This window comes from Streptomyces sp. NBC_00096, from assembly GCF_045041305.1.
GTDB lineage: Bacteria > Actinomycetota > Actinomycetes > Streptomycetales > Streptomycetaceae > Streptomyces.
This window is the reverse complement of record NZ_CP108221.1, coordinates 1,837,838-1,895,508: the sequence shown is the minus strand read 5'-3', so window position 1 is coordinate 1,895,508 and position 57,671 is coordinate 1,837,838. Positions and strand designations below refer to the sequence as shown.

General features: G+C 71.8%; 44 protein-coding genes (2 of these 44 running past the window's edge). 23 read left to right on the top strand and 21 right to left on the bottom strand.

The window, feature by feature from the left end:
- Positions 1–495, bottom strand: the 5' portion of a protein-coding gene (locus tag OG904_RS07855; RefSeq protein ID WP_405488738.1) for a TetR/AcrR family transcriptional regulator. 168 nt of this gene lie to the left of the window's left edge; 495 of the gene's 663 nt are visible here — the first part of the coding sequence; the start codon lies at positions 493–495; its stop codon lies off the left edge, out of view.
- A 283-nt stretch (positions 496–778) separates the two neighbouring features.
- Here OG904_RS07855 and OG904_RS07850 point away from each other — a divergent pair, with 283 nt between their 5' ends.
- The 4 genes from OG904_RS07850 (at position 779) to OG904_RS07835 (ending at position 5,022) form a co-directional block, all read left to right on the top strand.
- Positions 779–1,783 carry a tetratricopeptide repeat protein gene (locus OG904_RS07850; RefSeq protein ID WP_405488736.1) on the top strand — a complete coding sequence of 335 codons (1,005 nt, stop codon included), beginning with the start codon at positions 779–781 and terminating at the stop codon, positions 1,781–1,783.
- A gap of 603 nt (positions 1,784–2,386) precedes the next feature.
- Positions 2,387–3,028 (top strand): DUF6230 family protein, encoded by a 642-nt coding sequence (locus OG904_RS07845; protein ID WP_405488734.1) that lies wholly within the window; start codon positions 2,387–2,389, stop codon positions 3,026–3,028.
- Between the two features lie 115 nt (positions 3,029–3,143).
- Positions 3,144–3,725 (top strand): DUF6114 domain-containing protein, encoded by a 582-nt coding sequence (locus tag OG904_RS07840; protein WP_405488732.1) that lies wholly within the window; start codon positions 3,144–3,146, stop codon positions 3,723–3,725.
- Positions 3,715–5,022: a hypothetical protein gene (locus tag OG904_RS07835; protein WP_405488730.1), complete on the top strand. Its 1,308-nt coding sequence runs from the start codon at positions 3,715–3,717 to the stop codon at positions 5,020–5,022. Before OG904_RS07840 ends, OG904_RS07835 begins: the two co-directional genes overlap by 11 nt.
- 114 nt (positions 5,023–5,136) lie before the next feature.
- Here the strand turns inward: OG904_RS07835 and pyk are convergent, their stop codons facing one another.
- The 3 genes from pyk to pta all read right to left on the bottom strand — a co-directional run bounded on the left by pyk (position 5,137) and on the right by pta (position 9,975).
- Complete coding sequence (pyk, locus tag OG904_RS07830) at positions 5,137–6,567, bottom strand: pyruvate kinase (protein WP_405488728.1); 1,431 nt, start codon at positions 6,565–6,567, stop codon at positions 5,137–5,139.
- A 63-nt stretch (positions 6,568–6,630) separates the two neighbouring features.
- Positions 6,631–7,845 (bottom strand): acetate kinase, encoded by a 1,215-nt coding sequence (locus OG904_RS07825; RefSeq protein WP_405488726.1) that lies wholly within the window; start codon positions 7,843–7,845, stop codon positions 6,631–6,633.
- 48 nt (positions 7,846–7,893) lie between these two features.
- Positions 7,894–9,975 carry a phosphate acetyltransferase gene (gene pta / locus OG904_RS07820; protein WP_405488724.1) on the bottom strand — a complete coding sequence of 694 codons (2,082 nt, stop codon included), beginning with the start codon at positions 9,973–9,975 and terminating at the stop codon, positions 7,894–7,896.
- A 365-nt stretch (positions 9,976–10,340) separates the two neighbouring features.
- On the opposite strand from pta, the gene OG904_RS07815 reads away from it, so the two are divergent.
- Positions 10,341–11,366, top strand: a complete 1,026-nt coding sequence (locus OG904_RS07815) for an ATP-dependent 6-phosphofructokinase (RefSeq protein ID WP_405488722.1) — start codon at positions 10,341–10,343, stop codon at positions 11,364–11,366.
- Between the two features lie 117 nt (positions 11,367–11,483).
- On the opposite strand, the gene OG904_RS07810 is transcribed toward OG904_RS07815, so the two are convergent.
- A complete protein-coding gene (locus OG904_RS07810) occupies positions 11,484–12,167 on the bottom strand; it encodes a helix-turn-helix domain-containing protein (protein ID WP_405488720.1) in 684 nt (227 codons plus the stop codon).
- 339 nt (positions 12,168–12,506) lie between these two features.
- Between OG904_RS07810 and OG904_RS07805 the strand changes: the two genes are divergently transcribed.
- Positions 12,507–12,884 (top strand): MerR family transcriptional regulator, encoded by a 378-nt coding sequence (locus tag OG904_RS07805; RefSeq protein WP_405488718.1) that lies wholly within the window; start codon positions 12,507–12,509, stop codon positions 12,882–12,884.
- 40 nt (positions 12,885–12,924) lie between these two features.
- Positions 12,925–13,329: a thioredoxin family protein gene (locus OG904_RS07800; protein WP_405488716.1), complete on the top strand. Its 405-nt coding sequence runs from the start codon at positions 12,925–12,927 to the stop codon at positions 13,327–13,329.
- On the opposite strand, the gene glgB is transcribed toward OG904_RS07800, so the two are convergent.
- From glgB to OG904_RS07775, 5 genes are all read right to left on the bottom strand, one after another.
- Positions 13,307–15,640: a 1,4-alpha-glucan branching enzyme gene (gene glgB / locus OG904_RS07795; RefSeq protein ID WP_405488714.1), complete on the bottom strand. Its 2,334-nt coding sequence runs from the start codon at positions 15,638–15,640 to the stop codon at positions 13,307–13,309. The two genes, OG904_RS07800 and glgB, sit on opposite strands and share 23 nt — an antisense overlap.
- Positions 15,637–17,106 carry a maltokinase N-terminal cap-like domain-containing protein gene (locus OG904_RS07790; protein WP_405488712.1) on the bottom strand — a complete coding sequence of 490 codons (1,470 nt, stop codon included), beginning with the start codon at positions 17,104–17,106 and terminating at the stop codon, positions 15,637–15,639. Before OG904_RS07790 ends, glgB begins: the two co-directional genes overlap by 4 nt.
- Positions 17,107–17,267: 161 nt before the next feature.
- Positions 17,268–18,962 (bottom strand): maltose alpha-D-glucosyltransferase, encoded by a 1,695-nt coding sequence (gene treS / locus OG904_RS07785; protein WP_405488710.1) that lies wholly within the window; start codon positions 18,960–18,962, stop codon positions 17,268–17,270.
- On the bottom strand, positions 18,959–20,953 hold the full coding sequence (locus OG904_RS07780) for a maltotransferase domain-containing protein (RefSeq protein ID WP_405488708.1): 1,995 nt from the start codon (positions 20,951–20,953) through the stop codon (positions 18,959–18,961). The genes treS and OG904_RS07780 overlap by 4 nt, the downstream gene beginning before the upstream one ends.
- 771 nt (positions 20,954–21,724) lie before the next feature.
- Positions 21,725–22,099 (bottom strand): hypothetical protein, encoded by a 375-nt coding sequence (locus OG904_RS07775; RefSeq protein ID WP_405488706.1) that lies wholly within the window; start codon positions 22,097–22,099, stop codon positions 21,725–21,727.
- A gap of 396 nt (positions 22,100–22,495) precedes the next feature.
- Here OG904_RS07775 and OG904_RS07770 point away from each other — a divergent pair, with 396 nt between their 5' ends.
- The 3 genes from OG904_RS07770 to glgP all read left to right on the top strand — a co-directional run bounded on the left by OG904_RS07770 (position 22,496) and on the right by glgP (position 26,587).
- On the top strand, positions 22,496–23,458 hold the full coding sequence (locus tag OG904_RS07770; RefSeq protein WP_405488704.1) for a Twin-arginine translocation pathway signal: 963 nt from the start codon (positions 22,496–22,498) through the stop codon (positions 23,456–23,458).
- 19 nt (positions 23,459–23,477) lie between these two features.
- Positions 23,478–23,774, top strand: a complete 297-nt coding sequence (locus tag OG904_RS07765; RefSeq protein ID WP_405488702.1) for a 4a-hydroxytetrahydrobiopterin dehydratase — start codon at positions 23,478–23,480, stop codon at positions 23,772–23,774.
- 176 nt (positions 23,775–23,950) lie between these two features.
- Entirely contained in the window at positions 23,951–26,587 is a 2,637-nt protein-coding gene (gene glgP / locus OG904_RS07760) for an alpha-glucan family phosphorylase (RefSeq protein WP_405488700.1), read from the top strand.
- Positions 26,588–26,625: 38 nt separating this feature from the next.
- Here the strand turns inward: glgP and OG904_RS07755 are convergent, their stop codons facing one another.
- Positions 26,626–27,636 carry an Lrp/AsnC family transcriptional regulator gene (locus OG904_RS07755; protein WP_405488698.1) on the bottom strand — a complete coding sequence of 337 codons (1,011 nt, stop codon included), beginning with the start codon at positions 27,634–27,636 and terminating at the stop codon, positions 26,626–26,628.
- A gap of 150 nt (positions 27,637–27,786) precedes the next feature.
- Between OG904_RS07755 and OG904_RS07750 the strand changes: the two genes are divergently transcribed.
- The gene (locus OG904_RS07750; protein ID WP_405488696.1) at positions 27,787–29,394 is read left to right on the top strand and encodes an MFS transporter; all 1,608 of its coding nucleotides are present in this window, start codon (positions 27,787–27,789) and stop codon (positions 29,392–29,394) included.
- Positions 29,395–29,605: 211 nt separating this feature from the next.
- On the top strand, positions 29,606–30,199 hold the full coding sequence (locus OG904_RS07745; RefSeq protein ID WP_405488694.1) for a hypothetical protein: 594 nt from the start codon (positions 29,606–29,608) through the stop codon (positions 30,197–30,199).
- Between the two features lie 86 nt (positions 30,200–30,285).
- Here OG904_RS07745 and OG904_RS07740 read toward each other — a convergent pair whose 3' ends face one another.
- Together OG904_RS07740 and OG904_RS07735 are read right to left on the bottom strand one after the other, a co-directional pair.
- Positions 30,286–31,764, bottom strand: coding sequence for a nitronate monooxygenase (locus tag OG904_RS07740; RefSeq protein WP_405488692.1), 1,479 nt, complete (start codon positions 31,762–31,764; stop codon positions 30,286–30,288).
- A 278-nt stretch (positions 31,765–32,042) separates the two neighbouring features.
- A complete protein-coding gene (locus OG904_RS07735; RefSeq protein ID WP_405488690.1) occupies positions 32,043–34,313 on the bottom strand; it encodes a M4 family metallopeptidase in 2,271 nt (756 codons plus the stop codon).
- Positions 34,314–34,694: 381 nt separating this feature from the next.
- On the opposite strand from OG904_RS07735, the gene OG904_RS07730 reads away from it, so the two are divergent.
- Positions 34,695–36,170 (top strand): sugar transferase, encoded by a 1,476-nt coding sequence (locus OG904_RS07730; RefSeq protein WP_405488688.1) that lies wholly within the window; start codon positions 34,695–34,697, stop codon positions 36,168–36,170.
- A gap of 25 nt (positions 36,171–36,195) precedes the next feature.
- Here the strand turns inward: OG904_RS07730 and OG904_RS07725 are convergent, their stop codons facing one another.
- Positions 36,196–37,161, bottom strand: coding sequence for a GDP-L-fucose synthase family protein (locus tag OG904_RS07725; protein WP_405488686.1), 966 nt, complete (start codon positions 37,159–37,161; stop codon positions 36,196–36,198).
- Between the two features lie 287 nt (positions 37,162–37,448).
- Between OG904_RS07725 and gmd the strand changes: the two genes are divergently transcribed.
- The 5 genes from gmd (at position 37,449) to OG904_RS07700 (ending at position 43,095) form a co-directional block, all read left to right on the top strand.
- Entirely contained in the window at positions 37,449–38,462 is a 1,014-nt protein-coding gene (gene gmd / locus OG904_RS07720; RefSeq protein WP_405488684.1) for a GDP-mannose 4,6-dehydratase, read from the top strand.
- Positions 38,463–38,708: 246 nt separating this feature from the next.
- Positions 38,709–41,483 carry a LamG-like jellyroll fold domain-containing protein gene (locus OG904_RS07715; protein ID WP_405488682.1) on the top strand — a complete coding sequence of 925 codons (2,775 nt, stop codon included), beginning with the start codon at positions 38,709–38,711 and terminating at the stop codon, positions 41,481–41,483.
- A gap of 79 nt (positions 41,484–41,562) precedes the next feature.
- Positions 41,563–42,240 (top strand): hypothetical protein, encoded by a 678-nt coding sequence (locus tag OG904_RS07710; protein ID WP_405488680.1) that lies wholly within the window; start codon positions 41,563–41,565, stop codon positions 42,238–42,240.
- Positions 42,241–42,384: 144 nt separating this feature from the next.
- Positions 42,385–42,597: a hypothetical protein gene (locus OG904_RS07705; RefSeq protein ID WP_405488678.1), complete on the top strand. Its 213-nt coding sequence runs from the start codon at positions 42,385–42,387 to the stop codon at positions 42,595–42,597.
- A 90-nt stretch (positions 42,598–42,687) separates the two neighbouring features.
- Positions 42,688–43,095: a hypothetical protein gene (locus tag OG904_RS07700; RefSeq protein ID WP_405488676.1), complete on the top strand. Its 408-nt coding sequence runs from the start codon at positions 42,688–42,690 to the stop codon at positions 43,093–43,095.
- Here OG904_RS07700 and OG904_RS07695 read toward each other — a convergent pair.
- Positions 43,074–44,186: a glycosyltransferase gene (locus OG904_RS07695; protein WP_405488674.1), complete on the bottom strand. Its 1,113-nt coding sequence runs from the start codon at positions 44,184–44,186 to the stop codon at positions 43,074–43,076. The genes OG904_RS07700 and OG904_RS07695 overlap by 22 nt on opposite strands.
- A complete protein-coding gene (locus OG904_RS07690) occupies positions 44,183–44,722 on the bottom strand; it encodes a WcaF family extracellular polysaccharide biosynthesis acetyltransferase (protein ID WP_405488672.1) in 540 nt (179 codons plus the stop codon). The genes OG904_RS07695 and OG904_RS07690 overlap by 4 nt, the downstream gene beginning before the upstream one ends.
- Before the next feature lie 106 nt (positions 44,723–44,828).
- Here OG904_RS07690 and OG904_RS07685 point away from each other — a divergent pair, with 106 nt between their 5' ends.
- Together OG904_RS07685 and OG904_RS07680 are read left to right on the top strand one after the other, a co-directional pair.
- Positions 44,829–46,337, top strand: coding sequence for a hypothetical protein (locus OG904_RS07685; RefSeq protein WP_405488670.1), 1,509 nt, complete (start codon positions 44,829–44,831; stop codon positions 46,335–46,337).
- Positions 46,338–46,405: 68 nt separating this feature from the next.
- Complete coding sequence (locus tag OG904_RS07680) at positions 46,406–46,987, top strand: TetR/AcrR family transcriptional regulator (protein WP_405488668.1); 582 nt, start codon at positions 46,406–46,408, stop codon at positions 46,985–46,987.
- Positions 46,988–47,046: 59 nt separating this feature from the next.
- On the opposite strand, the gene OG904_RS07675 is transcribed toward OG904_RS07680, so the two are convergent.
- The 3 genes from OG904_RS07675 to OG904_RS07665 are packed head-to-tail and all read right to left on the bottom strand — an operon-like array spanning position 47,047 to position 51,244.
- Complete coding sequence (locus OG904_RS07675; protein ID WP_405488666.1) at positions 47,047–48,291, bottom strand: hypothetical protein; 1,245 nt, start codon at positions 48,289–48,291, stop codon at positions 47,047–47,049.
- Entirely contained in the window at positions 48,288–50,042 is a 1,755-nt protein-coding gene (locus OG904_RS07670; protein WP_405488664.1) for a lipopolysaccharide biosynthesis protein, read from the bottom strand. The genes OG904_RS07675 and OG904_RS07670 overlap by 4 nt, the downstream gene beginning before the upstream one ends.
- Positions 50,039–51,244, bottom strand: coding sequence for a glycosyltransferase family 4 protein (locus OG904_RS07665; protein ID WP_405497851.1), 1,206 nt, complete (start codon positions 51,242–51,244; stop codon positions 50,039–50,041). Before OG904_RS07665 ends, OG904_RS07670 begins: the two co-directional genes overlap by 4 nt.
- 171 nt (positions 51,245–51,415) lie before the next feature.
- Here OG904_RS07665 and OG904_RS07660 point away from each other — a divergent pair, with 171 nt between their 5' ends.
- Complete coding sequence (locus OG904_RS07660; RefSeq protein WP_405488662.1) at positions 51,416–51,889, top strand: adenylyltransferase/cytidyltransferase family protein; 474 nt, start codon at positions 51,416–51,418, stop codon at positions 51,887–51,889.
- Positions 51,890–52,131: 242 nt separating this feature from the next.
- Here OG904_RS07660 and OG904_RS07655 read toward each other — a convergent pair whose 3' ends face one another.
- Together OG904_RS07655 and glgX are read right to left on the bottom strand one after the other, a co-directional pair.
- Entirely contained in the window at positions 52,132–52,866 is a 735-nt protein-coding gene (locus OG904_RS07655) for a CDP-alcohol phosphatidyltransferase family protein (RefSeq protein ID WP_405488660.1), read from the bottom strand.
- 182 nt (positions 52,867–53,048) lie between these two features.
- The gene (gene glgX, locus OG904_RS07650) at positions 53,049–55,253 is read right to left on the bottom strand and encodes a glycogen debranching protein GlgX (RefSeq protein WP_405497849.1); all 2,205 of its coding nucleotides are present in this window, start codon (positions 55,251–55,253) and stop codon (positions 53,049–53,051) included.
- A gap of 402 nt (positions 55,254–55,655) precedes the next feature.
- Here glgX and OG904_RS07645 point away from each other — a divergent pair, with 402 nt between their 5' ends.
- Both OG904_RS07645 and OG904_RS07640 read left to right on the top strand, forming a co-directional pair.
- Positions 55,656–56,852 (top strand): Ig-like domain-containing protein, encoded by a 1,197-nt coding sequence (locus tag OG904_RS07645; protein ID WP_405488658.1) that lies wholly within the window; start codon positions 55,656–55,658, stop codon positions 56,850–56,852.
- Positions 56,853–57,029: 177 nt separating this feature from the next.
- Positions 57,030–57,671, top strand: the 5' portion of a protein-coding gene (locus tag OG904_RS07640; RefSeq protein ID WP_405488656.1) for a choice-of-anchor A family protein. 1,521 nt of this gene lie beyond the right edge of the window; the window shows 642 of its 2,163 coding nt (coding positions 1–642); it begins with the start codon at positions 57,030–57,032; its stop codon lies beyond the right edge, outside the window.

Below are 57,671 nucleotides of genomic sequence, written 5' to 3'. Positions count from 1 at the left end.
GCCGGCGAGGGACTGGTCCTCCTCGTAGGGGAGTTCGCCCCGGGCCTGGGCCCGTTCGCGGCCCAGTACGACGAGACGTTTCTGCCGGTCCACGATCGCCGACCGGATCCGGTCCCGCAGGGCCTCGTCCCGGGTGGACTCGGCGACGACCGCCATCAGGGCGGTACGGGCCTCCGGGCGCCGCAGCAGCGCGGCGAACTGGAGTACCACGTACTCGATGTCGGCTTCGAGCGAGCCGCGGTCGGGGAGTTCGAGGGAGTCGAAGAGCTCCGCAACGGCGTCCACGACCAGTTCGCTCTTGCCCGCCCAGCGCCGGTAGAGGGTGGTCTTGGCGACCCCGGCCCGCGCCGAGACGTCCCCCATCGTCAGCTTCGACCAGCCCAGCTCCACCAGCGCGTCCCGTGTCGCGGCGAGGATCGCGGCATCCGCCGCGGCGCTGCGCGGGCGGCCGGTGCGGCCGGGCGGGGAGGAGGGCTCTGAGCTGGGGTTGCGCATGGCCGAGACCATACCCGCCGGTAGGGGAGCCGCTCGGCCCCCCGTACGTGTGGTTCAGATCACGGCCCGCGGACGGGCGCGGCGAGTTACGCTACGACTCGTAGCGTAAGAGCGACAACCACGCGAAGAGCTACCGGCGCCAGGTGGGGACCCGGCGCCACAACACGGCAAGCACAGCACGGCAAGCACGGTGAGCAGGGCGGTACCGCACGGCGGGTACCGCGATCGGTTCGTTTCGGCCGATCTTTTTCGTCGGCGCGCGCACACGGGGGAGGATGTACGCATGCAGCCCAGAAACATGTCCATGAGCGGCGTCGTCGACCTCGCCGCGGTGAAGGCGGCCGGCGAGGCCAAGGCGAAGGCCGAGCAGGCTCGCGCCGAGGCGGCCCGTAAGGCCGCTCAGGGCGGTGCGCCCTCCTCCGCCGGGGCCGTTGCGCCGTCCGCGCTCGTCTTCGACACCGACGAGACCCGCTTCGAGAGCCATGTCGTCCCGCTCTCGGCCGAGGTTCCGGTCATCCTCGACTTCCGCGCCGACGGCTTCGAGCAGGGCCGCGAGCTGAGCCTGCTGCTGGAGCGGCTCACGGTCGAGGCGAACGGCCGCCTGGCGCTGGCCGCGCTCGACGTGGCGGCCAGCCAGAACCTGATCCGCGAGTTCCGCGTCCAGGCCCTTCCTGCCGTCTTCGCGGTGGTCGCGGGCCAGGCGATGCCGCTGTTCCAGGACTTCGCGCCCGAGGCCGAGGTCCGCGCGGTCCTGGCCCAGCTGGTCCAGATCGCCGAGGAGCGCTTCGGGATCATCGGCCTCCCGGTGGATCCCGCGGCCGGGGGCGCCGCCCCGGGTCCGGGCGCGGTGCCCGCCGAGGAGCCGGCCGGCCCGTACGACGCGCTGCTGGACGAGGCGATCGCGGCGCTGGACGCCGACGACCTGGACGGGGCGGTGCGCGCGTACAAGAACGTCCTGGCGGCCGATCCGGCCAACACCGACGCCAAGCTGGGTCTCGCGCAGACCGAGCTCTTCGTCCGGGTCAAGGACATGAACCCGCAGGCGGTGCGCGCCGCCGCGGCCGACGACCCGCGCGATCCCGCGGCGCAGATCGCGGCGGCCGACCTGGATCTGGCCGGCGGTCACGTGGCCGACGCCTTCGGGCGTCTGGTGGACACCGTCAAGGTGACGTTCGGTGACGACCGGGACGCGGTGCGCGTGCGACTGCTGGAGATGTTCGAAGTCGTCGGTCCCGACAACCCGCTCGTCACGTCCGCCCGTACGGCGCTCGCCCGGGTGCTGTTCTAGCAGCGGTCCGGCGCCGGTCCGGCGCCGGTTCGACATCGGTCCGGCACCGACGATTTGTTGACACAGAGATAAACAGCGGCCGCACTTTGCCAAAACTTGGCAATTGCGGCCGCTGTTACTCGCAGTAAATCGAACCCCGTGAACTGTCCGGTGTGTTCACTCTTCCTCCGATCTGTCGTGGCCCTGGGTAACACCCTGTGTTGCCGCCCGACAGTCCCAGGTCTTCCTCCGGTTATCTGGCCGTTACCCGCCAGTAACGAACCCCCTTGTGCCCCGGCCGCGAATGGACCACGATCGGCGACGCTCGGTCCTTCCCGCAGAGCCGCTCATCCGGAGCCGCGGTGAAGGGTCCCCACCGGGCCGGCCGGTGGCAGTGGCACCGGCCGCGGGACAGGGGGGTCTCCGCCGTACGGCGGAGCCTGTCCTCCAGGTTGCGCGAACGCGTGGCCAAGTGGTTGTCGCTCGGGGGTGAACGCCGGTGTACCGGAACGCGGTTGTGCCGCGCCCGGCCGCTTGCGCTCCTTCCCGAGGACGTAGCACTTCTCCCATCCCAGGACGGGTACGGCCCGGACCGGAGATGTACGTCCGAGAAGGAGGAACAAAATGAGTTCTCAGATTCGTGGCGGGACCAGATGGAAGCGCTTCGCGCTCGTCATGGTGCCGAGCATCGCGGCCACGGCCGTGGTCGGTGTGGGTCTGGCGCAGGGTGCCCTCGCGGCTTCCTTCGCCGTCTCGGGCCAGGACTTCAAGGTTTCGGCCGACAAGCTCGAAGGCACGAACCTGATCCAGTACGGCAGCGTCGCCGAGGGTCACGACCTCAAGGGCAACGCGGCGCACCACCCGGTCACCATCTCCGGGTTCAGCCACGCCGAGATCTACAACATGTGCCAGTCGCTGGTGACGCCGACGCCGCTCGGCAACATCACGATGAAGCTGCAGACGGGCACCAAGCCGGGCAAGCCGGCCGTGGCCGACAACATCTACCTCGATGTTGCCGAGCTCGACACGGACGCCGAGTTCACCAACCTGGACATCGGTGTCGCCGTGGGCGACGCGGGCCACAAGACCAAGCCGCAGGCCGGCACGGTCGCCAGCCCGTACCTGTTCTCGCAGCGCGCGGACAAGGCGGTGCTGTCGAACGTGCGCCAGAAGGCGTGGGCGACGACGGCGGGCACCTTCAAGCTGCCTGACCTCAAGCTGCGCCTCCTCGGTGGCGACCAGCCCTGCTACGCGGACGGGCAGTAACCGCTCCCGGTGCGTTAACCGGACGGGCGGGCGATGCCGGCAGTCGTCGCCGTCGCCCGCCCGTCCGGGCTCCACATAGTTCTCAGTACCACCCGTTTCCAGGGAGCTGTTGTCCATGAACCCCCAGGCCCCGGTTTACGTGCGCGCCGAAGACGACGCCTGGCTCACCGCGGTGTACTACCACGTCCACGCGTGGAGTGGGCGCCGCCCCTTCTGGGCGGGTCTGATCATCATCCTCAGCGGTGTTCCGATCGCGTACTTCCCCTACGCGGACGTCCGGCTCGGCAACATCACCATCGCGATGGCCACGACGGCCGGTGCCGGTTCGCTGATCATCGGCCTCCTCCTGGTGACGCTGGGGCTGACGCTCTGGCTCCAGCAGGGCGTACGGATCTTCGCGGGGGTCGCGGCGATGCTGCTGGGGCTGGTGTCCCTGCCGGTGTCGAACCTCGGCGGCTTCGGCATCGGGCTCATCCTCTCCATGGTCGGCGGCGGCATGGCGCTGGCCTGGGCGCCGGGCAAGCCGGCGGACCCGGAGGACGCGGCGGACACCAGGAACCCGGCGCAGGCCGTGGACCTGGGCAAGGCGCAGGCGATGGCGGGCCCCCCGAACGTCCCGGGTCCCCGCGCGACGGAAACGGCATACGCGACCGAGACGACTGCCCACGCCGATGGCGGGAGGAACAGTGCGGGGTGACGAAACGCAACGGAGCGAGGCTCCGGGTGCGGAGTCCCGTGAGAGGAAGGGCCCGCGCCACGCGGCGCCCAGGAAGTCGCTCCTGACCAAGATCCAGATACCCGTCGGCAAGACGATGGCGCTGGCCGCCATGCCGACCGCGGTCTTCGTCGGCATGAGCATGGCGCCGAAGTTGGCCGTGGCCGACGACAAGGAGATCCCCTTCGCGCCCGGACCGTGCGTGACGCGGTCCGACGAGCCCGCGGAGTCCGCCTCCCCGTCGCCGTCGAAGACGCCTTCCAAGACCCCTTCGAAGTCTCCGCAGACGACGCCCTCGGCGGGCAAGTCGCCCACCGCGGTGCCTTCGCCGAGCACGAGCCCGTCGGCGTCCAAGCCGGTGCAGAAGCCCGCCGCCAAGCCGGCCGAGAAGCCCGCGGTCAAGCCGGCGGCGGTTCCCGCCGCGGGGGCCAAGGTCTCGAACCCGCTGGACCCGCTGGGTGTCGGCGACGCGATCAAGGGCCTCCTCGACGAGCTGGGCCGGCCGCTGGCGAACCCGCCGGCCACCACCGCCCCGCAGGCGCCGAAGCCCGCGACCACCACGCCCGCTCCCGACCCGGCGGCGGCCGCGATCCGCGACGCCGCCAAGACGGCCGGCGCCCAGGTCTCGGAGCTCTCCGAGGAGGTCAAGGGCACCACGGCCACCCCGAAGGACGAGACGGGCGCCGCGGCGGGCAAGGGCCAGGGCAAGAAGGAGACCGAGAAGCCCGGGGACAAGGCTGAAGACAGGGCCGGGGACAAGGCCGGGGACAAGGCCGAGGACGGGAAGAAGCCCTTCCCCTGCCCGACCTACGACGCCAAGGCCCTGGCCGACGCCGAAGTGGAGCAGGGCATCCCGCTGCTCCCGGACGAGCCCTGGTACCTCGACAGCTCGCTGCTGACCCTCTACGGCCTCGACTACGAGGGCATCGTCGAGGTGAAGACGGCGAGCGGCAAGACCAAGACGGTCCTGAAGTTCACGGCGGACTCGCTGGACATCAAGGACCTCTACCAGACGGTCGGCAAGGGCGGGCAGGTCGCCCACCTGAAGTCCCGTCCGGGTTCCACGTCGAAGATCCGCGGGGCCAAGGTGACGATGTACACCGAGAGCCTCAAGGGCAACCTCTTCGGCCTGATCCCGATCGAGTTCAGCCCGCAGAGCCCGCCGCCCCTGAACGTCCCGTTCGCGTTCTTCACGAACGCCAAGGTCGTCCAGGCCGGCCAGTTCGGCGGCAACCTGACCGTGCCGGGCCTCAAGAACTACATCGGCCCGGCGGAGTAGACGCGTACGGTCTCGCGCGGCCGCACGCACTGAGGGCGGCACCCCGGATCCTCCTTGGGATCGGGGTGCCGCCCTCGGTCTCTGTGCGGCAGGGTCGGGCCGGCGGGTGCGAGGTCAGTCGCGGGCGCCGCCGCCCAGGTGGTGGACGCGGACCATGTTGGTCGTGCCCGGGACGCCGGGGGGCGAGCCCGCGGTGACGATCATGGTGTCGCCGTTGTTGTAGCGGCCCAGTTTGAGCAGTTCCGCGTCCACGAGGTCGACCATGGAGTCGGTGTTGTCCACGTGCGGGACGACGTAGGACTCGACGCCCCAGCTCAGCGTGAGCTGGTTGCGGGTGCCGGCGTCGGTGGTGAAGGCCAGGATCGGCTGGATCGCGCGGTAGCGCGACAGGCGGCGGGCGGTGTCACCGGAGTGGGTGAAGGCGACCAGGGCCTTGCCGTCCAGGAAGTCCGCGATCTCGCAGGCCGCGCGGGCGACGGAGCCGCCCTGGGTACGGGGCTTCTTGCCCGGGACCAGCGGCTGGAGGCCCTTGGACAGGAGCTCCTCCTCGGCCGCCTCGACGATCTTCGACATCGTCTTGACGGTCTCGATCGGGTAGGCGCCGACCGAGGACTCGGCGGACAGCATGACCGCGTCCGCGCCGTCGAGGATCGCATTGGCGACGTCGGAGGCCTCCGCGCGCGTCGGGCGCGAGTTGGTGATCATCGACTCCATCATCTGGGTCGCGACGATCACCGGCTTGGCGTTGCGGCGGCACATCTCCACGAGGCGCTTCTGCACCATCGGGACCTTTTCGAGCGGGTACTCGACGGCGAGGTCGCCACGGGCGACCATGACCGCGTCGAAGGCCGCGACGACGCCCTCCATGTTGGCGACGGCCTGGGGCTTCTCGACCTTGGCGATGACGGGGACCCGGCGGCCCTCCTCGTCCATGACCTTGTGGACGTCCTTGACGTCGTTGGCGTCACGCACGAAGGAGAGGGCGACCATGTCGCAGCCCATCCGCAGGGCGAAGCGGAGGTCGTCGACGTCCTTCTCCGACAGGGCGGGGACGTTGACGGCGGCACCCGGCAGGTTGATGCCCTTGTGGTCCGAGATGACACCGCCCTCGATGACGATGGTCCGGACCCGGGGGCCCTCGACCTCGGTCACGCGGAGCTCGACGTTGCCGTCGTTGATCAGGACCTGGTCGCCCTTGGAGACGTCGCCCGGCAGACCTTTGTAGGTCGTGCCGCAGATGGACTTGTCGCCCGGGACGTCCTCGGTGGTGATGGTGAACTCGTCACCGCGGACGAGCTCGACGGGACCCTCGGCGAAGGTTTCCAGACGGATCTTCGGACCCTGGAGGTCGGCGAGGACGCCGACGGCACGCCCGGTGTCCTCGGAGACCTTGCGGACGCGGTCGTACCGCTCCTGGTGCTCTGCCTGGGATCCGTGGCTGAAGTTGAATCGGGCCACGTTCATACCGGCCTCGACGAGCGCTTTCAGCTGCTCATACGAGTCGACGGCGGGGCCCAGCGTGCAGACGATTTTGGAACGGCGCATGAAGGCGATCCTATCGGTTTGTTTCGTAGCGGAATATTCCGTCTGGTGGAAAGTCCAAAGTGACTAGCCGGTAACCAGCGCGTACGTCTGGCTGGCGATCTCCAGTTCCTCGTCCGTGGGGACCACGGCCACGGCCACCCGCGCGTACTCCGCGGAGACCAGGCGCGGCTCGGGGGACCGCACCGCGTTGGCTTCCAGGTCGAGCGCGAGGCCCAGCTCCTCCAGTCCGGCCAGGGCCATTTCCCGGATGGAGGAGGAGTTCTCGCCGACGCCCGCCGTGAAGGCGACCGCGTCGACCCGGCCGAGGACCGCCGAGTAGGCGCCGATGTACTTCTTCAGGCGGTGGATGTACGAGGCCAGGGCCAGTCGCGCCGAGGCGTCGCCCTCCTGTGCCCGCCGCTGCACCTCGCGCATGTCGTTGTCGCCGCACAGACCCAGCAGACCGCTCTTCTTGTTGAGCAGCGAGTCGATCTCGTCCACGGACATGCCGCCGACCCGGGCCAGGTGGAAGACGACCGCCGGGTCCAGATCGCCCGAACGGGTGCCCATGACCAGCCCCTCCAGCGGGGTCAGGCCCATCGAGGTCTCCACGCAGACCCCGCCGTGGACGGCCGAGGCGGAGGCGCCGTTGCCCAGGTGCAGCACGATCACGTTCACGTCCTCCTCGGCCTTGCCGAGCAGCGCGGCCGTCGCCCGGGCGACGTAGGCGTGGGAGGTGCCGTGGAACCCGTACCGCCGGATGGAGTACTTGTCGGCCGTCGCGGTGTCGATCGCGTACCGGGCCACGTGCTCCGGCATCGTCGAGTGGAAGGCCGTGTCGAAGACGGCGACCTGCGGCAGGTCCGGGCGCAGGGTGCGCGCCACCTCGATGCCGGTCACGTTCGCCGGGTTGTGCAGCGGGGCGAGCGGGATCAGGGCGCGGATCTCGGCCAGGACCGCGTCGTCGATCAGGGTGGGGTGGGTGAACTTGGTCCCGCCGTGCACCACCCGGTGGCCCACGGCGGCCAGTTCGGGCGAGTCCAGGCCCAGCCCGTCGGCGGCGAGCTCCGCCGCGACGGCCTTCAGCGCGGCCTCGTGGTCCGCGATCGGGCCGGTCCGCTCGCGCTTGCCGCCCTCGGCGCCCGGTCCGGTCAGCGGCTCGTGCACGAGCCGGGAGGTCTCCTCGCCGATGCGCTCCACCAGACCGACCGCCAGGCGGGAGGAGTCCGCCATGTCGAGCAGCTGGTACTTCACCGACGAGGAGCCGGAGTTGAGGACGAGTACGCGCGATGCGGTCACGATGGGGGTCTTTCCTTCTGGTGGGGGCTCGGGCGGGAGGGGCGGCGGTCAGCCGGCCACGGGCTGGGACTGCGCCTGGATCGCGGTGATGGCCACCGTGGTGACGATGTCCTGGACCAGGGCGCCGCGCGAGAGGTCGTTGACCGGCTTGCGCAGACCCTGCAGCACCGGGCCGACCGCCACGGCGCCGGCCGAGCGCTGCACGGCCTTGTACGTGTTGTTGCCGGTGTTGAGGTCCGGGAAGATCAGCACCGTCGCGCGGCCGGCCACGTCGGACTCCGGCAGCTTGGTGGCGGCGACCGAGGGCTCCACGGCGGCGTCGTACTGGATCGGTCCCTCGATCAGCAGGTCGGGGCGCAGCTCGCGGACGATCTCGGTGGCCTTGCGGACCTTGTCCACGTCGGCGCCGGAGCCGGAGGTGCCGGTCGAGTACGAGAGCATCGCGATCCGCGGCTCCAGGCCGAACGCGGCCGCGGTGGTGGCCGACTGGACGGCGATGTCGGCGAGCTGCTCGGCGTTGGGGTCCGGGTTGACGGCGCAGTCGCCGTACGCGAGGACCTTGTCGGCCAGGCACATGAAGAAGACCGAGGAGACGATGGAGGCGTCGGGCTTGGTCTTGATGATCTCGAAGGCCGGGCGGATGGTGGCGGCGGTGGAGTGCACCGCGCCGGAGACCATGCCGTCGGCCAGGCCCTCCTGGACCATCAGGGTGCCGAAGTAGTTGACGTCGGTGACCACGTCGTTGGCCAGCTCGACCGTCATGCCCTTGTGGGCGCGGGCCTTGGCGTAGTACTCGGCGAACCGTTCCCGCAGCGGGGAGGTCGACGGGTCGATGAGCTGGGCGGCCGAGATGTCGATGCCGAGATCGGCGGCCTTCTTCAGGATCGCCGGCTCCTCGCCCAGCAGGGTGAGGTCGCAGACCCCGCGGCGCAGCACCACGTCCGCGGCGCGCAGCACGCGCTCCTCGGTGCCCTCGGGGAGCACCACGCGGCGGCGCTCGGAGCGGGCCCGCTCCAGCAGCTCGTTCTCGAACATCATCGGGGTGACGCGCTCGGAGCGGGCCACCGAGAGCACCTCGCGCAGTTCGGCGGTGTCCACGTGCCGCTCGAACAGGCCGAGCGCGGTCTCCAGCTTGCGCGGGGTCGCGGAGTTGAGCCGGCTCTGCAGGGAGAAGAGTTCGGCGGCCGTCGGGAAGCTGTTGCCGGCCACCGAGACCACCGGGGTGCCCGGCGCGAGCTTCGAGGCCAGCGTCAGGATGTCCTTGGTCGGGCGCTCGTTGAGGGTCAGCAGCACACCGGCGATCGGCGGGGTGCCGGAGGTGTGCGCGGCGAGCGCGCCGATGACCAGGTCGGAGCGGTCCCCGGGGGTGACGACCAGGCAGCCGGGGGTCAGGGCGTTCAGGAAGTTCGGCAGCATGGCTCCGCCGAAGACGAAGTCCACGGCGTCGCGGGCCAGCCCGGCCTCGTCGCCGAGGAGCACCTCGCCGCCGAGCGCCTGGGTGATCTGCGCGACCGTCGGGGCCGACAGGTGCTTGTCGTCCGGCAGGACGTAGCAGGGGACGGGGAGCCGGGCGGCCAGCCGCTCGGCTATCACCTCGCGGTCCTCGGCGGCCACCCGGTTGACGACCATCGCGCCCACGTGGCAGCCCAGGGCCTCGTACGCGCGGTAGGCGTTGCGGGCCTCGGCGCGCACGGCCTCGGCGGGGTGCTTGGTGCCGCCCACGACGGGGATGACCAGCGCGCCCAGCTCGTTGGCGAGGCGGGCGTTGAGCGCCAGTTCGTCCGGGAGGTTGGTGTCGGCGTAGTCGGTGCCGAGGACCAGCATCACCTCGTAGTCCCGCGCCACCTCGTGGTAGCGGCCGACGAGCTGGGAGACCAGTTCGTCGGTGCCCTTCTCGGCCAGGATGGCGGAGGCCTCGTGGTACTCCATGCCGTAGGCGGTGGAGGCGTCCTGGTCGATCCGGTAGCGGCCCTTGAGCAGATCGAAGAGCCGGTCGGGCCCGTCGTGCAGCAGGGGGCGGTAGACGCCCACCCGGCCCGTCTGGCGAGTCAGGAGCTCCATGATCCCCAGCTCGACGACCTGGCGGCCGTCCCCCCGCTCGATACCGGTCACGTACACGCTGCGCGTCACGCGTGCTCTCCGTCCCATCGTGTGAAATCTCGGGATCGCCCCACCACGATTCTGGCTGCGGCGGGGCGGATGTACGAGTCGGTTGTCCCAGTAAATATGGGCTTGACCTCTTGACAATACCTCTGCGGGTCGATAGGACGCCCGCCGGAAAAAGGGCCTGTCCGGGCGGGTCCAAAGGCCTCCCGGGCGCCCGGCGGCGGAGCGTCACGGAGCGCGCCCCCGCCCCTGACCATGGAACAATCGGACAGGCTTCACCATTACGCCCCTCATACAGTCCTTCATACGGCTCTTCACATGAGCAACCGGCCGGCTGTCCGCCCGCACGCGAACGGCCAGGTACGACCAGGAGCAGGAGACACAGCACGATGCGTATCGGAGTTCTCACCGCAGGCGGCGACTGTCCGGGCCTGAACGCTGTCATCCGGTCGGTCGTACACCGTGCCGTGGTCGGGCACGGGGACGAGGTCATCGGTTTCGAGGACGGCTTCAAGGGCCTCCTCGACGGCAACTTCCGCCCCCTCGACATCAACGCCGTCAGCGGCATTCTCGCCCGCGGCGGAACGATTCTCGGGTCGGCGCGCATGGAGCGAGCCCGCCTCCACGAAGCGGCCGAGAATGCCGCAGAACTGGCCAGGCGCTACGGCATCGACGCCCTGATCCCGATCGGCGGCGAGGGCACCCTGACCGCCGCCCGGATGCTGTCGGACGCCGGAATGCCCGTGGTCGGCGTGCCGAAGACCATCGACAACGACATCTCCTCCACCGACCGCACCTTCGGCTTCGACACGGCCGTCATGGTCGCCACCGAGGCCATCGACCGCCTCAAGACCACCGCCGAATCGCACCAGCGCGTCATGGTCGTCGAGGTCATGGGCCGTCACGCGGGCTGGATCGCCCTGGAGTCCGGCATGGCCGGCGGCGCCCACGGCATCTGCCTGCCGGAGCGCCCCTTCGAGGTGGACGCCCTGGTCAAGATGGTGGAGGAACGATTCGCCCGCGGTAAGAAGTTCGCCGTCATCTGCGTGGCCGAAGGCGCGCACCCGGGCGAGGGCTCCATGCCGTACGAGAAGGGTGCGATCGACCAGTACGGTCACGAGCGCTTCGCCGGCATCGGAAACCGCCTCGCCGTGGAGCTGGAGCGGCGCCTGGGCAAGGAAGCCCGCCCCGTCATCCTCGGCCACGTCCAGCGCGGCGGCACCCCCACCGCCTACGACCGCGTCCTCGCGACCCGCTTCGGCTGGCACGCGGTCGAGGGCGTCCACCGCGGCGACTTCGGCAACATGACGGCCCTGCGCGGCACCGAGATCGTCATGGCCCCGCTGGCCCACGCCGTCACCGAGCTGAAGACCGTCCCCGAGGACCGCATGTACGAGGCCGAGTCGGTCTTCTGACCGTCCCGGCCGGCCGGGACCTCCGTCCTGACTTCCGGCGCCGAAAGGCCCCGGTCCCGTCCGCCCGTGGACGCGATCGGGGCCTTTCCCGTAGGGGATCCGCCGGGGAAATGTGTCCTACGCCGCACCGCCCGCGACCGACCAGAAGCGGTCCACGATGTCCGCGAGGAACTCCCGTCCCGAGTCCCCGCTGCCTGCCTCGCCCTGCGCGCCTCCCCAGCCCAGGGTCGCCACCATCCGCGACTGGTACTCGCCGTGCAGCTGCTCCAGCACCCGCTCCAGGTGCGCCTTGGGCACGGGCAGCAGCTTGGTCAGCGGCTTCACGTAGGCCTGCCAGCGCGTGGTCACCGCGCTGCGCAGCATCTCGGCCAGCTCCTCGTGCTTGCCGGTCGCCGTCACGAACTGGGCCAGGGTCAGTCCCAGCGCGGTGGCCAGCGCGGCGGACTGCCGTTCGTTGCCCTTCCAGCGGCCGGTGTCCTCCATCTTCTGGTAGGCGCCCGCGTCCACACCGAGCCGCCGGGCCAGCTCGTCGGCGGCCAGCCCCCTGGCGATCCGGTGCTCCCGCAAGGTGACGGGCTCGGCGAGCAGCTCGGCGGGGGAGCACCAGAGCACGCCGGCGAGGGCCGTGAGTTCCGCGGCGGTGGGTGAGATCTCGCCACGCTCCCACGCCATCACGGTCTCGGGCGTGACGAGCATTCCGTACTGGGCGCGCAGGCCATAGGCGACATGACCGGGAGCCATGCCCAGGGCCGCGCGGAGACGACGCGCGGCGGGGGCATTGAAAGGGGGGCTGGAGTGCACACGGCACACCGTAGGAGTGGCCGAGGGGTGGCGACTACAGACCAATCAAACAAGCCCATAACTCGTAGGAACGTCCTATGAAGTAAAGGGCTTTGGTCCGTTTCCTCTGCGACTGTCCGGTAATCGGATTGAGCCGTGATCCACTTCCTAGCGTACGTTTCCGGCCGTCCCCCGCGATACCCCTGCGCGTGATCCGCCTCACAGGATCCGGACCGGCTCGAACCAGCCACTCGTCCGGTCCGTACTCCAGGGCGGAGGCCCTCGCGAACGGGGGTGGCGAGGGCCTCCGCGGTTCCCCTCCTTGCCTTGACGCCGACGTCAGGGATTAGCGTCGGGGCCATGCGAATCGGCGAACTGGCCGAGCGGGCCGGCACCAGCACGCGGACGCTCCGGTACTACGAATCGCGGGGACTGCTCCCCGCGCGGCGCGATGCCAACGGCTACCGCGCCTACGACGAGGACGACCTGCGGCTGCTCCGCCAGATCCGCACGCTCCAGGACTTCGGCTTCGACCTGGAGGAGACCCGTCCGTTCGTGGAATGCCTGCGCGCCGGGCACCCGGCCGGCGACTCCTGCCCGGCCTCACTGGCGGTCTACCGGCGCAAGCTCACCGAACTGGACGGCCTGATCGGCCGCCTCACCGACGTGCGCGAACAGGTCGCGGGCCAGCTCGCCGAAGCCGAAGCGGCACGGCCCAGATGCGAGATGACCGGATGACCGGCCGGCGGTCCGCCGGCCGGCACGAGAGGGGAACGACATGATCAAGGCCCATGGCGTGGCCGAAGTGACCGACGCCGACTTCGGGACGCAGGTGCTCGCCGAGCGCGGCCGGCCCGTCCTGGTGGAGTTCACCGCCGACTGGTGCGGCCCGTGCCGCCAGCTCGCACCCGTCCTGTCCGCCGTCGCCGCCGAGGAGGCCGACCGGCTCAAGGTCGTCCAGATCGACGCGGACAGCAACCCCGAGACCCTCGCCCGCTACGGGGTGCTGTCCATGCCCACCCTGCTCGTCTTCCGCGACGGCGAGCCCGTCCGGCAGCTGGTCGGGGCCCGCGCCAAGCGCAGGCTCCTGCAGGAACTGGAAGAGGTGATGGCCCCGGCCGCGCCCACCGCCCCGGCCGCGCCCACCGCCCCGGCCGCACCTACCGCACCGGCGCCGGCCTGAGCCAGAGCGTCGCCAGCGGCGGGAGGGTCAGCCGCAGGCTCGTCGCCCGCCCCTGCGCGGGCACCGGCTCGGGCCGCAGCGGCCGCGCGTGGTGCACACCGCTGCCGCCGTAGGGCTCCAGGTCGGTGTTGAGCACCTCCCGCCACTGCGGCACCTCCTCCGGGACCCCGATCCGGTACCCGTGCCGGACCACCGGGGAGAAGTTCGAGACGCACAGCAGCTGCGAGCCGTCCTGCGCGAACCGCAGGAACGCGAAGACGTTGTCCTCCGCCGCGTCCGCCTCCACCCACGCGAAGCCCTCCGGTACGGTGTCCCGCTCCCACAGGGCGGGCGCCGCCCGGTAGGTGCGGTTCAGGTCGCCCACGAGGCTGCGTACGCCCCGGTGGTCACCGGCCGCCGCGTAGGAGGAGTCCAGCAGCCACCAGTCCGGTCCGTACGTCTCGGACCACTCCGAACCCTGGGCGAACTCCTGCCCCATGAAGAGCAGTTGCTTGCCGGGGTGGGCCCACATGAAGCCCAGGTACGCCCGGTGCGCGGCCCGCTGCTGCCACCAGTCCCCGGGCATCTTCGACACCAGCGAACCCTTGCCGTGCACCACCTCGTCGTGCGAGATCGGCAGCACGTAGTTCTCGCTGAACGCGTAGACCATCCCGAAGGTCATGTCGTGGTGGTGGTACTTGCGGTGCACCGACTCCTTCGACGCGTAGCGCAGGGTGTCGTGCATCCAGCCCATGTTCCACTTCAGGCCGAAGCCGAGCCCGCCCCCGTCGGTGGGCCGCGTCACGCCCGGCCACGCCGTGGACTCCTCCGCGATGGTCACCACGCCCGGGCAGCGCCGGTAGACGGTCGCGTTCATCTCCTGGAGCAGCGCCACCGCGTCCATGTTCTCCCGGCCGCCGTGCTCGTTCGGCGTCCACTCGCCCTCGCCGCGCGAGTAGTCGAGGTACAGCATCGAGGCCACCGCGTCCACGCGCAGCCCGTCCACGTGGAACTCCTGGCACCAGTACACGGCATTGGCGACGAGGAAGTTGCGGACCTCCCGGCGCCCGTAGTCGAACTCCAGCGTCCCCCAGTCCGGGTGCGCGGCCCGCTGCGGGTCGTGGTGCTCGTACAGCGGCCGCCCGTCGAACTCGGCGAGCGCCCAGTCGTCGCGCGGGAAGTGCGCCGGCACCCAGTCGACGATCACCCCGATCCCGGCCCGGTGCAGCGAGTCCACCAGGAAGCGGAAGTCGTCCGGGGTGCCCATCCGGGAGGTCGGCGCGTAGAAGCCGGTGACCTGGTAGCCCCAGGAGCCGCCGAAGGGGTGCTCGGCGACCGGCATCAGCTCCACGTGGGTGAAGCCCAGCTCCGTCACGTACGCGGGCAGCTGCTCGGCCAGCTGCCGGTAGGAGAGCCCCGGCCGCCAGGACGCCAGGTGCAGCTCGTACACCGAGAAGGGGGCCTGGTGCGGCGGGCGGGCCCCGCGCGAGGCCATCCACTCCGCGTCCTGCCAGACGTAGGAGGAGGCCGTCACCACGGAGGCGTTGGCCGGCGGGACCTCGGCGTGCCGGGCCATCGGGTCGGCGCGCAGGGTGTGCGAGCCGTCCGGGCGCGTGATGTCGTACTTGTACAGGGCGCCCTCGCCGACCCCCGGCAGGAACAGCTCCCACACGCCGGTCGAACCGAGCGAGCGCATCGGGTAGGCGACCGAGTCCCAGTGCGAGAAGTCCCCGGTGACCCGCACCCCCAGCGCGTTCGGAGCCCATACGGTGAACCGGGTGCCGGCCACGCCCTGGTGCTCCATCGGCTCCGCGCCGAGCGCCGTCCACAACTCCTCGTGGCGGCCCTCACCGATCAGGTGCAGGTCGAGCTCGCCGAGCGCGGGCAGGAACCGGTAGGGGTCGTGGACCTCCACCTCGTCGCTGTCGTACGTCACCAGCAGCCGGTAGTCCGGCACCCCGGTCAGCGGCATCAGCCCCGAGAACAGCCCGTCCCCGTCGTCGAAGAGCTCGGCCCGCAGCCCCTTGGCGACGATGGTGACCGCCTTCGCGTACGGGCGCAGCACCCGGAAGGACACCCCGCCCCGCTGGGTGCGGGTGCCGAGCACCCCGTGCGGATCGTGGTGGCGGCCCTCCAGCAGCCGGGCCCGTTCCTCCGCGCCGAGCGCCGGTGCCGGCCGGACCCCGTGCGGCGGGGCGGCCCGCCGGGCCCGCGGTGCCCTGGCCTTCTTCGCACCCGGATCGGAGGCGGCGGTGGCGGGGCCCGTGACGGGGCCGGCAACGGGCTTGGCTTCGTCGCGGACGGTCGGTGACGGCTGTCGTGCGGCGCTCACGCGAGCGGCCTCCTCGGGGGCTTCGGGTGGGGAGTGGTGGATCGGGGGGTGGTGGATCCGGGGGTGGGGGGATGGGTGCGGTGAGCGGGGGGACGCTGCGGCTCGGACAGCCGCCGGATCGCCGCCATCGGCACGTGCAGCCAGTCGGGGCGGTGCCGGGACTCGTAGCGGGCCTCGTACACGGCCTTGTCGGTCTCGTAGGCGCGCAGGAGTACGGGATCCTCGCGCGGGTCCCGCCCGGTGGTGCGGGCGTAGCCCTCGCAGAAGGCGGCCCGGCAGGCGTCCGCCCAGGCGGGGGCGAACGGCCGGTGCGAGCGGGCGGCGTAGTCGAAGGAGCGCAGTATCCCGGCGATGTCCCGCACCGCCGGCTCGGGGCGGCGCCGGTCGGCCAGCGGCCGGGCCGGCTCCCCCTCGAAGTCGATCAGCGCCCAGCTGCCGTCGGCGGTGCGCAGGGTCTGGCCCAGGTGCAGGTCCCCGTGGATCCGCTGGGCGGGCACACCGGCCCCGCGGGAGGCGGCCAGTGCGTCGAAGGCGCCGCGCAGCCCCGCCTCGTAGGGGCGCAGGGCGGGCACCTCGCGGGCGGTGGCGGCCAGTCGCGCGGTCATCCCGGCGGCCAGCCGGGCCGTCTGCTCGGGACCCAGCGCGATGGTCGGCAGCGCCGCGGCCAGCGCGCTGTGCACCTCGGCGGTGGCCCGGCCCAGGGCGTGCGCCTCGGCGGTGAAGTCGGCCCCGGCCCGCAGCCGGCCGAGCGCGAGCTGCCAGCCGTCGTCGGAGCCGCGCAGGTACGGCTGGAGCACGCCCAGGGTCAGCGGTTCGGATCCGGGCAGCTCGGCCTCGTACCAGGCGACCGGCGCGGGTACCCGGGAGCAGCCGGCGGCGGCCAGGGCCCGGGGCAGTTCCAGGTCCGGATTGACCCCGGGGCCGACCCGCCTGAAGATCTTCAGGATGTACGAATCCCCGTAGATCAGCGAGGAGTTGGTCTGCTCCCCGGACAGCGGCCGGGGGGTGGGGGCTTCGGGGATCACGGCTCCCGGATCCCGGTCGAAGCGGAGCGGGCCGAGCGTGCCGGGGGAGCGCAGCCGCTCCAGCAGCAGGGCGGCGAGCCGCGGATCGCCCAGGCCCTCGTAGACCGACTGGCCGGCGTACGGGCCCTGCTCGGCCCGGCCGATCAGCGCGGGCGCGAGGGCCGGCGGCAGCGGGCTCGGGCGGATGCCGAGCAGCAGCTGGTAGCAGTCCCCGTCCACGTCGAGCAGCAGGTGCAGCAGCCCGGGGGTGGCTCCGGGCGGCAGCAGCTCGGCCGCCGAGACCGCTCTGAGCCGCCCGATGGCACGGCCCTTGCCCGCGAACCAGCGCTGCGCGGGCAGCCAGGCCCGCAGCATCGGCTCCAGTGGACCGAGCCCGGTGGCCCGGTCGGCGGTGAGCCGGTCGGCGGTGAGCCGGTCCCGGGCGGATGCAGCCTCCGACATGGCGTCGCGTCCTTTCCCCGGGCCGTCAAAGAATGCGCAGAGTGTCCCGGATCGCGCTGGTTGCTTCTCCGGTGTGAGCGAGTGTCGGGTCAGGATGATCCGTACAGGGGCGGGCGATTGACCCATTCGCCCGCCCTTCGTGCGCCTCTACGCGGGGCGTTCTATTCAGCGCGCAGGCGGAACCAGTAGAAGCCGTGCCCCGCCAGGGTCAGCAGGTACGGCCATTCGCCGATCGGCGGGAAGCGGACGTCACCGGTGAGTTCCACCGGCACCCGCCCGTTGAACGACCGCAGATCCAGCTCGGTGGGCTGCGCGAAGCGCGAGAAGTTGTGCACGCACAGCACCAGGTCGTCCCCGTACTCGCGCAGGAAGGCCAGTACCGCCGGGTTGGACGAGGGCAGTTCGGTGTACGAGCCGAGTCCGAAGGCGGGGTTCGCCTTGCGGACCTCGATCATCCGGCGGGTCCAGTGCAGCAGCGACGAGGGTGATGCCATCGCGGCTTCGACATTGGTCACCTGGTACCCGTGGACCGGGTCCATGATGACCGGCAGGTTCAGCCTGCCCGGATCGCACGAGGAGAAACCGGCGTTGCGGTCAGGCGTCCACTGCATCGGCGTGCGCACGCCGTCGCGGTCGCCGAGCCAGATGTTGTCGCCCATGCCGATCTCGTCGCCGTAGTACAGCACCGGCGAACCGGGCAGCGACAGCAGCAGGGCCGTGAACAGCTCCATCTGGTTCCGGTCGTTGTCCAGCAGCGGGGCGAGCCGGCGGCGGATGCCGATGTTGGCCCGCATGCGCGGGTCCTTGGCGTACTCGGCGTACATGTAGTCGCGCTCTTCGTCCGTGACCATTTCGAGGGTGAGCTCGTCGTGGTTGCGCAGGAAGATGCCCCACTGGCAGCGGTCCGGGATCGCCGGGGTCTTGGCCAGGATTTCGGAGACCGGGTAGCGGGACTCTCTTCGTACGGCCATGAAGATGCGCGGCATGACGGGGAAGTGGAAGGCCATGTGGCATTCGTCCCCGCCCTTCTCGAAGTCGCCGAAGTAGTCGACGACGTCCTCGGGCCACTGGTTGGCCTCGGCGAGCAGCACGGTGTCCGGGTAGTGCGCGTCGATCTCGGCCCGGACCCGCTTGAGGAGGGTGTGGGTGCGCGGCAGGTTCTCGCAGTTGGTGCCCTCCTCGGCGTAGAGGTAGGGCACGGCGTCGAGGCGGAAGCCGTCGATGCCGAGGTCGAGCCAGAAGCGGAGCGAGGAGACGATCTCCTCCACGACGGCCGGGTTCTCGTAGTTGAGGTCCGGCTGGTGGGAGAAGAACCGGTGCCAGTAGTACTGCTTGCGGACCGGGTCGTACGTCCAGTTCGAGGTCTCGGTGTCGACGAAGATGATGCGGGCGTCCTGGTACTGCTTGTCGTTGTCGGCCCACATGTAGTAGTCGCCGTAGGGCCCTTCGGGGTCCTTGCGGGACTGCTGGAACCACTCGTGCTGATCGCTCGTGTGGTTCATCACGAAGTCGATGATCACCCGCATGCCGCGGGTGTGCGCCGCGTCCACGAACTCCACGAAGTCGGCCAGGTCGCCGAATTCGGGCAGCACTGAGGTGTAGTCGGAGACGTCATAGCCCCCGTCGCGCAGGGGCGAGGCGAAGAAGGGCGGGAGCCAGAGGCAGTCGACGCCGAGCCACTGGAGGTAGTCCAGCTTGGCGGTGAGCCCCTTGAGGTCACCCACGCCGTCGCCGTTGCTGTCGTGGAAGGAGCGGACGAGGACCTCGTAGAAGACCGCCCGCTTGAACCAGTCGGGGTCGCGGTCCTTGACGGGGGTGTCCTCGAAGGTGTCGTGGACGGGATCGTTGATCATCATGAGGTGGGTGACCCTCCGGTGGGCGGGGACGGTCGCAGGGCCGCCAGTACGTGCGCGGGCGTGCGGCCCGGTTCCAGGCGCACGTAGTTGGCCCTGCCCCAGTGATAGGTCTCGCCGGTGAGCTCGTCGCGCACCGCGAGGGACCCGTGCCAGTCGAGGCCGAGTACCGGCATGTCCAACGAGACCGTCGCCTCCTGGGTGTGGTGCGGATCGAGGTTGACGACCACCAGTACGGAATTGCCACTCGCGTGCTTCGAATAGGCGATCACCTGTTCGTTGTCGGTCGGATGGAAATGGATGTCGCGCAGCTGCTGGAGCGCGGGGTTGCGGCGGCGCATCCGGTTCAGGGCGGTGATCAGCGGGGCGATCGTGCGGCCCTCGCGGTCGGCGGCGGCCCAGTCGCGCGGACGCAGCTCGTACTTCTCCGAGTCCAGGTACTCCTCGCTGCCCTCCTTGACGGCGGCGTTCTCGCAGAGCTCGTAACCGGCGTAGACCCCCCAGGTGGGGGAGAGGGTGGCGGCGAGGACCGCGCGGACCTCGAAGGCGGGGCGGCCCCCCTGCTGAAGGTAGGCGTGGAGGATGTCCGGGGTGTTGACGAAGAAATTCGGGCGCATGACGGAGGCGGAGCGGGTGTCCGCGAGCTCGGTCACGTACTCGGTCAGCTCGTCCTTGGTGTTGCGCCAGGTGAAGTACGTGTAGGACTGCTGGAAACCGATGGCGGCCAGCGCCCGCATCATCGCGGGCCGGGTGAAGGCCTCGGCCAGGAAGATCACGTCGGGGTCGGACTTGTTGATGTCCGCGATCACCCGCTGCCAGAAGACCACCGGCTTGGTGTGCGGATTGTCCACCCGGAAGATGCGCACCCCGTGGTCCATCCAGTGCCGCAGGATCCGCACCGTCTCCTCCACGATGCCGGCCATGTCGGCGTCGAAGTGGATCGGGACGATGTCCTGGTACTTCTTCGGCGGGTTCTCGGCGTACGCGATGGTCCCGTCGGCGCGGTGGCGGAACCACTCCGGGTGCTTCTCCACCCACGGGTGGTCCGGGGAGCACTGCAGGGCGAAGTCCAGCGCCACCTCGATGCGCAGCTCGCGGGCCTTGGCGACGAAGGCGTCGAAGTCCTCCAGGGTGCCGAGCTCGGGGTGGACGGCCTCGTGGCCGCCCTCGGTGGAACCGATGGCCCAGGGCACACCCGGATCCCAACTGCCCGCCGACAGCGTGTTGTTGGGTCCCTTGCGGAAGGTGCTCCCGATCGGGTGGATGGGCGGCAGGTACACCACGTCGAAGCCCATCGCGGCAATGGCGGGCAGCCGCTCGGCGGCGGTCAGGAAGGTCCCGCTGACCGGGGCCTCGCCCGGCTCCAGCACCGCCCCCTCCGACCGGGGGAACATCTCGTACCAGGAGCCGAAGAGGGCCCGCTTGCGCTCGACCAGCAGCGGCAGCGGCTTGGAGGCGGTCACCAGCTCCCGCAGCGGGCGCCTCGCGAGCGCCGCCACGGCCTCCGGCGCCAGGGCGGCGGCGTACCGCACGGCGACCGCCCGGTCCTCGTCGCGCATCGCGTCGGCGGCGGCCAGCACGCACTCGCGCCCGTCCCGCTTGGGCACCTTCGCGGCGGCCCGCTCGTACAGCTCGGCGCCCTCCAGGAGCACCAGCCCCGTGTCGATCCCGGCCGGGATCTTGATCGCCGCATGCGCCCGCCAGGTGGCCACCGGATCGCTCCACGCCTCGACGGTGTAGGTCCACCTCCCCTCGACCTCGGCGGACACCCGCGCCCCCCACCGGTCGGTACCGGGAGCGAGCTCGGCGAGCGGCACGGGGGGCCGCAGCCGCCCGCTGGGATCTCGGAGCACGACGTGGGCCGCCACGGCGTCGTGCCCCTCGCGGAACACGGTGGCGGAAATCTCGAATACCTCGTCCACGACCGCCTTGGCGGGTCTGACGCCGCAGTCGACGGCGGGGCGGACGTCCAGCACGGGAATGCGACCGATCATGATGGGATCACCTGGGGGCAGTTCGCAGGGCTCGGTGACAACAGGCCAGCCGGCATTACGGCTGGTAGTGCACGCTCTGTTCGCTCTGTTTCTAGCCGCTCGGAAGACGGCTGGGCTGCGGGCATGGCCGCTCCTGTCCGCGTTCACTCGGGTGGCGGGAGAGGTTCGGGGGAGGGTGCGCCGTGCGCGTACCCGGGGAGCCCTTCCCACTCCAGCCCGGCCCAACCCGGGTGCTCGGTTAACTACTCGTACGTAGTCGTACGGCCGTTCCGGCGCCACGGCTCGACAGTCGCCGATGCTCCGTCAACTCGAAAAGTACTAACGGATGTCCGGCCCCGCCCCTCCATGCCACGCGGGACCCGCGGAACGCGCCGCGTCCCCACGCGCCTTCCCCGGGGAGCGGACCGTACGCACCGCACCTGCCCGAGGCCGTCCTCAGGTGAGATCGTCTTCACTCGCGACCTCCCCGGGCTGATGAACGGGAGAGGCCCCGGGCGGCGTGACGACGACCGGGGCGGGAGTCAGCGGGTAGCGAGGACGATGGTGCCGAGGACACAGAACGCGATGACGGTGTAGAGGGCCTGCCGTACGGGTTCGTTCCCTCGGGCCGCCGGGGAGGTGAGGCTGTTCGGCCGGTGTGGGCCCGCTGCGGGCAGCCGGGGTGCGCGTACAGATCAGGCCTTCCGGACGACGCCGATTCGAAGGAGATCCTGTCCGCCGGGCCCACGATCACCCGGTCGCAGTACACGCAGAAGTGGATGCCCTCGCGCGTCATCCCGCGCTCACAGGCCTGGCCTCGCGGAGTGCCTCCGCGAGGTTCTCGATGACGCGTGCGATACCGCGGGCGTGGTTCCACTGGGCGTGGTCGTGATCGAGGCCGTCAGGGGGGCCGCGGTCGATGAGGTAGCCCCAATCCGTCAGCCCGTTGTCGGCTTGCGGAGACCGGTCGTCCTGCGGAATCGCGGCGATCCACGTGGTCAGGGGAGTTCCGTGGCGGATGAGGCTGGTGACCAGGGCGTTCACGGTCTCCCTGGACGGGCGGTCGGTGTACGGCCCGAGGGGCTGGGAGGCCAGTGCCTCGGCCGTACGAACGGCCTCGTCCCGGAAGCCGGTATCGACCTGTTCGTCTGCGTTCGTTGTCGTCATGGGTGGATGATGGGCTGGCACTCTGATGAACAGACAGGCCGTCGCGTGGCCACCCCCGGCCATGTCGCGGCCACGGCCGGGGCGGCGCGCGATGACACCTCAGACTGGGCAAATGAGTCAGCGCAACGACGCACTTCGGGCGGCCCGGTTACGAGCGGGATGGCGCACCGTGGAGAAGGCCGCCGCAGCACTCACCTGGAAGGGTCAGTCGTTCCTGGACGACAGACACTTCACCGTGTCGCCGAGGACATGGCGCCGCTGGGAGGGCGACCGACCGGGCTGGCCTCCACAGGAGACGGCAGACGTGCTCCACGACGCGTTCGGGCTGTGGCCGGAGACCTCGGCTTCACGCCCCCCACCGGCTGGATCCGCCCCGAGAGGCACCATGAGGACCAAGTGGAACGCCGTACCTTCATCTCCGTCACGGCCGCTGCTCTCGTGCCGGGGCCGACACCCCACCAGCACGTGGACCCCGCCCTCATCACCTACTTCCAAGAACAGCTGGAAGGGCACTACAGGGCGGACATGCTGCTCGGCCCGCACGACCTGATCGGCACGGTCAGCGCGCAGTACCAGCTCATCGACAAACTGGTCCGGTCCGCGCGTGGTGAGACCCGGCGCGGCCTCCTGCGCGTTGGAGCCGCGTACGCTGCCCTCGTGGGCTGGCTGTACCAGGACGCGGGCGACCTCGGCGCGGCCACCTTCTGGCGCGGGGTGACGCAGGAGATCGCCGTGCGGTCCCGGGACCCGCATCTGATCGGGTACTCCCTCGTCAATCAGGCCCAGGTCCGTACGGACCTCGGCGACGGCCACGGTGTCATCGACCTGTGCGAGGCGGCCCTGGGTGACGCAGCGGGCCTGTTCCCCAAGGTTCGGGTGATGGCCTTGCAGCAGCAGGCCCACGGAGCCAGTCTCACTGGGGACCGGGCCACGGTGGACCAGCTGATCGACGGCGCCGCCGGCCTCCTCCACCGTATCGACGACGACCTTCCCTGGGGCAACGCCTGCCGGCGCACGCCGGGGTACCTGGAGGTGCAGCGGGCAACCTGCTACGGCCGCCTCGGGCTCGGTGGTGAGGCGGAAGCCCTGTGGTCGCAAGTGCTGAAAGCGGTGCCGTCGACCGCGCGCCGCGACCGGGGCGTGTACCTCGCCCGGCACGCCACCGCAGCCGCTGCCGCCCGGCAACCGGACCAGGCAGTCGAGATCGCGCGGTCCGCCGCGGAGATCGCCGTGGAAACCCGGTCCGTGCGCATGGCACGGGAGTTGGCCACACTGGAACGGACCATGCGGCCGTGGCAGGATTCCCCGGTAGGCCGGGACTTGGCCGAGATCCTGGCACCCGTCACCGAGGGGGTATGACGTGGGAGTTCCACGGGCGTTGACCGACGAAGAGATCGCGGCCGCACTGGCCGAGCTGCCGGGCTGGACACGGGAGGGTGACGAGATCACCCGCACTTACGAGATCCGCTACCACGCGGCCGTGGCGGCCATCGTGACCATCGCGGACCGGTCCCGCCGGATCCAGCACCACGCGGACCTCGACCTGCGCATCGACAGCCTGCGCGCCGCGATCACCACGCACGACGCGGGCCACGTCCTGACCCTCGCCGACTTCGACCTCGCACAGCGGATCGACGCCATCGTCGCCGCGCACCAGGCGCTCCCGCTCGACTGAGTCCTGAGCCTGGGCTGTTCCCCCTCAAGGGCGCGGCAAGGCGCGGTCTGTGGAGGGCCGCCGGGACGCGCCATGGTCCGGCGGGGCCGTCGGCGCTAGCCTTCCGAGGGTGACGCTCGCGGTGCACAGCGTGGTGCGCCCGCATCGATCCGTAATCCCCTGCGAAGGTGGAACGCGTGAAGGCTATCCGTCGATTCACCGTGCGCCCCGTCCTCCCCGAGACCCTCTCGCCGCTCGCCGACCTCGCGCGCAACCTGCGCTGGTCCTGGCACGCCGAGACCCGCGAACTCTTCCAATCCGTCGATCCCGAGGGCTGGCAGGCCGCCGGCGGGGATCCCGTCCGGCTGCTCGGCGCAGTGTCCGCCGCGCGGATCGCCGAGCTCGCCGCCGACCGGCGGTTCCTGCGGCGGCTCGCCGTCGTCGCCGCCGACCTCGATGACTACGTCCACGGCGGGAGGTGGTACCAGAGCCACGAGGCCGCGGCCGAGCTCCCCGCCGCCATCGCCTACTTCTCGCCCGAGTTCGGGATCACCGCCGCCCTGCCCCAGTACTCCGGCGGGCTCGGGATCCTCGCCGGGGACCACCTCAAGGCCGCCAGCGACCTCGGCGTACCCCTGATCGGGGTCGGACTGCTCTACCGGCACGGCTACTTCCGGCAGTCCCTGTCCCGGGACGGCTGGCAGCAGGAGCACTATCCGGTGCTCGACCCCAACGAACTGCCCGTCGCCCTCGTCCGGGAGGAGGACGGAGCCCCGGCGCGGGTCTCCCTGAGCCTGCCCGGCGGCCGTGCCCTGCACGCGCACATCTGGCAGGCCCGCGTCGGCCGGGTGCCGCTGCTGCTCCTCGACTCCGACGTCGAGGACAACGACGCCGTGGCCCGCGAGGTGACCGACCGGCTCTACGGCGGCGGGAGCGATCACCGGCTGCTCCAGGAGATGCTCCTCGGCATCGGCGGCGTGCGGGCCGTCCGGTCCTACTGCCGGATCACCGGGCATCCCGGCCCCGAGGTCTTCCACACCAACGAGGGACACGCCGGGTTCCTGGGCCTGGAGCGCATAAGGGAACTGGAGGGGCAGCAGGGCCTCGGCTTCGACGCCGCCGTCGAAGCCGTCCGGGCGGGTACCGTGTTCACCACGCACACGCCCGTCCCCGCCGGCATCGACCGCTTCGACCGGACCCTGGTCGCCCGCCACTTCGGCGAGGGCGGCGAACTGCCCGGCGTACCCGTCGACCGGATCCTGGCGCTGGGCGCCGAGACCTACCCCGGCGGCGACCCCGGGGTGTTCAACATGGCCGTCATGGGGCTGCGCCTCGCCCAGCGGGCGAACGGGGTCTCCACCCTGCACGGCGCCGTCAGCCGGGAGATGTTCGCCGGGCTCTGGCCGGGCTTCGACCCCTCCGACGTGCCCATCACCTCCGTCACGAACGGGGTGCACGCACCGACCTGGGTGGCGCCCGAGGTCGTGAAGCTCGGCGCGAGGCAGATCGGCGCCGGGCGCACCGAGGACGCGCTCTCGGTCGGCGGCTCCCAGCGCTGGGACGCCGTCGCCGACATCCCCGACCAGGACGTCTGGGACCTGCGCCGGGTGCTCAGGGAGCAGCTGGTCCAGGAGGTACGGGACCGCCTGCGCGCCTCCTGGCGCCAGCGCGGGGCCGCCGACGCCGAGCTGGGCTGGGTGGATTCCGTCCTCGACCCGGACGTGCTGACCATCGGGTTCGCCCGCCGGGTGCCCTCGTACAAGCGGCTCACGCTGATGCTGCGCGACCCCGACCGCCTGCGCCGCCTGCTGCTGGACCCGGACCGGCCCGTGCAGATCGTGGTCGCGGGCAAGGCGCACCCGGCCGACGACGGCGGCAAGCGGCTCGTGCAGGAGCTGGTGCGGTTCGCCGACGACCCGCGCGTGCGCCACCGGATCGTCTTCCTGCCCGACTACGGCATGGCCATGGCCCAGAAGCTCTACCCGGGCTGCGACGTCTGGCTGAACAACCCGCTGCGCCCGCTGGAGGCCTGCGGCACCAGCGGGATGAAGGCGGCCCTCAACGGCTGCCTCAACCTCTCCGTCCTGGACGGCTGGTGGGACGAGTGGTTCGAGCCGGACTTCGGCTGGGCCATCCCGACCGCCGACGGCCTCGGCGCGGACGAGGACCGCCGCGACGCCCTGGAGGCGGGCGCCCTCTACGACCTGATCGAGGGCCGGGTCGCACCCCGGTTCTACGACCGGGCCGCGCACGGCGGGCTGCCGGTGCGGTGGATCGAGATGGTGCGGCGCACCCTCGTCTCGCTGGGGCCCAAGGTGCTGGCGGGACGCATGGTGCGGGAGTACGTGGAGCGGCTCTACGCGCCCGCCGCGCTCTCCCACCGCGCCCTGACCCCGGACGCGGCGCGGGACCTCGCCTGGTGGAAGGGCCGGGTCCGCGCGGCCTGGCCGCAGCTCACCGTCGAGCACGTGGAGGCGCTGACGGCGGGCCCGGTCGGCGGCACCGCCGAACTCGGGGCCACCCTGACCCTGCGCGTGCAGGTCTCGCTCGACGCCCTCGCACCCGAGGACGTGGAGGTGCAGGCCGTCGCGGGCCGGGTCGACGCGCAGGACGTGATCCAGGGCGGCCGGACCTTCCCGCTCAAGCCCGCGGGCGGACCGGACCTGGAGGGACGCTGGGTGTACGAGGGCCCCCTGGCCCTCGACCGTACGGGGCCCTTCGGCTACACCGTACGGATCCTGCCCGCGCACCCGCTGCTGGCGACCCCGGCCGAACTGGGGCTGGTCGCCGGGCCGGTGGACACGGAGGCGGGGGGCGGGGTGCTGCTGCGGTAGCGGGAGCGGTCACGGGGCGGGCGGGCACGGGCGGGCGGTCACGGGGCGGGCGGCGGGTCCACCAGCCGCCCGTCCTCCACCAGCATCCCGGCCCGCTTGATGGTGCGCAGGCTCGGGATCACCTCCACCTGCCCCACGCCCTCGACCGCGCCGATCCGCTCGGTCAGGTAGGTGTACAGCGCCTCGGTGTCCCGGCACACCACCACCGCCATCAGCGAGGCCGACCCGGTCACGGCCGCCGCGAACGCGACCTCGCGGTGGCTCGCCAGGGCCGCCCCGACCTGCGCCAGCCGGGCCGGCGGGACGCTCAGCACCAGCGTCGCCTCCGCCTCGTAGCCGAGCAGTGAGGGGACGAACTCCACGTCGAAGAAGACCGCCCCGAGATCGCGCAGCCGCTCCAGCCGGCGCCGGGCGGTGGACTCCGACAGCCCTCCCGCGCGCGCCAGCTCCGGATACCCCGCGCGCCCGTCCCGGCCCAGCACGGCCAGCAGCGCGAGCTCCGCCGGGTCCAGGGCGTACGGCGGGTCCGCCGCCGGCCGCGGCTCGACGGGAGGCCGTTCCAGGGCGGCGATCTGGTCGGGGCGCAGCAGGTCCAGGCCGGCCCAGGCGTCGGGCCCGCCGAAGAACTTCCGCAGGATGGTGTGGGCGCTGATCCCGGTCACCCGCCGGGTGCGCGGCAGCTTCTCCAGGAGCAGGGTGTCCCGGTCCTTGCGGGTACGGGCCCGGGTCATGCAATGGACCTCGGTGCCGCCCGAGTTCAGGTTCACCCACGCGATGTCCGGGCGCCGGGCGAGCGCCTCGGCCACCGGGAGCGCCGCGTCGGGGGCGCACTGCACGCGCAGCCAGGACTCGAACAGCCCGACGCGGCTGCCCAGCGGCAGCCCGACGACCCGGATCAGGCCGGTGGTCCGCAGGTGCCGGTAGCGGCGTACGACGGTCTGGTCGGAGACCTCCAGCACCTCGGCGAGCCGGCTGAAGGGGGCCCGGCCGTCGATCGTGAGGGCCTGGATCAGGCATCGGTCGAGTGCGTCCAGCTCCGTGGTGTTCATGATTTCCATCATGACAGGGCCGTCCATGAGTGAAATCTGCCAGAACCAGGCCGCTGGGTGGGGGAAGGGGAGGAGGTTCTGGGACCTTGGGTCCATCGGGGACCGCCCCCCCGGGCCTCCGCCCCCTCCGTGATCCGAGGAGAACCTCCCATGCGTAAATGGCTGCCGTTGACGGCGGTGTGTCTCGGGGCCTTCATGCTCCTGGTCGACGTCACGATCGTGACCGTCGCGCTGCCCGACATGGCGGCCGACATGCACACCGGCTTCTCCGCGCTCCAGTGGGTGATGGACGTCTACGCCCTCGCCCTGGCCGCCCTGCTGCTCGGCGCCGGTTCGCTCGCCGACCGGATCGGCCGGCGCCGCGTCTACCTCGGCGGGCTCGGCCTCTTCGCCGCTGCCTCCCTCGCCTGCGGCCTGGCCGACGGCCCGGCCGCGCTCATCGCCTTCCGCGCCGTCCAGGGCGTCGGCGGCGCCGCGATGTTCGCCACCACCATGGCCCTGCTCAGCTCCGCCTACCAGGGCCGCGACCGGGGCATCGCCTTCGGCGTGTGGGGCGCGGTCAACGGAGCCGCCGCCGCGGCCGGTCCGATCATCGGCGGGCTGCTCACCGAGCAGTTCGGCTGGCGCTGGATCTTCTTCATCAACCTCCCGGTCTGCGCCCTGGCCGTGTACGTCACCCTCAAGGCCGTCACCGAGTCCCGCGACCCGCACGCCAAGGGGCTGGACCTGCCCGGCATGCTCACCTTCACCACCGGCGCCGCGGCCGTCACCTACGCCCTGATCCGGGTCGGCGAGAACGGCTGGACCTCCGCGACCACCCTGGCCCTGTTCGCCCTGAGCGCCGCCGCCTTCGCGGTCTTCGTCCTCGTCGAACTGCGCAGCTCCCGCCCGATGCTGGACCTCTCGCTGTTCCGCAGCCCGACCTTCGTGGCCGTCATGGCCGCCGCGCTGCTGATGTCCGGCGCCGCCTTCGGGTACCTGATGTACGTGTCCCTGTGGCTCCAGAGCGCCGAGGGCATGGGCCCGGTCGCCGCCGGTCTGACGATGCTGCCGATGAGCCTGGCCGCATTCGTGGTCGCCGCCGTGACCGGCAAGCTGATGCACGGGGCCCCGGCCCGGCTCAGCATCGGCGGCGGGCTGTTCCTGATCGGCGCGGGCGCCCTGCTCCAGGGCTGGATGCTGGACGCCGGGGACGGCTGGACGGCACTGGTCGCCGGTCTGGCCGTCACCGGCGTGGGCGTCGGCATGATCTCCCCGGCCCTCGCGGCCGCCGCGATGGGGGCCGTTCCCCCGGCCCGCGCCGGGATGGCGGGCGGCGCCCTCAACACCGCTCGCCAGCTGGGCATGGCCCTGGGCATCGCGGTGCTCGGCGCGGTGTTCCAGTCCGGCCTGGAGGACGGTCTGGCCGGCTCCGGCCAGCCGCACGGCACGGCCGAGGCGCTGGCCGGCGGCGGCGCGGGACAGCTGCTGCACGCGGCTCCGGGAGCCCGGCACTGGGTGGAGGCGGCCTTCGCGAGCGGACTGCGCGACACCTTCTGGGTCTCGGGCGCGATGGGCCTGGCGGGCGCGCTGATCCTGGTGCTCCTGGTCCGGCGGCCCACGGCGGCGCAGGCCCCGGCGGGGAAGCCGGCCCCGGCGGTCGACCGGGCCCCGCAGGACCCGCAGACTCCGCAGAACATGCCGGTCCCGCAGGCGCGGCCGGGCCAGCCGGCCCCGGCGGGTGCGCCGGGTGCGGCGGGCGAACGCACCGCCGTCTGAGCCGCCCCGGCGGCCGTACGCGCCCGTGTGCCCCGGACCCCGAGCGGGTCCGGGGCACACGGGCGACCTGCGCGCCGCGGGGGAGACCGGGAGGGTGAACCTTCGAACGCGTCTCCGTGCCGAATCGTTTCAGCGGGACGATCCGCTCCTACGCTGCCCGCGGATGCCAACCGGACCCGGCATCCGAGGAACCCGAGAAACGGACTCCCCAATGCGTCTTCGCACCACCGCCGCCGCACTCGTCGGCGCCCTCGCGCTCGTCCTGCCGACCGGCGGGCTGTCGTACGCCAACGGCCACGACGACGACCGCGAGCACCTCGGCACGCTGCACTACCGGTACACCAACGAGGACGGCGCCCGTCGCGACGGGAAGATCCGCCCGGCGGACAACGACACCTGCTACCGGCTGGGCCGCCGCGCCTCCGAGGTGGACAACCAGACGAAGTCCCTCGCGGTGGTCTACAGCAACCGCAGCTGCGGCGGGGTGCCGGAGGCGGAGGTGGAGCCGGGCGACCAGCTTTGGGACACGGCGGTGCGCTCCGTCTACTTCAAGCCGGTCGACGACGACCGCCACGAGGGCCGCCACGACGGCCGTCACGAGGAGGGCCGCCACGACGGCCGCCACGACGACGACCGCCGTGACGACGACCGCCGTGACGACGACCGCCGCGACGACGACCGCCGCGACCAGTGGCGCGACGACGAGGACCGCAGCCACGGCGACCGCGTCACCATGGCCCCGCCCGAGGCCCCGGTCGAGCGGACGTCGGACATCCTCGACCACGTCTTCCGTTCCATCGGCTGACCCGAAGCCCGAAGGGTCCGGCATCCCTGGGGGTGCCGGGCCCTTCGCTTGCCGTGTGCCGTGTGCCGTGTGCCGTGTGCCGCGCGTCAGCCGGTGGCGGTGGCTGTGGCGGTGGCGGGCCGGTCCGCTCCGTCCGCCAGCCAGTGCACCACGTCGGCCGCCGTGTACGGCTCGGCGTCGGGGGCGAGCCGCGGCAGGAACGAGAGGTCCTTGCCGATCGTCACCAGCGGGGGCTCGACCCGGCCGTGCGGCCGCCGCTGCGCCAGTCCGATCGTGGCCAGCAGGCCGTTGCACAGGCAGTGGCGGCCCTTGGTGTCGGAGGCCTCGCCGCCCTTGCGGACGTAGGCGGCCACCGGCTCGGCCGCGCACCGGTAGACCAGCCCGCGGGGGCCCCGTACGGGAGTGCGCAGGAACCCGAGGTCGCAGACCCGGCGCCGGTCCCCGGCCACCTCCGGCTCGGAGACGGTCCCGGGCAGGTCCGCGACCTTGAAGGGGAACGCCGTCGGCGAGGCCTCGGGGTCGTTGCGGACCGAGAGGGTGCCGGTGTGGGCCCGGTCCAGCAGCTCCTCGCGCAGGTGGCGGGCCATCCCGGACTCCTCGCACAGCGCGAAGGCACTCCCGATCTGGACTCCGGCCGCCCCCTCGGCGAGGGCTCCGGCCACCGCCTCGGGGCTCGCCTGGCCGCCGGCGAGCCAGAACGGCAGCCCCAGCGCCGCCATTTTGGCGAGATCCGGGTTGTCGCGCGGGCCGTAGACCGGCTCGCCCGCCCCGTCGAGCTTCATCGGCCCGCGCGGCGGCGCACTGTGTCCGCCGGCCTGGCTGGTCTCGATCACGAAGCCGTCGGGGCGGGTGATCTCGTCCCGGGCCAGGTAGGCGGCCAGCACCGGGAGCGAGACGATGGCCAGCACGTGGGGGCGGCGCAGCGGGCCGGGCAGGTGCCCGGCGAGCAGGGCCCGCGGGTCGAAGAGGTGCTCCAGGGGCTCCTCGTCGCCCTCCACGCGGATCTTGCTCACACAGCGTTCGTAGCGCGCCAGCCGCGAGGCGAGGGCAGGGATCTGACCGGGGACTCCCGCGCCCACGAGCACGTAGTCGACGCCTGCCAGGACCGCGCCGAACATCGCGGGGGCGGTGGCGAGCTGGATCTTCTCCAAGTAGTTGATGCCGATGACACCTTCATGTCCCTCCTTGGCGAGCCAGACCTCGACGAAGTTACCGAGGACGGTGAGGATCTCGGCCTGCGACCCGCCGGTGGCCCGCAGCCGCGGGGTCGTGCGCATCGGCACGCCTTCCGCCAGGCCGTCCTCGCGGAAGTAGAGGTCCAGGGCGCCCTGCGCGAGCTCCGGGAGCGGGAAGGCGGCCAGGGCCCGGCGGGCGTGGCTACCGGGGTCGCCGGTCTGCAGCACGCGGGCCAGTACGACGTCCAGTGCCGTCCCGGAGACCACGCCCAGCTGGCCCTCGCGGGCGACGGCCGACGCCAGCCGCCAGCCGGAGACGCCGACGCCCATGCCGCCCTGGATCAGCCAGGGGTGCTGTGCGGCGGGGGCGGTCGTGGGGGTCTGCGGCATGGGTCACGTCCTCGGGATCACCCGAACCTACGGTTCCGTAGGTTCGCTGATTTCCACTATGACCCCGGTGCGGACCGCCGGACGGCGCCGAAGGTCCCGGCCCGCAGGGGCACTGGACCCTGCCTGGCGGGGGCGAACGGGACCCGCGGGCGGGACCCGCGGGCGGAACCCGGGAACGGAACCCGGGAATGGAACAGGGCCGCCCGGGGAGGTCTGCTCCCGGGCGGCCCCGTGATCTGGCGGTTCAGCTCTCGCTCACACCTGCTCCCTCGTGGGGATCAGAAGGTGAGCTTCCAGCTGTCGATCTTGCCGGTGTCCAGGCTGGCCAGGTCGGCGACCCGCAGCTTCCAGGTTCCGGCCGCGACCTCGGAGGAGGCGTTGACCGTGAACTGCTGGACGATGTTGTCCGCGCTGCCGCCGGTGCGGTTGCGCAGGTTGTAGACGGTGCCGTCGGGGGCGACGAGGTCGACCTTCAGGTCACCGACGTAGGTGTGGAGGATGTTGACGTCCACCTTGAGGGTGCTCGGGGCGTTGCCCGTGCGGTTCACGGTGATCGGGGACTCCACCGTGGAGTTGTCCGCGATCGCGTAGTCGGTCGTGTTCTCGAAGACCGTCTGCTGCGAGGTGCCGACCGTCCAGACGAGGGCGGCCGTACCGGTCTGGTTCGCCGAGTCCGTCACCGTGATCGTGGTGTTGTACGTACCGGCGGTGGAAGCGGTACCGGAGATCAGACCGGTCGAGGAGTTGATAGACAGCCCGGTCGGCAGACCCGTGGCCGCGTAGCTCAGGGCACCGGCGTTGGTGCTGGTGGCCTGGACCTGGAGGCTGACGGCGCTGCCCGTGGTGGTGCTCTGGTTACCGGGGTTGGTGACCGAGACACCGGCGACGATCCGGGGACCGACGTTGATGCCGGCCCAGGCGTTGGCCACGTTGTTGTACGTGGTCGAGCCCACTCCGTACAGGTCGCCGGCGGCCTTCAGCGTCTGGACGCGGGCGTCCGCGTAGTTGGTGTTCGACTTGAAGTAGCCGACCGTCAGCGCACGGAACCAGATCTTCGCGGCGGCGTCGCGGCCGATCGCGGTGACCGGGAGGTTGTCCGAGGTGGGCGAGTTGTAGCTGACGCCGTTGATGACCTTGGCGCCGGAGCCCTCGGACATCAGGTAGAAGACGTGGTTGGCCGGGCCCGAGGAGTAGTGGACGTCGATGGAGCCGATGCCCGAGTACCACGCGTCCTTGGAGCCGCCGTCCTTGCTCGGCTTGTCCATGTAGCGCAGCGGCGTGCCGTCGCCGTTGATGTTGATCTTCTCGCCGACGAGGTAGTCACCGACGTCGGTCGGGTTGTTGGCGTTGAACTCGACGGCCGACGCCATGATGTCGGAGGTCGCCTCGTTCAGGCCGCCGGGCTCGCCCGAGTAGGTCATGTTGCCGGTGACCGAGGTCAGACCGTGGGTCATCTCGTGCGCGGCCACGTCGATGGACGTCAGCGGGTGCGTGTTGCTGGTGCCGTCGCCGTACGTCATGCAGAAGCAGGAGTCGTCCCAGAACGCGTTGACGTACGCGTTGCCGTAGTGGACCCGGCTGTACGGGGCCACGCCGTCGTTGCGCAGGCCGTTGCGGCCGTGCACGTTCTTGTAGTAGTCCCACGTCAGCGCGGCACCGTAGTGCGCGTCGGCAGCGGCGGTGGCCCGGTTGGAGGCGGCGCCGGTGCCCCAGGTGTCGCTGGTGGCGGAGAACAGCGTGCCGGTGCCGGAGCCCGTGCCGCCGTTCAGGTCGTAGGTCTTGTGGGAACCGCGGCCGGCGTCGGTCAGCGTGAAGTTGCTGCCCGACTGCGAGGTGCCCAGGGTGACCTGACCGCTGTACATCGTGTTGCCGATGCCGGTCTCGATGGCCTGCCACTCGGTGATCTTCTCGCCGGTCTTGGCGTTGGTGACCACGTGCAGCGCGCTCGGGGTGCCGTCGTGCTGGAGCCCGCCGACGACGGTCTCGAAGGCGAGGACCGGGGCGCCGGTGGCGGCCCAGATCACCTTGCGGGCGCCCTTGTCGGCCTTGGCGTCCTTGGCGCCCGCCGAGTTGGCGGAGGAGATCGCCGCGCCCTCGGCCGAGGCCGGGGTGACGGTGGCGTTGGTGTCCGCGACCTTGATGTCCGCGTTGGTGGCCTTGGTGACGCTCTTGGTGACGCCGTCCTTGGCGTGGACGGTCAGGTCACCGCCGAGCACCGGTATGCCGTTGTAGGTCCGCTCGTACGTGGTGTGCGTGGTGCCGTCCGCGTCCTTGACCACGTCGCGGACGATCAGCTTCTCCGAGCCGGCGAGGCCGAGGGCCTTGGCCGCCTGCACAGTGGTGGAGTTTGCCTCGGCCAGGAGCGTCGCACGCTCCGAAGCGCTGAGTGCGCGGTTGGCCGCGCCCGGGTTGGCCTGGACGACCGAGCCGGCCTGCGACGCGGTGGCGTCGGCACTGGCGGTTCCGGTCTGGATGCCTACGGCGAGGAGAGCGGCCGCGGCAACAAGCGCGCCGGCCGTGGTGGCACGCCGCTGGGGGGTGGGACTCAACGCAGACTCCTTCTGCAAGGGGGGTTCCGGATGGCTGGGTGGGCCTCCGGGCAGATCGGGCTGGTGCGATGAACGGTCGAAGAGTGCCACTTGAGCGCTGTGATGTCAGGGCCGCGTCAAAAGGTTGGCTGGAAACAGTTCGTTGTCCGAAGAGACGTATCCGGTATCCGGAACATTCACTTTGGTGCGGGAAAGAAGCGATCAATATCCGGAATGCGGCATTCCGACCGCTAACGCTTGGGCAACAAAATGTCCGGTTCGGAGTTTCGGCATTTACCGTACGGGCGTTTGTCGTACTGTTTCCCGGTGCGCCTGTTGTTCGCTGCCAGGGGAAGCCGCGGACCAGCGCCACTGTCAGAGACCACGTGCCAGGGGGGCCCTATGAGGCATGTCCATATACCTGTGCAAAGAGTGGCCAGAGGGGCGCTCGGGTCGGCGATGCCGGTCCGGGGGCTCGGCGACAAGGCCCGCTGGTACCTTCCCGCTGCGCTAGCCGCGGACTTCGTCGGTGCCGGCGTACCCGTCGGGCTGGTCTTCGAGGCTGCGCAGCAGGCCAGACCCGTCTACTGCGCGCTCGGCGCCGCCCTGTCCTGGACGGGGGTGCAGCTGCTGCGGCGGCGGTACGCGGTCCGTGCGCTGGGTGAATCCCGGGGAGTCCTGCCGGTCCTACACGACTGGCTGATTCTGATCGGCGTACTCGCCGTGGCCCGCGTGGTCACGGGTGAGAACACCCCCCGGCTGTCCGCGCTCGGAGCCCTGCTGCCCGCTCTGCTCGTCACCATCGCCTGCCACAAGCTGACCTACCGCCACCTCTCCGCCGCCCGGCGCGAGGCGCAGGCGGTCAGCCGGGTGCTGGTCATCGGAGAACCCGCGGCCGCCGAGTCGGTCATCGGGCACCTGGCCGCGCGCACGGACCATCCGTACGTCGTCGTCGGCGTGGTCCCGGTCGGTCCCGGCGGGCCGGACAGCGGCGTGCCCGTGGCCGCGCGGCTCGGCTCCCAGATGGCTCCGGCCCCGAACGGGGACACCGCCGCCGTGCTCGGCGCCGTCGCCGCCCAGCGGGCCGACCTGGTGCTCGTCGCCCCGGGGGCCCGGCTCGCGGGGGAGCGGCTTCGGCGGATCTCCTGGGCCCTGCACGACGCCGGGCTGGAACTGGCGGTCTTCCCCGGTCTGGTGGAGGTCTCCGTCAAGCGCCTGGAGACGCTGAGCGCGGGCGGCCTGGCCGTACTGCGGGTGGCGCCGCCGGTGAGCCGGGGCATGCAGACGGTGCTGAAGTCGGTCCTGGACCGGGTGGCCGCGGCGATCGGGCTCGTCCTGCTGTCGCCGGCCTTCCTCGGGACGGTCCTGGCGATCCGCCTGGGCTCGCGCGGCCCGGCCTTCTACCGGCAGCGGCGCATAGGCCGCGACGGGGTGCCGTTCGTCATGTGGAAGTTCCGCACGATGGTCGTGGACGCCGACGCGCGCAAGGCCGAGCTGTCCGGGGCCAACGAGAACGACGGCCTGATGTTCAAGATGCGCCGCGATCCCCGGGTGACCCGGGTGGGCCGGCTGCTGCGCCGCACGTCCATGGACGAGCTGCCGCAGCTGATCAATGTGATGACCGGTGACATGTCACTGGTTGGCCCGCGCCCGCCGCTGCCGGAGGAGGTGGCCCAGTACGACGAGACCGAACTGCGCCGGCTCACGGTGCGGCCGGGGATGACCGGGCTGTGGCAGATCAGCGGGCGGTCCGACCTGTCCTGGGACGAAACGATCCAGCTCGACCTGCAGTACGTGGACAACTGGTCCTTCACCAGTGATGTCGACGTGATGGGCCGCACGCTCCGCGCCGTGGTCGACGGTCGCGGAGCGTACTGAGGCACCGAGGCGCCCCGAGTTGAGATCAGCCCTGCCCGCGGACCTGCTCGCGATTCTGCTCCAGCCACCACGCGTACGTGGCGGCGATGCCGTCGCGCAGCGGGACCGCGGGCTTCCAGCCGAGCGCGCGCAGCCGGGTCACGTCCAGCAGCTTGCGGGGCGTGCCGTCGGGCTTGGACGTGTCCCACGCGAGCCGGCCGCGGAAGCCGGTCACCTCGGCGACGGTTTCGGCGAGGGCCCTGATGGTCAGGTCCTCGCCGCAGCCGATGTTGACCGGCTCGGCGCCGTCGTACTCGCGCAGCAGGAGGGCGCAGGCGGCCGCCAGGTCGTCCACGTGCAGGAACTCCCGGCGGGGCGTTCCCGAACCCCACAGGGTGACCTCCTCGCGCCCCTCGGCCGTGGCCTCGTGGAAGCGGCGGACGAGGGCGGGCAGGACGTGCGAGGACTCGAGGTCGAAGTTGTCGCCCGGGCCGTAGAGGTTCGTGGGCATGGCGGAGATGTACGAGGCCCCGTACTGCTTGCGGTACGACTGGACCTGGACGATGCCGGCGATCTTCGCCAGGGCGTACGCCTCGTTGGTGGGCTCCAGCGGGCCGGTCAGCAGGGAGTCCTCGCTGATGGGCTGCGGGGCCAGCTTGGGATAGATGCAGGAGGACCCCAGGAACAGCAGCCGGCCGACGTCGGCGGCGTGCGCGCCGGCGATGACGCTCAGCTGGATCTTGAGGTTGTCCTCCAGGAACTCCACCGGGAACGTGCTGTTGGCCATGATCCCGCCGACCTTGGCGGCAGCCAGGACGACGGCGTCGGGCCGGACGTCGCGCAGGTACGCGGCGGTCGCGGCGGCATCGCGCAGATCGAGGTCGGCACGGCCCCGGGTGAGCACCTCGTATCCGTCGGCGGTGAGCCGGCGGACGACCGCGGACCCCACGAGACCGCGGTGGCCGGCGACGAAGACGCGGGCGTTCGGAGGCAGGAACGGCGAACTTGTCATACCGCCGATGATGCCAGTCCGGCGAGAGTGGGTTCACGCAGGAGTCACGGCTCCCGCCGCCGCTCCGGCCGCAAGGCCGCCCCAGGGCCGCCACCGGGCGGCCAGCACGACCGGCGGCAGCGGCCGCCGCATCCCCACCGCGGATGTGGCGGTACCCGTTCCGGATGAGCCCCGTGTACGGTACCCATCCAGTCCTCTCGGGGTGGGGACACCTGCTGTGCCGGCCGCTCAGTGGCAGGGCCGCAGCCCCAGTACAACAAGACCGCAACGATCCCCAGGGGGACCCAATGGGCAAGACCGCGCTGATCACCGGCGTCACCGGGCAGGACGGCTCGTACCTCGCCGAACTTCTGCTCTCCAAGGGCTACACGGTGCACGGGCTCGTGCGGCGGTCCTCCAGCTTCAACACGGAGCGGATCGACCACGTCTACCAGGACCCGCAGACGGCGAATCGTTCCTTCGTCCTGCACCACGCCGACCTCTCGGACGGCGTCGCCCTGGTGAACCTGCTCCGTGACATACGCCCCGACGAGGTCTACAACCTCGGCGCCCAGTCGCACGTCCGCGTCTCCTTCGACGCCCCGCTGTACACCGGCGACGTGACCGGCCTCGGCGCGCTGCGCCTGCTGGAGGCGATCCGGGCCAGCGGCGTGGACACCCGCATCTACCAGGCCTCGTCCTCCGAGATGTTCGGGGCGACCCCGCCCCCGCAGAACGAGGCCACCCCGTTCCACCCGCGCAGCCCGTACGGCGCCGCGAAGGTCTTCGCGTACTGGACGACGGTGAACTACCGCGAGGCGTACGGAATGTTCGCCGTCAACGGGATCCTCTTCAACCACGAGTCCCCGCGCCGCGGCGAGACCTTCGTGACCCGCAAGATCACCCGCGCGGTCGCCCGGATCAAGGCGGGCCTCCAGGACAGGCTCTACCTCGGAAACCTCGACGCCGTCCGCGACTGGGGCTACGCCCCGGAGTACGTGGACGCCATGTGGCGGATGCTCCAGCAGGACGAGCCGACCGACTACGTCGTGGCCACCGGCGTCGCCGCCACCGTCCGCGAGTTCGTCGAGGCCTCCTTCGCCCACGCCGGTCTCGACTGGAACGAGCACGTGCGCTACGACCCCAAGTACGAGCGCCCCAGCGAGGTCGACGCGCTGATCGGCGACGCCTCGAAGGCGCATGACCTGCTCGGCTGGAAGCCGACGGTCCTGGTCGCCGAATTGGCCCGGATCATGGTCGACGCAGACATCCGGCAGGTCGAGGACCAGCTGGCGGGCGTGAGCGTCCGCATCGACCGCTGAGGCCTTATATTTCGCCTACGATTTGCCGTGTCCCGGTCATTCCTGCAGCTATTGGCGGGTGTGGCCGGGCTAAACCTGCCATATGTCCGTACTGCACCCTCCGTGCCGGACCCGTTCATTCCAAGTTGGTATGCAATGAGTCAAGCGTGGTGACCGGGCCCCCGCTAGAGCCCTAGTCTGCGCCAGTACATATGGCTGTTCGGATTGTTCCAGCCATTCAAACCGGGCAATTGCCCTGGGGGGCTCATGCGTAGATCCAGAGGGCTGACTGCTGCCCTCGTCCTGTCACTGGCCGGTGCCGGCACCGCCGCCGGCCTGGTGCTGATACCCGAGGCGTCTGCCATCACGCAGCCGGTCGCCTTCACCGCCGACAACCTGCCGACGTGGCAGCCGAACGGCATCGTGTGGGCGATGGACCAGGCCAACGGCACGGTCTTCGCGGGCGGCACCTTCTCCGCCGTCCGCCCGCCCGACGGCGCGGCCGGTGCCGAGCAGGAAGCCGTGAACTTCGTCGCGCTCGACGCGGCGACGGGTGCCCCGAGCTCCTGCAAGCTCTCCTTCACCGTCGGCGACGGCAGCGCGACCGTGCGCGCCCTCACCGTCTCGAAGGACAAGAAGACCCTGTACGCGGCCGGCTACTTCGGTGCCGTCAACGGCACCCCGGTCTCCAGCGTCGCCGCCATCGACATCGAATCCTGCACCCCCAAGGCCTCGTTCCACCCGAACTTCCCGGCCACCGTACGGGCGCTCGCGGTCACCGGCGACACCCTGTACGCCGCCGGAGACTTCAGCACCGTCGAGGGCCAGACCCGCGAGCGGTTCGCCGCGGTCGACGCCGGCTCCGGTGCGCTCAAGCCCTTCGTCGCCAACGTGGACGAGCCCGGCCGCGCCGTCGCGCTCAGCAACGACGGCAAGAACGTCCTGCTGGGCGGTGACTTCTTCACGGTCAACGGCTCCAACAGCCACGCGCTGGCCGTCGTGAACGCCACCACCGGCGCCGTCGTCAAGACGTACGGCAACATCCCGTCGAACTCGGTCGTCAAGACCATCGCGGCCGACCCCACGGGCTACTACACCGGCAACGAGGGCTCCGGCGGCGGCGTCTTCGACGGCCGCATCGGTCTCGCCACCGACTTCAACGAGAAGTGGCGCGACCGCTGCCTGGGCGCCACCCAGGCCGTGCTGCCGTACGACGGAGTCCTCTACAGCTCCTCGCACGCGCACAACTGCGAGCTGGAGGGCCAGTTCCCCGACGGCAAGCGCAACTTCTTCAACGCGCAGCTGACCGACTGGCCGGGCGCCGCTCCCGCGCCCGTCGACGGGTTCGTGCGCAGCCCCGCGAAGCTCGGCTGGCACCCCGACGCCAACGACGGCCTGGGCGAGGGCATCGGCCCGCGCGTGATGGCCATCGCGGAGAAGAGCAGCGTCAAGTACATGTGGGTCGGCGGTGAGTTCACCCTCATCAACGGCAAGGCCCAGCAGGGTCTGACCCGCTTCGCCTCCACCGGCGACGTCGGCGCCCCGACCACCCCGGTCTCCAGTGTCGACAGCGTCAAGCCCGGCGAGGTCCAGGTCCGCTGGCGCACCAGCTACGACCAGGACGACAGCAAGCTGACCTACCGCATCTACCGCAACGGTTCCGCGACCCCGATCGCCACCGTCAGCGCGGAGTCCCTGTCCTGGGTGCGCCAGCAGGCCTCCTGGACGGACGCGACGGCCAAGGCCGGCCAGTCCTACAGCTACCGGGTGAGCGCGACCGACGCGGCGGGCAACACCAGCGCCCTGTCGGCCAGCACCTCGGTGTCGGTCCCGAACTCGGTCCTCTCGTACCCCAACCAGGTCCGTGAGGACGGCGCCAACCTGTACTGGCGCTACGACGACACGGTCAGCCCGTACGTCGCCGACTCCTCGGTCGCCGGCAACACCAGCGGCATCCAGTTCAACGCCCCGGCGCTGCGCCAGACCCCGGGCGCGGTCAGCGGTGCCAGCACGGCCATGGGCTTCAACGGCACCACCAACCAGGTGTACGGCGACCACCGCCAGACGGTGGGCAGCAGCTACACCATCGAGACGTGGTTCAAGACGAACACCACGCGCGGCGGCAAGCTGGTCGGCTTCGGCAGCAACCAGGACCGCAACAGCGGTGTGTACGACAAGCAGCTGTACATGACCAACAACGGCCGGATCTTCTTCGGGGTCAACCCGGGCTCGACGAAGACCGTCTCCACCGGCCTGTTCGACACGTACAACGACAACAAGTGGCACCACGTGGTCGCCACCCAGGGTCCCGCCGGCATGGCGCTGTACCTGGACGGCCAGAACAAGGGCACCCTCAACGTCACCGGTTCCCAGCAGTACGAGGGTTTCTGGCACGTCGGCGGTGACAACCTCGCCGGCTGGCCGAGCAGGCCCACGTCCAACTACTGGGCCGGCCAGATGGACGAGACGGCCATCTACCCGAAGGTGCTGACCGAGGCCCAGGTGAAGAACCACTTCAACCTGGCCAAGGCCCCCACCGACACGGTCTCCAAGGTCAGCGCGACCGAGGACACCTACATCAACCAGGGTGCCCCGAGCACCGCCAACGGCACGGCCACCTCGCTCGCCGTGCGCGGGACCGCGGCCTACGAGACGTACCTGCGCTTCGACATCCCGGCCGCCCCGGCCGGCCAGGTGCTGAAGTCCGCCTCGCTGCAGGTCAAGACCTCGACGGCGGCGGGTGCCGGCACGGCCGACACCGTTTCCGTGGTCCCGGTCACCGGCAGCTGGAGCGGTGCGGGCACGACCTTCAAGACCAAGCCCACGCTCGGCACCACTCCGCTCGGCTCCTTCGCGGGAGTCCCGGACGGATCGGCGATCCAGAGCACGCCGCTGGACACCGCCGCGGTCTCCGCGGTGCTGGGCAGCAGCTACAGCCTGGCCCTGACGAGCACGGGCACCGACCCGCTGTGGATCTGGTCCTCGGAGTCGACGGCCGCGGACGCCGTGCCGCAGCTGATCCTCACCTTCGGCGCGAAGTAACCGCTTGAGGGAGTGCGGGGCCCGGCCGCCCGTGCGGCCGGGCCCCGCACGCCCATCTCATACGTACGGGAGCCACCTCATGTACCGACGCTCCGCGGCGGCCGCTGCCCTGCTGACCGCTGCCCTGACGCTGACCGCCTGCAGTTCGGGCGGGGACGGCAAGGCCGACTCCTCGGCCGCGAAGCCCAAGCCGCCGGCCGCGTCCTCGGTCGCCGATCCGGCGGACGCCCCGGCGACGCCCCCGGTGGACGCGAAGCCGACGGGGCCCGTCCTGCCGGACGCGAAGCTCACCCCGAAGACGGGCAGCTTCACCCCCACGGAGAAGAAGTACCTGAGCGGCCGGGTTCCGGAGAAGATGGACCCCGCGGCCGTCCTCCAGGGCGGCCAGGAGGCCTGCCAGCGGGTGCAGCGCACCGCGAAGCACGACAAGGACGCGGCGGCGGGCTCCATCGTGGCCGGGGAGATCCCGGGCGTGAAGGACGCGATCAACTACCTCTGCCCGGACCAGAAGCCCGTCCTCGCGGTCGCCGAGAAGGGTTTCCCGGACGGTACGAAGGAGTCCCCGGCGCCGGGCACCTACCGCGCGGTGACCCAGGGCACCGCGTGCACCTGGGAGGCCAAGGGCAAGGACGGCTCCTCCCTCGCCTCGGGCATGGGAACCGTCGCGAAGGCCGGGGACAAGGTCACCGCCACCATCCCCGCGGGCACCGCCCAGTTCGTCTCGACGGGCTGCTACGCCTGGATCCCCGCTTCCTGAGGCACCCCTCGCACCACACGCACCACACGCCCCCGCCCGCCCGGACCCCCGGGCGGGCGGGGGCGTTTCCGTCCCCGGATCGGGGGCATCCGCGCTTCCACACGACGGGGTTGCACCCCGTCCACGACTGCGAAGGCGGATTCCATGAGGGGCATCGGCGGTTGCATAGGCCTGATCGTGGTGGGGGCGATCCTCACCTTCGCGAGCGACTGGCAGCTGCGCAGCGTGAACCTGGACCTGGTCGGCGTGATCATGATGGTGGCCGGAGTCATCGGCCTCGCCGTCTACGCGAGCGTGGCCAAACGCCGCCGCACGGCGGTCCTCCCGGTGGCCGAGTCACCCCGCCGCGGCCTCTGACGGGACAACGGCCGAAGCCCCGGCCCCGCCCTGCCGGGGCCTGTCACGGAAGTGGTGGTCGGGGCCTGGGCGGTACGGGACACTCCTGTCATGGACGGGAGTCATCGACTGCTGCGGCAGACGAACCGCTGGGCGCGTTTCGCCGGTGTCAGTGTGCGGGTGGTCCCGGCGGCGGGTGCCGGCATCGTGGTCCGTGTCCGTGCGGACGTGTTCGGCCGGCATCACCCGGCAGTCGTCGATGACGCGGGCACCGAAGCGGAAGCACGGGACGGGGTCCGGTACGCGCTGGGGGAACTGCCCGCCGGCTCCGGAGGCTGGCTGGTGGAGATCACCGAGATCGCCGTCGCTCCCGCGGACACCGGTCCGGGCGATGTGAAGTTCGCCGCCGCCCACGCCGTCTGGCAAGCGCTGGGGCACTTGCCGTCCCGTCCGCCGTTCACGGGTGAGGACGGGAACCCGGTGTTTCCCGCGGAACCTCAGCGGGAGGCGCCCGCGTAGACGTCCAGCAGGGCGTCCAGGACCGCGTCCATCGAGAAGGACGAGGCGGCCAGTTCGCGGGCCGCCTTCGAGGCCGTGGCGTTGGCCGACGGGTCCAGGAGGGCCAGGACCGCCGCGGCCACGCCCGCCGGGCCCGGGTCGACGGCCGCGCCCGCTCCCGCCGCGGCGATGTCGCGGGCCAGGCCGTTGGAGTGGGTCACCACCGACGGGACGCCCACCGACAGGGCCTCCAGGACCGACATCGGGAACGGCTCGTCCACCGAGGGGAGCACGTAGACGTGGGCCCGGCGCAGCTCCGTCAGGACCTCGGCGCTCGACAGGGCGCCCGGGACCGTGAAGCGGGCGGAGAGGCCGAGGGCGGTGATGCGGGCGCGGACCGCGGCGAGCTCGCCCTCGTCCGGGCCGGCCACCACGAACTCCGCGTCCGGGTGCGCCGCCAGGACGGCCGGCGCCGCGTCCACGAAGTCCACCGGGCGCTTACGGGCCTGCAGGCGGGCCGAGTACAGGATCCGGGGAGGTCCGGCGAGGGCCGGGCGCTCCTCCTGGGCCGGGGTGCCGTTCACCAGGCGGACCGACCGGGGCAGGGGGCCGCCGACGACCGCGTCGAGGCCCTCCCGCTCGTGCGGGGTCAGGTACAGCACCGCGTCGGCGCCGCGCAGCAGCCGGCGTACCGCCACCGCGTCCAGCACCTTGGCCAGCAGCTTCCCGCTCGGGTCGACCATCCCGTGGGTCTGCAGGACCAGCGGTTTGCCGGCCCGCAGCGCCGCCAGGGCGACGGGCAGCGTGACCAGGTCGCGCGCCAGGTGGACGTGGACCACGTCCGCGCCCCGCACCAGGCGGCCCGCCGAGGCCAGCAGGGCCGGCGAGGTCATCCCGCTGAAGCCGAGCGGCAGCAGGCGCCGGGCCGGGAACAGCCGGGCCGGTACCCCCTCCACCGCGTCGGGCCACGGGTCGAAGCCCTCGCCGAGCGCCAGCAGGCTCGCCTCGTGGCCGCGCGCCCGCAGCCCCTTGGCCAGGTTCAGCGCGACCCGGACCGGCCCGCCGAAGGCGTGCGTGGGCGAGTGCAGGGTGACGGCGTGCAGGACTCTCACTTGGGCTCCTCGACGGGCCGGCGGCGCCCGTCCTGGGTCTGCAGGGTCAGCGCGGGAAGGTCCTTGTGGACCACGGACCCGGCGCCCGCCACCGCGCACCGGCCGACCGTCACGCCCGCCAGCACGGTGGCCCGTACCGCGACCCAGGCGCCATCTTCGACGACGATCGGGGCGTTGCGGTAGCGGAAGTCTGCGGCCCGGTGGTCGTGCGAGCCGGTGCACAGCAGCGCCTCCTGCGAGACGCAGGCGTGCGCGCCGATCGTCACCGGCTCCAGGTTCAGCACCCAGGCGCCCTCGCCGATCCACGCGTGGTCCCCCACGGTCAGCTTCCAGGGCCACAGCACCCGCACCTTGTGCCGGATCAGCACGCCCTCGCCGATCTGCGCCCCGAAGGCGCGCAGCAGCGAGACCCGGAGCCGGGCCGGACAGAACCAGCTCATGAAGAGCGTGTTCATCACGGTGAACCAGAGCGCCTGCGTCAGCCGCCCGCGCCCCTTCTCGTATCCGGCCAGCGTGAAGGCAGGAAGATCACGCACAGCTACCCCTAGTCCACAGCCCCGTAATCCGGATTAGGTGCCTCCCCGGGCACCGACCGCTCAGACTAGACTGCGCCGGAATCAGGCACACCGGGTGGGGGCAAGCGTGGCAGCAGACATACGCGAGAGCGCCGTCCGGGCCGCCCCGCCGAACCCCGAGGACGAGAAGAGCTGGGGGCGGGTCACCACCCCGCGGACGCTGCTCTCCCGGGCGCTCTCGGTCCCGCTGGCCCTCGGATTCACCGTCTTCCTGCCCCTCTTCGTCGCCGTCCAGTCCGGGGCCGGCCAGCGAGACGCGGCCTTCTGGCTCCAGCTCCTGCTCACCATGTACGCGGGTGCCCGGCTGTCCGCGATGGTGCTGACCAGCCGCCGCAAGCTGCTCCAGGGCTCCTTCTGGCTCTTCGTCTACATGGCCATGGGCGTGGCACCCCTCGCCCAGGCCGTCCTCGGCCAGGTCCCGACCCCCGTCGTCGGCCCGCGCACCGACCTCACCGCCGCCATCGGCCTGGTGCTGCTCGGCTGCGCCCTCTTCGACGTGGGCGTCCTGCTCGCCCGGCACCGGCCGACGGGCCGCGCGGGCGGTTCGCAGAAGGAGCCGCGGCCGGTCATGGCGCACCGGAGGCGGCTCCAGCTGCTGACCGTCCTGGCGTTCCTGGGCAGCGCGGCCCTGATCATGAAGCTCGGCGGCCCGGCGGTCTTCTTCTCCAGCCGCCAGGAGATCATCGCCGGCATCGAGGAGGCGGGAGTCTCCCAGGACGGCCAGGCGGGCCAGGCCCTGCTGCGCGGCTTCGGCACGGTCCCGGCGCTGCTCGCCCTGCTGCTGTACACGCGCTGGCTGATCACCTCGAAGTTCGCCCGCCGCAAGGTGTCGATCATCGTCACCTGGTCCGCGCTCGTGGTCCTCAACCTGATCGTCAACAACCCGATCTCGAACCCGCGCTACTGGTTCCTCACGGTCATGTTCTCGCTGCTCTTCACGGTCTTCCCGGTGAGCGCCGCGATGTACCGGGTGGCGCTGTCGATGGCCGTGGTGATCGCCCTGCTGGTCTTCCCGTTCGCGGACCGCTTCCGGTACGACGAGAAGAACTACAAGCCGGTCGAGACGACCTCGTTCCTGGAGCCGATGGCGCTCAAGGACTACGACCAGATCGGCATGTTCGCGAACACGATCACCTTCTCGAACTCCGGCCCGGGCCATTTCTACGGCCGCCAGCTCGCGGGATCCGTCTTCTTCGCGGTGCCGCGCACGATGTGGCCCGGCAAGCCGCGCGACACCGGCGTGATGGTCGGCCAGTGGATGGGCACGGTCAACACCAACCTCTCCTCCCCGATCTGGGCGGAGCTGTGGATCGACTTCGGGCCGCTGGGCATGGGCGCGGGGCTGCTGGGCATGGGGTACGCCGCCGCCCGCGTCGACCGCCGCTACGCCAAGCGCGCCACCCGCCGCTCGCCCCCGGGCAGTCTGATCTCCACGGTGGTCCCGCTGGTCGCCGGCTACTCCTTCATCCTGCTGCGCGGCCCGCTGCTCCAGGCCTCGGGGCGCATCGCCATCGCCGGGATCTGCCTCGCGCTCGTGGCCACGTACCGGCAGGACGAGGGCACCACCCTGCGGTAGGTGCGGCCATCTGTGGGTGCAGCGGTTCAACTTCTGCACCGGATACACCACGCCGCTAGAGTGGTGCCATGACCGAGACCGTGGGGCGCCGTGAGCGCAAGAAGGCCCAGACCCGCAAGGCCCTGGCCGATGCCGCGCTGCGCCTCTTCCAGGAGCGCGGGTACGACAAGGTCGGCGTCCGTGACGTGGCGGAGGCGGCCGACGTCTCCGTGACCACGCTGTTCAAGCACTTCCCGAGCAAGGAGGCGCTGGTCTTCGACGAGGACGAGGACATCGAGGCCGCGCTCGTCTCCGCGGTACGGGACCGCGCGCCCGGGCAGTCCGTCCTGCACTCCCTGCGCGAGCACCTGGTGGTGACCCGGGCGGCCCGGCGGATCGACGACCCGGCGGTGATCGCGCACCTCACCCTGGTCCGGGAGACGCCGGAACTGCTGGAGTACTGGGACCGGATGTGGCGGCGCCACGAGTTCGCGCTCGCCGCCGCCATCGCGGAGGAGGCCGGCGCCCCCGCGGGCGACCTCAGGTCCGCCGCGCTGGCCCGCTTCGTGATGGACACCACGAGCCTGATCCGCGGCCAGGCGGACCAGCAGCAGGCCATGCGGGAGCTGTTCGCCCTGATCGAAACGGGCTTCGGGGACACCCCGTCCTGACCGCGCGGGCCTGACCGAGCAGGCCTGACCGAGCAGGCCTTGCCGGGCCGGCCCCGCGATCAGGCCACCCGGACCGGTTCCCCGGCCTCGGCCACCGGTTCGGCGACCTTCAGCCGGGCCACCCGCAGCCAGCCCGCGGCCGCCTTCGCGGCGGAGCCGAGGGCCAGCCCCCAGGCGGCGCCGGCCGCGCCCCACAGGGCGTACCCGGCCAGCAGCAGGGCGACCGAGAGCAGCGAGAAGACGATCTGGAGCGAGAGGGTGGCCTTCGGGTTCAGCACCCGCAGGGTCAGCAGCGCGCAGGTACCGAGCCCCATGACCGCGTACTGGGCGCCCGAGGCGGGCAGCAGCGCGGCCGCCGCCGTCCAGGTGTCGCCGAGCAGCTCCCGGCCGAGCCGGTCGGGCAGGGCGTACAGCACGGCCCCCCACGCGGCGCCGGTCAGCGCGAGCCCGCCGCCCATCAGGGCGGTCAGCCGGACCACGCCCCGCTTGCCGGAGGCCCGGCCGACGATCGGCGGGCCGAAGGAGTTCGCGGAGTTGAAGAGCACGTTCAGCGGCCCGAAGAGGGTGGTGGCACCGCGCAGCGCACCGACGGCCAGCGGGGTCGCGAAGACGCCGAGGCCCAGTACGGCGAGCTGGCTGGAGCCGTTGCCCACGGCGAACTCGACCACGAACCGCTGCCCCAGGTGCCCGCGCCGCAGGTACGGCCGCACGTCCCGGAGCAGCTCGCCCGCGCTCGCCCCGCGCACCCACGGCCACAGCAGCCACAGGCCCAGCGCGAGCGCGGGCAGCGCCGAGACCCCCCACACCAGCACCAGCCGGCCCGCCGGGGCGCCTTCGGGCTGGAGCAGCAGCGCGGACACCACGCACGCGAGGCGCAGCGCGTCGGCGGCCAGCGCCCGCCCGGGCACCCGCAGGGCGGAGAAGCAGTAGCGCAGCCCGTCCTGGAGCAGCACCAGGGGCAGGACGAGTCCCAGCGCGAGGAACGCCCACCCGGTGGCCCCGGGCAGCAGCAGCCCCACGAGGACCAGGACGGCCCCGGCCGCGGCGGAGGCCGCCGCGGTGAAGGCGAGGCCCGCGCGGCACACCGCGCCGAGCCCCTCGCCCTTCTCCAGCACCGTGGTCTGGCCGACGTAGGCCATGTTCAGGCCGAGCAGCACCGTGAAGGTGACGTAGACCATCGAGAAGTCGGCGAAGCCGGCCGCCGAGGACAGCCGGGCGGCCAGCACCAGCACCAGGATGTTCGTGGCGCTGGACGCGGCCTGGTCGAGTACCGAGGCGACCGCCGCGAGGCCGCGCCTGCTCACCGCCGGCCCGTGCGGACCGTGCGCAGGGCGACCGTGTCGGTCCCGTCACCCGGGATGTGCTGCGAGGCGTCGGCGGCCGCCACCTCGTAGGGGATCGGCTGCGGCTCCCGCGAGCGGGGCGAGGGCCCCGGACTCGGGGCCGGCCTGGGCTCGGGGCCGGCGGTCGTGCCGTCCTTGCCCCGGCCGCGCTTCTTCTCGCCGGGCAGCGGGGCGTGCAGCACCGCGCCGAGCACCGTGCCGCCGGCGCCGCTGATCAGCTCGCGGATGCGGGAGAGGTCGGTACGGCGCACCGCACCGGGGTCACAGACCACCAGGACCCCGTCGACGCGGTCCACGAGGGCGAGGGCGTCGGCGTACGAGAGCACGGGCGGGGCGAGCACCACGACGGTGGAGTTGGGGGAGTCGGCCTCGGAGACCAGCCGGGTGGCGCGCGAGGAGGTCAGCGCGCGGGGCACGTTGCGCACCCGCTCGCCCGGGATCAGGTCGAAGGAGCCCGACTCCCCGGCGTCCACGACGAGCTGGCGCCCGTCGGGCCACTCGGTGTCCCCGACCTGCGCTCCGCCCTGGCTCTGGCTCCAGCGCGGCCGGCCGGCCGAGTCGGTCGGCAGCTGGCTGGCCAGTACCGGGGTGCGCAGGTCGGCCTCGATGAGCAGCACGTCCTTGCCGGTCTCGGCGAAGGAGGCGGCCAGGTTCACCGCCACGGCCGCGGCGATCTCGCTGCTGCCGCGCGGGGCGACCACCAGGAGCCGGCGCCGGTCGGCGAAGCGGGAGTCGTAGGCGAGCCGGAAGGCCACCGAGCGGTACTCCTCGGCCAGCCGGGGGTCCTCCTCGCCCGCCGCGAGCAGCGGACCGCCGTCGGCCTTGCCCCGGGGCAGGGAGCCCAGCACCGGCGCGCGCAGGGCCCGGGCCACGTCGCCCTCGGAGCGCGGCGCCGGGTCGAAGACGAGCCGTACCCAGGCGCCCAGCAGGCCGAGCGCGAGACCCACGGCCGCGCCGAGCGCGAGCGACATGGGCAGGCCGGGGCCGTCGGCCCCGTGCGGCGGGACGGCGGCGCTGGTGACCCGGCCCGGGGTCATGTCCAGGGCCTGGAGCTTGGCGATGTTGCTGTTGAGGGTGTTGACCTTGCTCTGCTGGTCGGTCTTGGAGGAGTACGCGGCGTCGCGCGCGGGACCGGCCGGCATGCCGTTGATCTGCTTGACGAGCTCTTCGAGCTGCTTGGCCACCGGGTCGCGCTGGTCCTGGTACCCCTTGACCATCTTGTCGCGGGTGACGTCGAGGGCCTCCTGCCGCTTGAGCAGGTACGCCTCGGTCATCGCGTTGGCCCGGCGGGCGGCCTCGGCGGGGGAGCCCGCGGTGTAGGTGAAGCGCAGCACCATCGTCTGGGGCGGGTTGGTCACCTGCAGACCGGCGCGCAGGGCCGAGAAGTCGGACGCGGAGACCCCGAGCTTCTTCGCGGCCTCGTCGGCTATGGAGCTGGAGAGCGCGACCTGGCGCTCCGAGCCGATGTTGATCGCCTTGTCGGGGGCGAGGCTCGGGTTGAAGGGGTCGTCGGTGGGCGCGCGCAGCACGATGTCGGCGGTGGCCACGTAGGTGTCCGCCGTGGAGACGCCGAGGTAGACCCCGCCGAGCAGGCCGATGCCCACGCCCGCGCCGATGAGCCGGCGGTAGCGCAGGAGCTGGCGGAACTGGTCCCGGAGGAGGTCCGGTTCGTCCTCGGCCGGAGCCGCTGCCGGTCGGTTGGTCTCGATCACGGCCGGGGACCCCCAAGTGCTTCGTCCATCAGTGCGTCGATACGGGCCAGGCCCGCCTCACGGCTCAGGTGCGCCGCCACGTGGCGCGGTCCGGCCGCACCGAGCGCGTCCGCGCCCGCGGGGTCCTCGGCGAGGGCCCGTACGGCCTTGAGCAGGGCCTCGGGGTTCTCCGGCGGTACGAGCACCCCCGCGCCCGAACGCTCCACTTCCTGGGCGGTACCGCCCAGCGCCGCCACGGAAGCGACGACGGGACGGCCGGCCTGGAAGTAGGAAGTCAGTTTGGACGGCACGCTCATGTCCATCACGGCGGCGTGCTGCGTGACCGCGAGCACGTCCGCCGCGGCGAGGATATCCGGGAACTCGCCGTCGGCGGCAGGGGGAATGATGTCGAGATTCGGCACATCGGCCGCGAGGTCGGCCAGGGCGGAGCGCTGGCTGCCGTCACCCATCAGGACGAAACGGACGCTCGGATCCAGCCGGGCGGCGCCCACGAGGACCTCCAGGCCCTGCTTGAGCCCCATGTTCCCGGAGTGCAGGACGACCGTCTGGCCGGGGGCCCAGCCGAGGTGGCTGCGGGTGCGGCCGCGCGGCTTGGTGGGCAACGCCACATGGGACCAGTTGGGGACGAGACGGATCCGCCCGGGGTCCACACCCATGGCGACGACCCGGTCCACGAATGTCTCGTGTATCACACCGACGAGGGTGGCGCGCTTGAGGGCGTAGGCCTCCGCGCGCCCGGCGAAGGCGGCCGCCTTGTCGCCGCCGCTGATCCCGCTCTGCGCGGCGGCGGCGCCCATCAGGTCCTGGACCACGGGGACGTAGGGGACCTTCCAGCGCGCCGCGAGGCGGGCGGCCAGCAGGCCGCCGGCCAGGCTCGGCATCTGGGCGAGGACCGCGTCCGGCTTCGGCATCCGGGGCGGGGCCACGGAGCCGTGCAGCAGAATCGATCCTTCAAAAAGCGCCCGCCGTACGGCGGTCTGGCGCGGCGGCACGGTGTGCGCGCGCCGGTGCACGGTGACTCCCGCGCGCTGTTCCGTGCGCCGGAGCGCCCCCTGGTACTCCGGCTCGACGGACCAGGCCGGGTAGTGGGGCATGCCCGCCAGCACGTGGGTCTCGTGACCGAGATCCGCCCAGTGCTCCGCGATCTGGGTGGCGTACGGGCCGATGCCCGTGTGCTCGGGGGCGTAATTCGTAGAAACCAGCAGTAGGCGTCGGTGGCCGGATTTCGACACGGGACGTCCCCCTCTCACCAGGATGATGCGCTCGTCACCCTATTAGTTCACCGGCAAGGTAGGTAACGCGCACGCTATTGTCTGCTAATCCACCACACCAGGGAGTGTGGCTTTGGGGGGTATTACGTGACGGAGCAGGATATGTCCGAATTTGTTGCGCCCGCGCACAGACCGTACCGAATCGGCTACGCACCAGGCGCCTACGATCTGTTCCATATCGGGCACCTCAACATCCTCCGGCACGCCCGGAGTCAGTGCGACTACCTGGTGGCCGGGGTCGTGTCGGACGAAATGGCGGAAATGGCCAAGGGCCGCCGCCCGATGATCCCGCTCGTCGAGCGCCTGGAGATCGTCCGCAGCGTCCGCTATGTGGACGCCGCGTTTGTCGAGACCGTCCCGGACAAGGTGGAAACCTGGAAGCAGGTCCGGTTCGATGTGATTTTCAAGGGTGACGACTGGCGCGGCACCTCCAAGGGGGACCGGCTGGAAAAGGACTTCGCCGTGCACGGCGTGGACGTCGTCTACTTCCCGTACACGGTCCACACGTCCAGCACCCAGCTGCGCCGGGCCCTGGACGTGCTCTCGGAGCCGCTCGCCGTGGAACAGCGGGGCTGAGCCGCCGCACGGGCGCCGCGGTTACCCGCAGCGGCGCCCGCCACCGGGACGGCGCCGGTCGTCTCGGTATGGCGTCGGTCACGTCGGGACGGGGCTGGTCACGTCGGGACGGGGCCGGTTAGGTCGGCACGGAGCCCGGTCATGTCGGTGCGGCGCCAGATCACCTGGGTAGGGCGCCGGTCATGTCGGGACGGGGCTGGTCACGTCGGCACGGCGCCTGGACACGTCAGGACGGCGCCCGATCACCTGGGTACGGCGCTGAGCTCCCGGTACCACTTCGCGAGGAACGCCAGCAGGAACAGCGCGGCGACCGCGCCCATCCCGGCGTACGCCCAGCGGAACACCCCGCCGCCGCCGAGGAGCAGGAACACCAGGCAGAAGACCCCGTAGTCCACCGGCAGCAACGCCACCGCACGGACGGCCGAGGGCGCGGCGACCTGGCTCCCCGGCGCCGGCTTCGGCTTGAGCTTCTCGGTCAGCAGCCCCCCGAAGAAGGTCACGACCGCGGCGAACTGGAAGCCCAGCGGCACCAGCAGCCAGGCCTCCCCGCCCGTCCCGGCCGGGATCCCGTACGCCTCCGGGAAGCGGTAGAAGGCGATCAGCACGCAGGTGTGCAGCGAGGTGAGCTTCGCGCAGTCCACGACGTGGTCCAGCCACTCGCCCGACGCGCTGCCGCCCCCGCGCAGCCGGGCCAGCTGCCCGTCGGCGGAGTCGAAGGCGAAGCCGACGGCCAGCAGGGCCCACACCGTGATCCCCAGCCCCCACGAGGGCGCGGCCAGCGCGACGGCGGCCGCCCCCGCGAAGCTGAGGGCGGCGCTGATCAGCGTCACCTGGTTCGGGGTGAGCCCCAGCGCGTACGACCCGGCGGCCAGGTACCGCCCGACCGGCCGGTTGACGAACCGTGAATAGAGCGACACCCCCTTCGCCGACTTCTGCGCCCCGCGCAGCTCCCGCAGCGCGGTACCGACACTCGCCATCGATGCAACCCCTCGAACATCCGTCATCGGGCATACGCGTGCGTGCGTACGAAGGGCCACATCATCGCAGGGTGGACGAGAGTTCTCCCGCGCTCCAGGTTCCCGTCACCCAAGCTCCCGTCACCCAAGCTCCCGTCACCCAACCTCCCGTCACCCGGGCTCCCGCCGCCCCGGGCCCCGCCTCAGTCCACCACCTTCAGCAGCAGCACGGCGCGGGCCGGGACCGTCACGCGCTCGCCCCCGCGGTGGCGGGTGGCGGGCGCGGCCGACTGGTCCTCCCGCGAGGTGTCCAGGACCAGTTCGTACGCCCGGGCCCACGGAGCCCCCGGCAGCACCCACGCCACGGGCCGGTCCCCGGCGTGCAGCAGCGCCAGGAAGCTGTCGTCCGTCACCTGCCGCCCGCGCTCGTCGCGGCCCGGGATGTCCCGGCCCGACAGGTACAGGCCCACCGCGGCGGCCGGGTCGTACCAGTCCCGCTCGGTCATCTCCGCCCCCGCCGGGGTGAACCAGGCCAGGTCCCGCAGCCCGTCCGCCCCCTGCGAACTGCCCGAGAAGAACGCCCGCCGCCGCAGCACCGGGTGGGCCCGGCGCAGCGCCAGCAGCCGCCGGGTCAGCGCCAGCAGCGCCTGCCAGGACGGATCGTCCAGCAGCGACCAGTCCACCCAGCTCGTCCCGTTGTCCTGGCAGTACGCGTTGTTGTTGCCGCCCTGCGTCCGGCCGAACTCGTCGCCCGCCACCAGCATCGGCACCCCGGTCGACAGCAGCAGCGTGGTCAGCAGGTTGCGCAGCTGGCGCCGGCGCAGCGCCGCGATCCGCGGTTCCGTCCCTTCCGGGGGCTCGCCCTCGACCCCGCAGTTCCACGACCGGTTGTCATTGGTGCCGTCCCGGCCCGCCTCGCCGTTCTCCTCGTTGTGCTTGGACTCGTACGACACCAGGTCGCGCAGGGTGAAACCGTCGTGCGCGGTGATGAAGTTGACCGAGGCGTACGGCCGCCGCCCGCCCCACGCGTACAGGTCGCTCGACCCCGACAGCCGGTACCCCAGGTCCCGCACGTCGGGCAGCGCCCCGCGCCAGAAGTCCCGTACCGCGTCGCGGTAGCGGTCGTTCCACTCGGTCCACAGCGGCGGGAACGCCCCCACCTGGTACCCGCCCGAGCCCACGTCCCACGGCTCGGCGATCAGCTTCACCCGCCGCAGCACCGGATCCTGGGCGATCACCGCGAGGAACGGCGAGAGCATGTCCACGTCGTGCATCGAGCGGGCCAGCGCCGCCGCCAGGTCGAAGCGGAAGCCGTCCACCCCCATCTCGGTGACCCAGTACCGCAGCGAGTCGGTGATCAGGCGCAGCACGTGCGGGCGCCCGGCGTGCAGGGTGTTCCCGCAGCCCGTGTAGTCCGCGTACCGGCGCTGGTCCGACTGGAGCCGGTAGTAGGCCCGGTTGTCGATCCCGCGCAGCGACAGCGTCGGGCCCAGCTCGCCGGCCTCCGCCGTGTGGTTGTAGACCACGTCGAGGATGACCTCGATCCCGGCGGCGTGCAGCGCCTTGACCATCCGCTTGAACTCGCCGACCTGCTGACCGGCCGTACCGCTCGAGGAATAGCCCGCGTGCGGGGCGAAGTAGCCGATCGAGTTGTAGCCCCAGTAGTTGCGCAGGCCCCGGCGCAGCAGGTGGTCCTCGTGCGCGAACTGATGGACCGGCAGCAGCTCCACCGCCGTCACCCCGAGCCCGGTCAGGTGCTCGATCGCCGCCGGGTGCGCGAGGCCCGCGTACGTACCGCGCAGGTGCTCGGGGATACCCGGATGGCGCATCGTGAACCCGCGCACGTGCAGTTCGTAGATGACCGAATCGGCCCACGGGGTCTTCGGCCGGACGTCGTCCGCCCAGTCGTCGTCATCGTGGACCACGACCCCCTTGGGCACGTGCGGGGCCGAGTCCCGGTCGTCGCGCACGGTGTCCGCGATGTACTGCTGCGGCCAGTCGCGCACGTGCCCGTAGACCTCCGGCGGGAGCAGGAAGTCCCCGTCCACGGCCCGCGCGTACGGGTCCAGGAGCAGCTTCGCCGGATTGTGGCGGGCCCCCGTCCACGGGTCCCAGCGGCCGTGCACCCGGAATCCGTACCGCTGGCCGGGCGCCACGCCCGGCAGGAAGCCGTGCCAGATCTCGTGGGTGAGCTCCGTCAGGGCGCACCGGGTCTCGGCCCCGTCCTCCGTGAACAGGCACACCTCCACCGCCTCGGCGCCCTGGGCCCACAGCGCGAAGTTGGTCCCGGCCGTCCCGCCGGGCCCCTGGTGGAAACGGGCTCCCAGCGGATGGGAGGACCCGGGCCACACCGGCGGTCCCGGGCGGGTCCGCGCCGCTGCCGCGTGGTCCCTGAGCTGGCCGGTCAGCTGCCCGTGACCGTTGCCGATTCCGTTGCTGCTCCCGTTCCCGTTGCCGCTCCCGTTCCCGGTTCTGGTCCCCGTCCCGTTCGGGTGCCCGGCCCCGTTCGGGTGCTCGGCGGCGTGCGGTACGGGCGCGGCTGCCGGGCCGCTCCGTACCTCACCCGCGACGGCTTCCACCGCCTCTTGCTCGGCTGCGCTCGACACTGCCCGCCTCCACGGCTCTCGGTACCGGCAGGGGCAGGGGAAGTGCGGCCCCGGCGTCCCGGCCAGGGCCCGCCCCCGTCTGGTCCTTCCCACTGTTCTGCCCGGACTGTTCTGCCTGGAACGTGGGCCGCGCCCACGTTTCCCCCGGAGGGGCCCGGTCGTTGGAGGAACGTGACTCTTCTGACGAGGCGGGCAGGGGCGGGCTTGGCCGCCGTGGCGGCATGGGCGGGCCTCCTCGGAGGCCTGGCCGGATGCACCGCGAACGGTGGCTCCCCGATCGAGATCCAGCTGCCCGGGAAACCCCGGTCACCGGACGAGGCGATCAGGATCACTCCCGCCGACAACGCCAAGGGGGTGCCGGCCGAGGGACCCCTGACGGTCACCGTGCCCGAGGGCCGCCTGGAGCGGGTCGTGGTCACCAAGGTGGAGGACGCCCAGGAGGAGAAGGTGCCCGGCGCCATCGCCGTGGACGGGCTCAGCTGGAGTCCCGACCCGGCGGCGGGCCGGCTCGCGCTCGCGGCCAAGTACACCGTCGACGCGGTCGCCCTCGACGGGCACGACCGCCGCCAGGCCCGGCACACCACCTTCACCACCTACGTTCCCGAAGAGCGGTTCATCGGCTACTTCAAGCCCGAGAACCGTTCCACCGTCGGCACCGGCATGATCATCTCCTTCAACTTCAGCCAGGCCATCGAACGGCGCGCCGACGTGGAGCGGGCCATCACGATCACCTCCGACCCGGCCGTGGAGGTGGCGGGCCACTGGTTCGGCAACGAACGCCTCGACTTCCGGCCCAAGGCGTACTGGAAGCCCGGCACCGAGGTCACGGTCAAGATGAACCTGCGGGACGTCCAGGGCGCACCCGGCACCTACGGCATCCAGGACAAGACCCTGCGCTTCACCGTCGGCCGCTCCCAGGTCTCCACCGTCGACGCGGCCGCGCACACCATGGAGGTCCGGCGCGACGGCGAGCTGCTGTCCACCGTGCCGATCACCGCCGGGGCGCCCAAGAACACCACCTACAACGGCAAGATGGTGGTGATGGAGCTCTTCGACGTCACCCGGATGAACGGGCAGACCGTGGGCTTCGGCGGCGAGTACGACATCCCCGACGTCCCGCACGCCATGCGCCTCACCCGCTCCGGGACCTTCCTGCACGGCAACTACTGGGCCAGCCCCGACACCTTCGGCTCCACCAACGCCAGCCACGGCTGCATCGGGCTGCGCGACAACAAGGGCGGCGGCTCGGACACCCCGGCCGGCTGGTTCTTCGACCGGACCCTGGTCGGGGACGTGGTGGAGGTCGTGAACTCGCAGGACAAGACGGTCGCCGCGGACAACGGGCTGGGCGGCTGGAACCTGTCCTGGCCGGCCTGGGTCGCGGGTTCCGCCATCGGCTGACCTCTGCCGCACGCGGACCTCCACCGCTGCCCCGGCGCCCGACACTGCGTCACCTGACGCCCCAGTCGAGTGATTGTCGGACCGGAATGCCGTAGCGGGGGAGTGTCCTCCGTCCGACGCGCCATGACCCGCAGCCAGCCTGTACGGGCCAGCAACGCAGGTAACGGACGGAGCGTCATGTCAGCAAGGAACTGGACCCTCGGCGTAGCGATCGGGGCCGTACTGGCCGCCGGGGCGCCCACGGCCCTGGCCGCGGGCCCCGGCGGGTCCGGGGGCCCCGGCGGGTCCACCGCCGAACGGCCGGCGGCGGCCGCACGGCGGGCCCCCCTGCCCGGCGGGCTCGGTCCGTGCGTACCGGGGCGGTGCCCCAACCCGCACCCGCCGATCGGGTTCGACGGGATCCCCAAGGGCCGTGACAACGGCATCAACATCTTCGTCGGCGGCGACTTCCGGGTCCGCGAGCGCGCCGCCGAGGCCGAGGGCCGGGTCGTGGTCCTCGGCACCTTCGACCAGGACAAGGTCGCCGGGGCCAGCAGCGTCTACAACATCGGCATCGTCGGCGCCGGCTCCCTCGTCCCGCCGCCGGACGGGGCGGACTTCCTCACCACCGGCGGGAACGTGCACATCGCCGCCGGCGAGCGGCTGATCTCCGACGGCGGCCTGGTCCGCCACGCGGGCACCGCCCCCGGCCCCGGCACCGTCACGGGCACGCTGGTGCCGGATCTGGGGGCCGCCACCCAGTACACCCCGCTGAGCCCCAGGCTCACCGCGGCGAGCAAGTGCTACGCGCGCACCGACGGGCAGCACCGTCCGACCACC

Coding starts and splice junctions, on each gene's coding strand:
- OG904_RS07815 (WP_405488722.1), top strand. CDS start 10,341: ATGCGTATCGGAGTTCTCACCGCAGGCGGCGACTGTCCGGGCCTGAAC.
- OG904_RS07845 (WP_405488734.1), top strand. CDS start 2,387: ATGAGTTCTCAGATTCGTGGCGGGACCAGATGGAAGCGCTTCGCGCTC.
- OG904_RS07655 (WP_405488660.1), bottom strand. CDS start 52,866: ATGGCGAGTGTCGGTACCGCGCTGCGGGAGCTGCGCGGGGCGCAGAAG.
- OG904_RS07725 (WP_405488686.1), bottom strand. CDS start 37,161: ATGACAAGTTCGCCGTTCCTGCCTCCGAACGCCCGCGTCTTCGTCGCC.
- OG904_RS07750 (WP_405488696.1), top strand. CDS start 27,787: ATGCGTAAATGGCTGCCGTTGACGGCGGTGTGTCTCGGGGCCTTCATG.
- OG904_RS07730 (WP_405488688.1), top strand. CDS start 34,695: ATGAGGCATGTCCATATACCTGTGCAAAGAGTGGCCAGAGGGGCGCTC.
- OG904_RS07780 (WP_405488708.1), bottom strand. CDS start 20,953: ATGATCGGTCGCATTCCCGTGCTGGACGTCCGCCCCGCCGTCGACTGC.
- OG904_RS07710 (WP_405488680.1), top strand. CDS start 41,563: ATGTACCGACGCTCCGCGGCGGCCGCTGCCCTGCTGACCGCTGCCCTG.
- gmd (WP_405488684.1), top strand. CDS start 37,449: ATGGGCAAGACCGCGCTGATCACCGGCGTCACCGGGCAGGACGGCTCG.
- OG904_RS07660 (WP_405488662.1), top strand. CDS start 51,416: ATGTCCGAATTTGTTGCGCCCGCGCACAGACCGTACCGAATCGGCTAC.
- OG904_RS07745 (WP_405488694.1), top strand. CDS start 29,606: ATGCGTCTTCGCACCACCGCCGCCGCACTCGTCGGCGCCCTCGCGCTC.
- OG904_RS07805 (WP_405488718.1), top strand. CDS start 12,507: ATGCGAATCGGCGAACTGGCCGAGCGGGCCGGCACCAGCACGCGGACG.
- OG904_RS07790 (WP_405488712.1), bottom strand. CDS start 17,106: ATGTCGGAGGCTGCATCCGCCCGGGACCGGCTCACCGCCGACCGGCTC.
- OG904_RS07800 (WP_405488716.1), top strand. CDS start 12,925: ATGATCAAGGCCCATGGCGTGGCCGAAGTGACCGACGCCGACTTCGGG.
- OG904_RS07715 (WP_405488682.1), top strand. CDS start 38,709: ATGCGTAGATCCAGAGGGCTGACTGCTGCCCTCGTCCTGTCACTGGCC.
- treS (WP_405488710.1), bottom strand. CDS start 18,962: ATGATGATCAACGATCCCGTCCACGACACCTTCGAGGACACCCCCGTC.
- pyk (WP_405488728.1), bottom strand. CDS start 6,567: ATGCGCCGTTCCAAAATCGTCTGCACGCTGGGCCCCGCCGTCGACTCG.
- OG904_RS07680 (WP_405488668.1), top strand. CDS start 46,406: ATGACCGAGACCGTGGGGCGCCGTGAGCGCAAGAAGGCCCAGACCCGC.
- OG904_RS07775 (WP_405488706.1), bottom strand. CDS start 22,099: ATGACGACAACGAACGCAGACGAACAGGTCGATACCGGCTTCCGGGAC.
- OG904_RS07840 (WP_405488732.1), top strand. CDS start 3,144: ATGAACCCCCAGGCCCCGGTTTACGTGCGCGCCGAAGACGACGCCTGG.
- OG904_RS07700 (WP_405488676.1), top strand. CDS start 42,688: ATGGACGGGAGTCATCGACTGCTGCGGCAGACGAACCGCTGGGCGCGT.
- OG904_RS07850 (WP_405488736.1), top strand. CDS start 779: ATGCAGCCCAGAAACATGTCCATGAGCGGCGTCGTCGACCTCGCCGCG.
- OG904_RS07755 (WP_405488698.1), bottom strand. CDS start 27,636: ATGAACACCACGGAGCTGGACGCACTCGACCGATGCCTGATCCAGGCC.
- OG904_RS07705 (WP_405488678.1), top strand. CDS start 42,385: ATGAGGGGCATCGGCGGTTGCATAGGCCTGATCGTGGTGGGGGCGATC.
- OG904_RS07740 (WP_405488692.1), bottom strand. CDS start 31,764: ATGCCGCAGACCCCCACGACCGCCCCCGCCGCACAGCACCCCTGGCTG.